General features: G+C 62.1%; 54 protein-coding genes and 1 tRNA gene (2 of these 55 only partly in view). 23 read left to right on the forward strand and 32 right to left on the reverse strand.

Features of this window, described 5'->3' with window-relative positions; translation table 11 throughout:
- A protein-coding gene (locus tag BKN05_RS01720) for an AMP-binding protein (protein WP_286687785.1) crosses the window boundary here: on the forward strand, positions 1-406 show its final stretch. Its footprint begins 1,124 nt before the window's first position; 406 of the gene's 1,530 nt are visible here — the last part of the coding sequence; the start codon falls outside the window, past its left edge; it ends in the stop codon at positions 404-406.
- Here the strand turns inward: BKN05_RS01720 and BKN05_RS01725 are convergent.
- Positions 403-1,407, reverse strand: a complete 1,005-nt coding sequence (locus BKN05_RS01725) for a YihY/virulence factor BrkB family protein (protein WP_286687786.1) — start codon at positions 1,405-1,407, stop codon at positions 403-405. The two genes, BKN05_RS01720 and BKN05_RS01725, sit on opposite strands and share 4 nt — an antisense overlap.
- A gap of 306 nt (positions 1,408-1,713) precedes the next feature.
- Between BKN05_RS01725 and BKN05_RS01730 the strand changes: the two genes are divergently transcribed.
- On the forward strand, positions 1,714-2,190 hold the full coding sequence (locus BKN05_RS01730; protein WP_023020462.1) for an S-ribosylhomocysteine lyase: 477 nt from the start codon (positions 1,714-1,716) through the stop codon (positions 2,188-2,190).
- Positions 2,191-2,331: 141 nt separating this feature from the next.
- Here BKN05_RS01730 and BKN05_RS01735 read toward each other — a convergent pair whose 3' ends face one another.
- Complete coding sequence (locus tag BKN05_RS01735) at positions 2,332-3,438, reverse strand: UDP-N-acetylmuramate dehydrogenase (RefSeq protein ID WP_286687787.1); 1,107 nt, start codon at positions 3,436-3,438, stop codon at positions 2,332-2,334.
- A 24-nt stretch (positions 3,439-3,462) separates the two neighbouring features.
- On the opposite strand from BKN05_RS01735, the gene BKN05_RS01740 reads away from it, so the two are divergent.
- The 3 genes from BKN05_RS01740 to BKN05_RS01750 all read left to right on the forward strand — a co-directional run bounded on the left by BKN05_RS01740 (position 3,463) and on the right by BKN05_RS01750 (position 5,747).
- On the forward strand, positions 3,463-3,954 hold the full coding sequence (locus BKN05_RS01740) for a DUF2505 domain-containing protein (RefSeq protein ID WP_005327201.1): 492 nt from the start codon (positions 3,463-3,465) through the stop codon (positions 3,952-3,954).
- 20 nt (positions 3,955-3,974) lie between these two features.
- The gene (locus BKN05_RS01745) at positions 3,975-4,787 is read left to right on the forward strand and encodes a hypothetical protein (RefSeq protein WP_049377829.1); all 813 of its coding nucleotides are present in this window, start codon (positions 3,975-3,977) and stop codon (positions 4,785-4,787) included.
- 108 nt (positions 4,788-4,895) lie between these two features.
- Positions 4,896-5,747 (forward strand): LmeA family phospholipid-binding protein, encoded by an 852-nt coding sequence (locus BKN05_RS01750; protein ID WP_286687788.1) that lies wholly within the window; start codon positions 4,896-4,898, stop codon positions 5,745-5,747.
- On the opposite strand, the gene BKN05_RS01755 is transcribed toward BKN05_RS01750, so the two are convergent.
- From BKN05_RS01755 to BKN05_RS01790, 8 genes are all read right to left on the reverse strand, one after another.
- Positions 5,744-6,265 (reverse strand): beta/alpha barrel domain-containing protein, encoded by a 522-nt coding sequence (locus tag BKN05_RS01755; RefSeq protein WP_286687789.1) that lies wholly within the window; start codon positions 6,263-6,265, stop codon positions 5,744-5,746. The two genes, BKN05_RS01750 and BKN05_RS01755, sit on opposite strands and share 4 nt — an antisense overlap.
- Positions 6,265-6,555, reverse strand: coding sequence for a DUF2516 family protein (locus BKN05_RS01760; RefSeq protein WP_286687790.1), 291 nt, complete (start codon positions 6,553-6,555; stop codon positions 6,265-6,267). Before BKN05_RS01760 ends, BKN05_RS01755 begins: the two co-directional genes overlap by 1 nt.
- A 5-nt stretch (positions 6,556-6,560) precedes the next feature.
- Positions 6,561-6,998 carry a CGLAU_01105 family protein gene (locus tag BKN05_RS01765; RefSeq protein WP_286687791.1) on the reverse strand — a complete coding sequence of 146 codons (438 nt, stop codon included), beginning with the start codon at positions 6,996-6,998 and terminating at the stop codon, positions 6,561-6,563.
- 19 nt (positions 6,999-7,017) lie between these two features.
- Positions 7,018-8,352, reverse strand: coding sequence for a DUF445 domain-containing protein (locus BKN05_RS01770; protein WP_286687792.1), 1,335 nt, complete (start codon positions 8,350-8,352; stop codon positions 7,018-7,020).
- Positions 8,353-8,603: 251 nt separating this feature from the next.
- Positions 8,604-8,978, reverse strand: coding sequence for a hypothetical protein (locus tag BKN05_RS01775; RefSeq protein ID WP_284769393.1), 375 nt, complete (start codon positions 8,976-8,978; stop codon positions 8,604-8,606).
- Positions 8,979-9,034: 56 nt separating this feature from the next.
- Positions 9,035-9,784: a succinate dehydrogenase/fumarate reductase iron-sulfur subunit gene (locus BKN05_RS01780; RefSeq protein WP_286687793.1), complete on the reverse strand. Its 750-nt coding sequence runs from the start codon at positions 9,782-9,784 to the stop codon at positions 9,035-9,037.
- Entirely contained in the window at positions 9,784-11,799 is a 2,016-nt protein-coding gene (locus tag BKN05_RS01785) for a fumarate reductase/succinate dehydrogenase flavoprotein subunit (protein ID WP_286687794.1), read from the reverse strand. Before BKN05_RS01785 ends, BKN05_RS01780 begins: the two co-directional genes overlap by 1 nt.
- A gap of 15 nt (positions 11,800-11,814) precedes the next feature.
- Complete coding sequence (locus BKN05_RS01790) at positions 11,815-12,570, reverse strand: succinate dehydrogenase cytochrome b subunit (protein ID WP_198492425.1); 756 nt, start codon at positions 12,568-12,570, stop codon at positions 11,815-11,817.
- A 369-nt stretch (positions 12,571-12,939) separates the two neighbouring features.
- Between BKN05_RS01790 and ramB the strand changes: the two genes are divergently transcribed.
- On the forward strand, positions 12,940-14,349 hold the full coding sequence (ramB, locus tag BKN05_RS01795; protein WP_286687795.1) for an acetate metabolism transcriptional regulator RamB: 1,410 nt from the start codon (positions 12,940-12,942) through the stop codon (positions 14,347-14,349).
- A gap of 173 nt (positions 14,350-14,522) precedes the next feature.
- On the forward strand, positions 14,523-15,947 hold the full coding sequence (locus BKN05_RS01800) for an RNA-binding domain-containing protein (RefSeq protein WP_286687796.1): 1,425 nt from the start codon (positions 14,523-14,525) through the stop codon (positions 15,945-15,947).
- Between the two features lie 305 nt (positions 15,948-16,252).
- Here the strand turns inward: BKN05_RS01800 and lpdA are convergent, their stop codons facing one another.
- A complete protein-coding gene (gene lpdA, locus BKN05_RS01805) occupies positions 16,253-17,665 on the reverse strand; it encodes a dihydrolipoyl dehydrogenase (RefSeq protein WP_286687797.1) in 1,413 nt (470 codons plus the stop codon).
- Between the two features lie 529 nt (positions 17,666-18,194).
- Here lpdA and BKN05_RS01810 point away from each other — a divergent pair.
- The 7 genes from BKN05_RS01810 to rfbA all read left to right on the forward strand — a co-directional run bounded on the left by BKN05_RS01810 (position 18,195) and on the right by rfbA (position 26,978).
- A complete protein-coding gene (locus BKN05_RS01810) occupies positions 18,195-19,607 on the forward strand; it encodes an alpha/beta hydrolase (RefSeq protein ID WP_198492423.1) in 1,413 nt (470 codons plus the stop codon).
- 33 nt (positions 19,608-19,640) lie between these two features.
- Entirely contained in the window at positions 19,641-20,720 is a 1,080-nt protein-coding gene (locus tag BKN05_RS01815; protein ID WP_286687798.1) for an alpha/beta hydrolase, read from the forward strand.
- 45 nt (positions 20,721-20,765) lie between these two features.
- On the forward strand, positions 20,766-22,091 hold the full coding sequence (locus tag BKN05_RS01820) for a M1 family metallopeptidase (RefSeq protein WP_286687799.1): 1,326 nt from the start codon (positions 20,766-20,768) through the stop codon (positions 22,089-22,091).
- Positions 22,092-22,232: 141 nt separating this feature from the next.
- Positions 22,233-23,711 carry an HNH endonuclease signature motif containing protein gene (locus BKN05_RS01825; protein ID WP_286687800.1) on the forward strand — a complete coding sequence of 493 codons (1,479 nt, stop codon included), beginning with the start codon at positions 22,233-22,235 and terminating at the stop codon, positions 23,709-23,711.
- A gap of 55 nt (positions 23,712-23,766) precedes the next feature.
- The gene (gene rfbB / locus BKN05_RS01830) at positions 23,767-24,771 is read left to right on the forward strand and encodes a dTDP-glucose 4,6-dehydratase (RefSeq protein WP_286687801.1); all 1,005 of its coding nucleotides are present in this window, start codon (positions 23,767-23,769) and stop codon (positions 24,769-24,771) included.
- 2 nt (positions 24,772-24,773) lie between these two features.
- A complete protein-coding gene (locus tag BKN05_RS01835) occupies positions 24,774-26,129 on the forward strand; it encodes a sugar nucleotide-binding protein (protein WP_286687802.1) in 1,356 nt (451 codons plus the stop codon).
- The gene (gene rfbA, locus BKN05_RS01840; RefSeq protein WP_198492417.1) at positions 26,130-26,978 is read left to right on the forward strand and encodes a glucose-1-phosphate thymidylyltransferase RfbA; all 849 of its coding nucleotides are present in this window, start codon (positions 26,130-26,132) and stop codon (positions 26,976-26,978) included.
- A gap of 3 nt (positions 26,979-26,981) precedes the next feature.
- Here the strand turns inward: rfbA and BKN05_RS01845 are convergent, their stop codons facing one another.
- The 3 genes from BKN05_RS01845 to BKN05_RS01855 are packed head-to-tail and all read right to left on the reverse strand — an operon-like array spanning position 26,982 to position 29,548.
- A complete protein-coding gene (locus BKN05_RS01845; RefSeq protein ID WP_005323087.1) occupies positions 26,982-27,596 on the reverse strand; it encodes an MBL fold metallo-hydrolase in 615 nt (204 codons plus the stop codon).
- Entirely contained in the window at positions 27,596-28,681 is a 1,086-nt protein-coding gene (locus BKN05_RS01850; RefSeq protein WP_286687803.1) for an S-(hydroxymethyl)mycothiol dehydrogenase, read from the reverse strand. The genes BKN05_RS01845 and BKN05_RS01850 overlap by 1 nt, the downstream gene beginning before the upstream one ends.
- Positions 28,682-28,732: 51 nt before the next feature.
- Positions 28,733-29,548 carry a GDSL-type esterase/lipase family protein gene (locus BKN05_RS01855; RefSeq protein WP_286687804.1) on the reverse strand — a complete coding sequence of 272 codons (816 nt, stop codon included), beginning with the start codon at positions 29,546-29,548 and terminating at the stop codon, positions 28,733-28,735.
- Between the two features lie 151 nt (positions 29,549-29,699).
- Here BKN05_RS01855 and BKN05_RS01860 point away from each other — a divergent pair, with 151 nt between their 5' ends.
- Positions 29,700-31,322 carry an AMP-binding protein gene (locus tag BKN05_RS01860; RefSeq protein ID WP_286687805.1) on the forward strand — a complete coding sequence of 541 codons (1,623 nt, stop codon included), beginning with the start codon at positions 29,700-29,702 and terminating at the stop codon, positions 31,320-31,322.
- 55 nt (positions 31,323-31,377) lie between these two features.
- Here BKN05_RS01860 and BKN05_RS01865 read toward each other — a convergent pair.
- A tRNA-Thr gene (locus BKN05_RS01865) sits at positions 31,378-31,453 on the reverse strand.
- A 76-nt stretch (positions 31,454-31,529) separates the two neighbouring features.
- Positions 31,530-32,729 carry a DNA polymerase III subunit delta' gene (locus tag BKN05_RS01870; protein ID WP_396334656.1) on the reverse strand — a complete coding sequence of 400 codons (1,200 nt, stop codon included), beginning with the start codon at positions 32,727-32,729 and terminating at the stop codon, positions 31,530-31,532.
- A 37-nt stretch (positions 32,730-32,766) separates the two neighbouring features.
- Between BKN05_RS01870 and BKN05_RS01875 the strand changes: the two genes are divergently transcribed.
- Together BKN05_RS01875 and BKN05_RS01880 are read left to right on the forward strand one after the other, a co-directional pair.
- The gene (locus BKN05_RS01875) at positions 32,767-34,299 is read left to right on the forward strand and encodes an adenylate/guanylate cyclase domain-containing protein (RefSeq protein WP_286687806.1); all 1,533 of its coding nucleotides are present in this window, start codon (positions 32,767-32,769) and stop codon (positions 34,297-34,299) included.
- A 12-nt stretch (positions 34,300-34,311) separates the two neighbouring features.
- A complete protein-coding gene (locus BKN05_RS01880) occupies positions 34,312-35,550 on the forward strand; it encodes a DUF418 domain-containing protein (protein WP_286687807.1) in 1,239 nt (412 codons plus the stop codon).
- On the opposite strand, the gene BKN05_RS01885 is transcribed toward BKN05_RS01880, so the two are convergent.
- Positions 35,500-36,093 carry a hypothetical protein gene (locus BKN05_RS01885; RefSeq protein ID WP_286687808.1) on the reverse strand — a complete coding sequence of 198 codons (594 nt, stop codon included), beginning with the start codon at positions 36,091-36,093 and terminating at the stop codon, positions 35,500-35,502. The two genes, BKN05_RS01880 and BKN05_RS01885, sit on opposite strands and share 51 nt — an antisense overlap.
- Before the next feature lie 18 nt (positions 36,094-36,111).
- Positions 36,112-39,075, reverse strand: a complete 2,964-nt coding sequence (gene topA / locus BKN05_RS01890; RefSeq protein WP_286687809.1) for a type I DNA topoisomerase — start codon at positions 39,073-39,075, stop codon at positions 36,112-36,114.
- Positions 39,076-39,323: 248 nt separating this feature from the next.
- Here topA and BKN05_RS01895 point away from each other — a divergent pair, with 248 nt between their 5' ends.
- Entirely contained in the window at positions 39,324-39,953 is a 630-nt protein-coding gene (locus tag BKN05_RS01895; RefSeq protein WP_286687810.1) for a DedA family protein, read from the forward strand.
- Positions 39,954-39,969: 16 nt separating this feature from the next.
- Here the strand turns inward: BKN05_RS01895 and BKN05_RS01900 are convergent, their stop codons facing one another.
- Complete coding sequence (locus tag BKN05_RS01900) at positions 39,970-40,173, reverse strand: cold-shock protein (RefSeq protein WP_005323097.1); 204 nt, start codon at positions 40,171-40,173, stop codon at positions 39,970-39,972.
- 176 nt (positions 40,174-40,349) lie between these two features.
- Between BKN05_RS01900 and BKN05_RS01905 the strand changes: the two genes are divergently transcribed.
- Entirely contained in the window at positions 40,350-42,713 is a 2,364-nt protein-coding gene (locus tag BKN05_RS01905) for a Zn-binding domain-containing protein (protein ID WP_286687811.1), read from the forward strand.
- Positions 42,714-42,736: 23 nt separating this feature from the next.
- Here the strand turns inward: BKN05_RS01905 and BKN05_RS01910 are convergent, their stop codons facing one another.
- Genes BKN05_RS01910 through ssd form a run of 7 tightly spaced genes read right to left on the reverse strand, consistent with a single transcriptional unit; the run spans position 42,737 to position 47,255 of the window.
- Positions 42,737-43,063 (reverse strand): Rv3654c family TadE-like protein, encoded by a 327-nt coding sequence (locus BKN05_RS01910; protein ID WP_286687812.1) that lies wholly within the window; start codon positions 43,061-43,063, stop codon positions 42,737-42,739.
- Positions 43,056-43,370 (reverse strand): hypothetical protein, encoded by a 315-nt coding sequence (locus tag BKN05_RS01915; protein ID WP_080970367.1) that lies wholly within the window; start codon positions 43,368-43,370, stop codon positions 43,056-43,058. The genes BKN05_RS01910 and BKN05_RS01915 overlap by 8 nt, the downstream gene beginning before the upstream one ends.
- Positions 43,371-43,425: 55 nt before the next feature.
- Complete coding sequence (locus tag BKN05_RS01920; RefSeq protein ID WP_198492408.1) at positions 43,426-43,614, reverse strand: DUF4244 domain-containing protein; 189 nt, start codon at positions 43,612-43,614, stop codon at positions 43,426-43,428.
- Positions 43,615-43,638: 24 nt separating this feature from the next.
- Positions 43,639-44,235: a type II secretion system F family protein gene (locus BKN05_RS01925; protein WP_286687813.1), complete on the reverse strand. Its 597-nt coding sequence runs from the start codon at positions 44,233-44,235 to the stop codon at positions 43,639-43,641.
- Positions 44,232-45,020 carry a type II secretion protein F gene (locus BKN05_RS01930; RefSeq protein ID WP_286687814.1) on the reverse strand — a complete coding sequence of 263 codons (789 nt, stop codon included), beginning with the start codon at positions 45,018-45,020 and terminating at the stop codon, positions 44,232-44,234. The genes BKN05_RS01925 and BKN05_RS01930 overlap by 4 nt, the downstream gene beginning before the upstream one ends.
- Positions 45,013-46,191, reverse strand: coding sequence for a TadA family conjugal transfer-associated ATPase (locus BKN05_RS01935; protein WP_225746071.1), 1,179 nt, complete (start codon positions 46,189-46,191; stop codon positions 45,013-45,015). Before BKN05_RS01935 ends, BKN05_RS01930 begins: the two co-directional genes overlap by 8 nt.
- The gene (ssd, locus tag BKN05_RS01940) at positions 46,188-47,255 is read right to left on the reverse strand and encodes a septum site-determining protein Ssd (protein WP_286687815.1); all 1,068 of its coding nucleotides are present in this window, start codon (positions 47,253-47,255) and stop codon (positions 46,188-46,190) included. Before ssd ends, BKN05_RS01935 begins: the two co-directional genes overlap by 4 nt.
- A gap of 459 nt (positions 47,256-47,714) precedes the next feature.
- On the opposite strand from ssd, the gene BKN05_RS01945 reads away from it, so the two are divergent.
- Positions 47,715-48,596 (forward strand): HAD family hydrolase, encoded by an 882-nt coding sequence (locus BKN05_RS01945; protein WP_286687816.1) that lies wholly within the window; start codon positions 47,715-47,717, stop codon positions 48,594-48,596.
- Here BKN05_RS01945 and BKN05_RS01950 read toward each other — a convergent pair.
- The gene (locus BKN05_RS01950; RefSeq protein ID WP_198492403.1) at positions 48,593-49,309 is read right to left on the reverse strand and encodes an oxidoreductase; all 717 of its coding nucleotides are present in this window, start codon (positions 49,307-49,309) and stop codon (positions 48,593-48,595) included. The genes BKN05_RS01945 and BKN05_RS01950 overlap by 4 nt on opposite strands.
- 108 nt (positions 49,310-49,417) lie before the next feature.
- Between BKN05_RS01950 and BKN05_RS01955 the strand changes: the two genes are divergently transcribed.
- Positions 49,418-49,921 (forward strand): phage holin family protein, encoded by a 504-nt coding sequence (locus BKN05_RS01955; RefSeq protein ID WP_049377304.1) that lies wholly within the window; start codon positions 49,418-49,420, stop codon positions 49,919-49,921.
- Positions 49,922-50,041: 120 nt separating this feature from the next.
- On the forward strand, positions 50,042-50,956 hold the full coding sequence (locus BKN05_RS01960; protein ID WP_286687817.1) for an alpha/beta fold hydrolase: 915 nt from the start codon (positions 50,042-50,044) through the stop codon (positions 50,954-50,956).
- On the opposite strand, the gene BKN05_RS01965 is transcribed toward BKN05_RS01960, so the two are convergent.
- The 4 genes from BKN05_RS01965 to nth are packed head-to-tail and all read right to left on the reverse strand — an operon-like array spanning position 50,953 to position 54,134.
- A complete protein-coding gene (locus tag BKN05_RS01965) occupies positions 50,953-52,149 on the reverse strand; it encodes a MarP family serine protease (RefSeq protein ID WP_198492401.1) in 1,197 nt (398 codons plus the stop codon). The genes BKN05_RS01960 and BKN05_RS01965 overlap by 4 nt on opposite strands.
- 57 nt (positions 52,150-52,206) lie before the next feature.
- Entirely contained in the window at positions 52,207-52,908 is a 702-nt protein-coding gene (locus BKN05_RS01970) for an NUDIX hydrolase (protein WP_286687818.1), read from the reverse strand.
- The gene (locus tag BKN05_RS01975) at positions 52,905-53,468 is read right to left on the reverse strand and encodes a TlpA family protein disulfide reductase (RefSeq protein WP_198492399.1); all 564 of its coding nucleotides are present in this window, start codon (positions 53,466-53,468) and stop codon (positions 52,905-52,907) included. Before BKN05_RS01975 ends, BKN05_RS01970 begins: the two co-directional genes overlap by 4 nt.
- Positions 53,469-53,477: 9 nt before the next feature.
- Positions 53,478-54,134 (reverse strand): endonuclease III, encoded by a 657-nt coding sequence (gene nth / locus BKN05_RS01980; protein ID WP_198492398.1) that lies wholly within the window; start codon positions 54,132-54,134, stop codon positions 53,478-53,480.
- A gap of 340 nt (positions 54,135-54,474) precedes the next feature.
- Between nth and glxR the strand changes: the two genes are divergently transcribed.
- Positions 54,475-55,158: a CRP-like cAMP-activated global transcriptional regulator GlxR gene (glxR, locus tag BKN05_RS01985; protein WP_005323128.1), complete on the forward strand. Its 684-nt coding sequence runs from the start codon at positions 54,475-54,477 to the stop codon at positions 55,156-55,158.
- A gap of 221 nt (positions 55,159-55,379) precedes the next feature.
- Here the strand turns inward: glxR and BKN05_RS01990 are convergent, their stop codons facing one another.
- Positions 55,380-55,652, reverse strand: partial view of an MBL fold metallo-hydrolase gene (locus BKN05_RS01990; RefSeq protein ID WP_286687819.1) — the 3' portion only. 543 nt of this gene lie beyond the right edge of the window; 273 of the gene's 816 nt are visible here — the last part of the coding sequence; its start codon lies off the right edge, out of view — the gene reads right to left on this strand; its stop codon occupies positions 55,380-55,382.

Genomic DNA, 55,652 nt, shown 5'->3' on the forward strand with positions numbered 1-55,652 from the left:
CGCCTTCCATGAAGACTGGTTCCGCACCGGAGACATGGGCGTTCGCGAGCCCGATGGCCATATCAGGTTGGTGGGCCGCATCAAGGAAATCATCATCACCGGTGGCTTCAATGTTTATCCCGGCGAGGTTGAGAAGACCTTAGCCTCCCATCCTGATATTGCCCAGGCCGCGGTCGTGGGCGTTCCTCGCTCCGATGGTTCAGAGGATGTCGCCGCTTGCGTGGTGCTTGCCCCCGGCGCGCAACTCGACGAGTCTGCCTTACGCGACCATTGCCGCGGGTTGTTGGCACGCTATAAGGTCCCGCAGCGCTTCTTTGCCATGGAGACGCTCGCCGCCGACCAGCTGGGCAAGCTGCGCCGCCGCGATGTCCAACGCGATCTCCTCGCCCTGCTCAACCAGGGCTAGCCTTCTTCACGCGCTTCTCGGCGCACCGCCTGTTCGTAGATGCGCTCGGCTCGCTCCTCAAGGTCGTGCTGGGCGCGGGCTTGGGATTTAGCGGCGGCGTCGGAACGCGGCGGGGCCTGAATATGCCGCGCGGCGTGCAGGCCCAATTGCAGTTCTTTGGCGCGCAGAACCTCCGCATCGATTTTGATGCCCAAAATGAGCATCGTATTAGATAGCCACACGGCCATGAATACAGCCATGATGAGGCTGAAGGCGCCGTAGACGCTGGCACCAGCAAATCGCTGGGTATAAAGAGCGAAAGCTCCCCACACCACCACATTGGTGCTAAGCGCCACAACGGAGCCGAGGGTTATCCACCGAAAGCGCGCCGGCCGCACGTTTGGGGAAAAGTGATACAAGATAGCGATCAAGCTCAGCACGATCACCACGGTGAGCGGGAAGCGCAGCCAATTCCACACCGGCATAAAAATGCCGCCCAAAAAATCTGCGGTGCCTTGCATGTCCAGCTTGCCAGCCAGCGGTTCGACCACACCGCTCACGATGGTATCGCGCAGCAGGTTGGCAAAAAGCACGATGACCGCGCCGATGACCAAGATGATGGTAAGCCCCCACATGAGCGCCCAAGTGCGGATAATCCCGCGGCCTTCTACCCGCCCGTAAACGATATTGGCGGTGCGGGAGAAGGCACGCACGTAGGCCGAGGCGGCAAAAAGAGAAACCAGCACGGATACCACCAGCGCGAAGGTGCCTTGTGCCGTGGAACCAATGATGGAGCCCACGAGGTGCTCGGCCTGCTCCGTCATCGAACTGGGCACGTAGTCTGCAATGAACTGCGAAGTTAATTCGTGTACCTCGGCGCGCCGAGAGGAAAAGATGAGCGTCGCTATCGAATAGGCCGCGAGCACCGTAGGGGCAAAGGCCATAAGCGTGAAGTACGTCATCGTGGCCGCGCGATCCATCAAGGCATCGTGGAAGAAGTCCGCCCACACGCGGCGGAGCACCAGCCCCCCAGCTTTCCTTACGCAAGCGGTTACCGCGGGCCAGGGGGTCCACTTCATCAGTATGACCCTCAATCTTGACCACGGTGGGCGCGGTACTGGGCACAATCTTATCCGCGCCCTCGTAGACGGATTCGCTCACCGGAGTAGCCGCGGCGCTCGGCGGTTCGCCGGAAGACGAATTGCCAGGGGTGCGTGCGGCGCCAGGAACCTCGGCGGAATCGTCCAGTGTGCTCATATTATCCCAGCGTATGCGGTAAAGAATCTATTTCAGGAAGTGACACTCAGCTGTGATTACACTGGAGAAGCATGACTGAACAGAATGATAAAAAGCTCAACGTGAAGTCCTTCGAACTCGACCACCGCCTAGTCAGCGCGCCATATATCCGCGTGGCCGACCGCACGGATTTGGGCGGCGGCGTCGAAATCATCAAGTATGACCTGCGCTTCTGCCAACCGAACCAGGACCACCTGGATACCAAGGCGCTGCATTCGGTGGAGCACATGATGGCAAACTTCATGCGCAATTACACCGATAAGCTCATCGGTTTTGCCCCGATGGGCTGCCGCACTGGCTTCTACGCCATCACCAACGGCATGGAACAAGACGAGCTGCTGCGCGCGGTGGAAGGCGCGCTTAACGATATTCTTAACGCTACCGAGGTACCGGCCGCCAACGAAGAGCAGTGCGGCTGGGGTGCGCACCACAGCTTGGAGGGCGCGCAGGAGGCGGCCCGCGCATTCTTGGGCGCTAAGGATGAGTGGCTCCAAGTCATGGCCGCCTAAGCCAAGCGAATTCACCGGCCCAGTAGGTGCCGAACTGAAAAAGCGGCCACGATAGTCCCGAAAACCGTGTGGTTAAGGGCGCTATCGTGGCTGCTTTGTAGGTTTTAGGCCCTAGAGCCCGGAGCGAAAAGCAGTCGCGTGCTACTCGTCGAGGGAAAGGCCGATCCACACGGGTTCGGGCACGAGTTCCACACCGAAGGTCTCATGGACGCCGTCGCGGATGGTGCGGGCGAGGTCCACGATATCGGCGGCCTTAGCCTCGCCGCGGTTGGTCAGCGCCAGCGTGTGCTTCGTCGAGAGCGTGGCCCGGCCGGAGCCCGGGTAGCCCTTAGCAAACCCGGCGCGGTCAATGAGCCAGGCGGCGGAGAGCTTTTCCCGGCCGGTCTCTGCAGAGGGGTGGCGGGGCATGGAGTCTGCGGTGGCCTCGCCAAGCGAGGCACGGACCTTGGCCTGGACGGCGTCGGCAAGAGCGGAGTCCACCACCGGGTTGGTAAAGAAAGAGCCAGCGGACCAGGTGTCATGGTCGGTGGGGTCGAGCACCATGCCCTTGCCGCGGCGCAGCTTGAGGACCTGCTCGCGGACCTCGGCCACGGGGCGGCGCTCGCCCGGATTCTGGGTGAGCTGACCAAAGCGCAGCGGGCGGGAAAGGCCCTCGGTATCGAGCTGCAGCTCCACCTCAAGGACCACGGCGCGGCCGGTGAATTTCAGGTTGGAATAGCGATACGCTAGCTCCAGGTCGGAGGCGGGGACCCACTCATCGCTATCGGTGCGGCGGTTATAAAGGCGCACGCGGGTAAGGACCTCAGAGATCTCCGCGCCATAGGCACCCACATTCTGCACGGGGACCGCGCCCACGGTGCCGGGGATGCCGGAGAGGCACTCGATGCCACCCAGGCCGAGCTGCACGGAGCGAGCCACCACGTCATCCCAGACGGCGCCCGCCTGTGCGCGCACCACGCCGGTTTCGGTGTCCATGGAAACCTCATCAAAGTCAAGGATGACCGCGACGAGATCCACTGCGCCATCGGCCACCAAGAGGTTGGAGCCGCCGCCAACGACGATGAATTTCACTTCGGCGTGATCAAGGGCACGCACCACGGCGACGGCAGCCTCCGGCTGCGAGCAGCGCAGTGCGGCCTGCGGTTTTCCGCCTACACGCAGCGTAGTCAGGTCCGCGAAGGTGGCGGCGGGGTCCAGTTCTACCCCGTCGATCGCTGTGAGCTGTTGCGTCAAAGATTTATCAAGCACGCCTACCAAGGTAGTCTGTTAGGCATGTCAACCCGTAGTGAAAACACCGTAACCATCAATCAGCCCATCGAAAAGGTTCACAAGGCGCTGCTCACCAAGGAATACTGGGAGTACATCGTGGCCAACCTCTCCCCTGAGGCGGGCCAGGTGCACGACTTCAGCGATAACGTAGCCACCCTCTTCGAGGTTCTGCCGACCACCCTGCTGCCAGAGGCAGTGCGCGCCATGGTCTCTCAAGACTTGAAGGTCAAGCGCGTGGTTACCGTGGGCGAGCTCAATGGTGAGGCTGCTGACGTTAACTACACCGCGGATGTCAAGGGCACCCCGGTTGATTTCAAGGGCGATATCTCCCTGGCTGGCGAAGGCGAGATGACCAAGCTGTCCTACGTCAACGAGATTTCCGTCAATATCCCGATGATGGGCGCCGCCATCGAGCCGAAGGTGGGCGAGTCCCTGGCTGAGCTCTTCGATAATGAAGGCAAGCTGACCGAACAGTGGATCTCTGAGAACGCCTAAGTTCTACAGAACCGAAATTTATGGCCGACCACGCACATAATCTGCGCGCTAGCGCAGCTGCGGGTCGGCCTTTTGGCGTTATCACCCGCGGCACCACCAACCACAACCGGCTGCGGCGCTGCGATAGGTGGATGCTCGCGCACCCGGAGATTTCCGCGCTGCTGCGGCATGTAGATACCCCGCTGGCGCTCGACGTGGGCTACGGGGCCTCGCATGCGACCACCGTGGAGTGGGCGGGGTGGCTGCGTCGGGCGAATCCGCAGGTAGACGTGCGCGGACTGGAAATCCACCCGGACCGGGTGCTGCCGCCGCGCGATGGCGTGCGCTTCGAGCTGGGCGGTTTTGAGCTGGCCGGCTACCGGCCGCAGCTAGTGCGCGCGTTTAATGTGCTGCGCCAGTATGACGTGGACCAGGTGGAAGAGGCCTGGCAGACGGTGTGTTCCCGCCTTGCCCCGGGCGGCTTCTTTGTGGAGGGCACCTGCGATGAGCTCGGCCGGCGCGCGGCCTGGTTGCTGCTCGATGCCCATGGTCCGCGGACGCTCACCCTGGCGTGGGACCCGTTTGATGTGGCGCGCCCTTCCGATATTGCCGAGCGCTTGCCTAAAATCCTCATCCACCGCAATGTGCCCGGCGAGCCCATCCACGAGCTGCTTCAGGCCGCCGACGAGGCTTGGGATCGGGCTGCTGGCTGGGCGCCTTACGGTCCGCGCGTGCGCTGGCGTAGGGCACGCGCCATGCTTGCCGACGCCCCCTTTAATATCCACCCCGTCCGCCGGCGCCTGCGCGATAATGTGCTCACCGTGGACTGGGAGTCTGTCGCGCCACGGGACTAAACGCGCCGCGCGCTGATGGCCGCTGGGGAGCTGTGAAGTGCCTAGCAATGTGCCCGAGAACTCCCGCAAACTTTGCCCCGCGCCGACTCATGCGCCACACTGGTACGCATGGCTTCGAAGAGATCGGCGGGTTCACTCGCCTGGAAAATCATCATTGGCATCCTTGTAGCACTGCTCGTGCTCATCCTCTTGGCCGAGTTCGGCCTGCGCTGGTTCATCGGTCACCAGATGACCTCGCAATTCAACGAGGCCGCGGAGCAAGAGGGAATCCAGGTCAAAGAAGATCCCTCCGTCAGCTTTGGCGGCAGCCCACTGCTCGTAGGGCTGTTCAAGGGCTCCATTTCCCAAATGGATATGACCACGCCGTCCACCCTGCAAATCGACGGCACCGAGATCAAGGGCCAACCTGCCTCCGAGATCCACGTGGAAGATATGAGCACCGACCAGGAGAATCCGGTAGCCGGCAAGCTGCGCGCTTCTACCACCGTGCCGGATGACTACCTGCTGGCATCCTTCCAGAAGGGCATTTCCGAGCAGGCAGGCAGCGAGAAGGTGGGCAATATGGTGGTTACGGAGATCACCGCCAATGAGCAAGACCACGTGCTGGACGTGAAGTTTGCCGGCGGCCTTGCCAACCTCTCGCTAGAGCCCACCGCCCACGACGGAAAGCTCGATATCCGCGCCACCGAGGCCTCCATCTTCGGCCTCGAGCTGCCGGATCAGGCCACCGAAGCCATCTCCTCCGCACTGCAGAACGGCATGTCGGATCAATTCGTGGGTTCTGACATGAACGTCGATTCCGTAGAGGTGCTCGATGGCGAGCTCAAGCTCACCATCACCGGCACCGATGTTCCGATGAATGACATGGATAAGTTGGCAGGCGGCGATGACTCCGCGGGCCAGGGCGGGGCCACTGGCTCTGGCGCGCCGCAGCAGGACGCGCAGGAGAAAGCCGCCTAAACCGCAGCGGCGGGAAATTCGAGGACCGGAAGCTTGGCAGCGGCCAACGCCGGTCCTTTTTTCGTCTCCTCTTCCCCGGCACCGGATTCCTCATTGTCCACGGCGGCAGAACTGCGCACAATGAGACGCTGATAACCGGCCTGCTGTGCAGCCGTAACCGCGGCAGCTGCGGCATCGGCCGCATCTGTGTCCACAGCCCCCGGCACGATGAGGCCCAAGCGGGCCGGATCGGGGCAGGCCTCGCGGATGGCGATGAGCTCGGAGAGCACGGCATTGGCATCCGTCACGGTCGCATCGAGGCTGACCCACACCTCGCTGGCGCCGGATTGAACGGCCAAGCGCGCCTCGGAGGCCTTGATGAGAGTGTGGTGGCGGCCGGTGGGATACCCCGCAACGGAGATAATATCGGCCGCGCCCGCGCCTGCGGCAAGGGAAACATGGTGCGGGGAGACGAGGACGGTGTTATCGACGGCGCGGTCCTTGACCGTCGCGGCTGGGGCGTCAAGCAGGTTAAGCATTAGTAGCTATAATCGCCGTTGATAATGGCCTTGAGCTGCGGGCGCACGTCAAACCAGTACACGCCGGTAATGACCGCGCCGATCCAAGACAAAAAGGCCAAGCCGGTGCCCATCGCTACCGCGGAACCGGCCAGCAGGCCTACCCACACCCATTTATCCTTACGGTCGCCGGCCCGGAAGGCATCCTCACGGGTGGTAGCGGCGAGAATCGCGCCGATGATGGCGGTCAGGGCGAGGATTTGGAAGATGTAGCTGTCTAGATGCAGGGCAAGATTATAAAGGAAATACATGCAGATTAATTCTGTGGGTCGTCAGTCTCGATTACTTCGCCATCGATAATATTATCGCCCTGCGAAGGAGCCGAATCCTGGCCAGGGCGCGCCGCATTCTTCTTTTCCGCACGGCGGGCCTGCGCGGAATTATAGGCGTCCATCACGCCCTCGCGGGTCTCGTCATAAGCGGTGGAGAACTTGCCCTTAGCGGCGTCGAAAGCAGCGGACTCACGGGTGCCATCGGCGGCCTTCTTCAAGGAAGCACCAAATTCCTTCGCGGTGGTGGCGGCTTTATCTACTAGGCCGTCCTTGCCAGTGTTGCCATAGGGGCTCTCAGCCTGCGCGCCATTAGCGTGCTGGGTGCGTTCTTCTTGCAGGCGGCCACCGAAGTCCTTGGCTACCTCAAAAGCAGCGCTGCCGGCATCTTTCAGGGAATCGAAAATCTTCTTATTATCGCTCATTGCTCATTACTCCTTTTGCCTAAGCACCAAAGATAAGGTGGTTGATCGCGAATATTACCAATCCTGCCAGGGAACCGACGATAGTGCCGTTCAAACGAATAAATTGCAGGTCCTTGCCCACCATGAGCTCGATATTTTGGGAGGCTTCCTCCGCATCCCAGCGCTTGATGGTCTCCGGGATAATAGCGATAATTTCCGGCGCGAATTTCTCCACCGCGTAGCGCGCGGCCTTATCCACGAGCGCATTGGCCTGGGCCAGGAATTCGGAGTCCTCGAGCAGACGGTGCGCCAACTCCTTTACCTTCGCCGTAATCTTCTGGCGCAGGAAAGACTCCGGATCATTGAGCTGGTCAATGAGCATAGTGGATACCGTACGCCACATGGCTGCCGGCGCCTGCTGCGCTTGATCGGAGGCGAGCATTTCTTGCTTGATGCCCTCGATGCGCCCGCGCATGTCCTCGTCCCACTGCAGATCGGAGGCCAGTTTGGACAGGTTGCGGCGAATAGCTAGGCGGGCCTCGTGGTTGCTGTTGCGGCGGACCTCATCGGCGAATTCCACGAGCTCGGTATAGACCTTCTCCCCCACCATCTCGCGGGCAAAGCGCGGCGCCCACCCCGGCATACGCTCGTCGATGGCGGTGACCACGGTGGACTCCATGCTCAGAATCTTGCCGTGTGCCCACTCAATGAGGTCGTCTTCCAGCGGACGAGCCTTGCCGTCTGCAATATAGCCCTCCAACAACCTACCCAGCGGCGGGCCCCACTCTGGCTCAGCTAGGCGGTCCATGACTTGGGTGCGGATGAAATGCTCTGCCTCTTCGGGATCCAAATCTGCGACCACGCTGGCGGCACGCTCGCCAATCCACGCGGAGACTTCCTCCGCCTTGCCCGGCTCTACGCCTTGGCGCGCCAGCCATAGCGGCAACTCCGCCTCGCGAACCTTGGCGCTAAGCGCATCCGCGGTCAGGAAGTTCTCTTCCACAAAGTCCTTCAAGGCATCGCCCACGCGGTCCTTATTATTCGGGATCAGCGCTGTATGCGGGATGGGCAGCCCCATCGGCCGGCGAAATAGCGCGGTCACCGCAAACCAGTCCGCCAAGCCACCTACCATGCCGGCCTCCGCCGCTGCACGCACGTAGCCCACCCACACTGGGGCCCCGCTTTCCGACGTCTGCCACCACGAACACCCCAAAAAGATCACCGCCGCACCAATCAGGAACGACAGCGCAATCGCCTTCCACCGGCGCAGGTCCGCACGCCGCGCCTCCTGATTGCCAGCCTGCGGGACGGGAGCAGCACCCGACGATGCCGTTACCGTAGCCGTTTCGAGGCCTTCCTCCGCGCGGTGCGTCATGAGTTCTCCTTGAGGTTGTGAAGGTGTATTTCAGCTTCGTTCTATAACACTAGTGCCCACCTCGGACATGCCCGGTGGTTGCCGTCATTCCAGCGACTTGTTGAATCGCTACCACGTGCTAGCGGCAGCGTCGTTTAGATGGTGAGAGATCACGCAACCCCCGTCTCCTGCACGGTGAACATGCTAATGGAGGCGGGGGTGGCGTCGAGTCAGTACAGAAACTTAGGCAATGCCTGGATTAGGCAAGCACCTTAGTTAACTCGGCCGGTTTCCTTGCGGTACTTGCGGTAGTAGCGGCGGCCGTAGTGGACGGTGCCTACTGCGGCGATGGCCACAATGACTAGGGCGATGATGCCGATGATCATGGTCAGGGTGTAGTCACCCTCACCTGCGGTGCCCAGCGGGGTATCCCACACGCCAAGGCCCCAAATAATGATGCCGGCAGCCGGGAGGCAAGACAGGATCAGACCCATGCCCACCCAGGTGGAGGTGCGAAGAAGGGAAGAGTGAGGAGCACCGAAGGACACGGGATCGTAGCCCTCAATGTAGGTGTCCTGAATCTTGCCGGAGAACTCCGGGTAAGTCTCGCTGGTGTAGTCAGCGACTGCGTGGGTGTTATCGCTCATGGCGGAGTCTTTCTGTCTTTCTCTCGTTCCTAGTATTCCTACGGAATAACCTTAGCTTAGTCGTCCTTGCCACGGAAAGCAGCACGTGCACGTTCGCGGGTAACCGCGGAAACCGCGGTCAGCGGAACGCCGGCCGGGCAGACATCGGCGCACTCACCATAGAGGGAGCAGTGGCCGAAGTTGGCTTCCAGGTCATCAACCATGTTGCGGGCACGGCGGCCACGCTCTTCCTTGCCCAGCGGCATGAGGGAAAGGTGCACCAGCTTTGCGCCGGTAAACAGGTGAGCCGCACCGTTCGGGCAGGCAGCAACGCAGGCACCGCAGCCAATGCAGGCAGCGTGGTCCAGCGAGTACTCGGAGGTCTCATGGTTGATGTGCATGGTATCCGCATCCGGAGCGGTACCAGCGTCCATGGAGACGTAGCCGCCCTGCTCCATCACGTGATCCAGAGCCGTGCGGTCCACAATCATGTCCTTAATGACCGGGTAGGCAGCGGAACGGAAGGGCTCCAGCTTGATCGTGTCGCCATCGGTGAAGTTGAACAGGCGCTGCTGGCAGGCCGGGGTGTTCTGGCCAGGGCCGTGCGGGCGGCCATTGACGGTCAGGCCGCAGGTACCACAGATGCCCTCACGGCAATCGGAAGCGAAAGCGAAGGGCTCTTCGCCGCGCTCAATGTAGCCCTCGTTGACGTGGTCCAACAGCTCCAGGATGGACATCTGCTCAGAGGCATCGTCCACCTGGACGGTTTCGAAGTGGCCTTCTTGGGTCGGTCCGGCTTGACGCCAGATCTCAAGTGTCAGTTTCATTACTTGTAGTTCCTTGTCATCAGCGGGATCGAATCAAAGTACAGCGGCTCGGCGTGGCGAATGAACTCGTTCTTATTAGCGCCCGGCTCCCATGCGGAAACAAAGCACCAGTTCTCATCGTCGCGTTCTGCCTCGCCGTCCTCGGTGAGGTGGTCCTCGCGGAAGTGGGCGCCACAGGACTCATCGCGGTCCAAAGCGTCAACACACATAAGCTCGCCCAGGTCCAGGTAGTCGGCAACGCGCAGGCCGTACTCCAGCACCTGGTTCATGTCGTTAGCCTCACCCGGGATGCGGACATTAGCCCAGAAGTCCTCGCGCAGCTTACGGATCTTGGTGATGGCTTCCTTGAGGTCTTCCACGTTACGGGACACACCGCAGCCGTGGTAGAGGATATCGCCCAGCTGGCGGTGGTAGTAGGCCGGACCGTGCGGGTCCTCGCCACGCACGCCCATCAGGCGGTCAATACGCTCCTGTGCCTGTGCCACTGCAGCCTGTGCTTCCTGGGAGTCCTCAGCAAGCTTCTCCTCACCAAGGTGATCGGCCAAGTAGTTCGGGATGGTAAACGGCAGGGTGAACCAGCCATCCACAGAAGCAGACAGCAGGGAGTTAGCACCCAGACGGTTTGCACCGTGGTATGTCCAGGAGCACTCACCGGCGGCAAAGAGGCCGTCGATAGCGGTCATCTCGTTAAAGTCGGTCCACAGGCCACCCATGGTGAAGTGGCAGGTCGGAGCGATACGCATCGGGGTCTCATAAGCGGACTCGCCGATGGCCTCTTCGTACATCTCGATGAGATTAGAGTAGCGCTCGCGGATCTTATCCTTGCCCAGGCGCTCGATGGCGTCACGGAAGTCCAGGTACACCGAGTTGTGCAGCGGTCCAACGCCCAAGCCCTTGTTGATCTGCTGGGAGATGGCGCGGGAAGCAACGTCACGCGGGACCAGGTTGCCGAATGCCGGGTAGCGGCGCTCCAAGAAGTAGTCGCGCTCATCTTCCGGAATCTCATTAGCCGGGCGGTCATCTTCCGGCTTAATCGGAGACCAGATACGGCCATCGTTACGCAGGGACTCCGACATCAGGATGGTCTTGGACTGCCAATCGGAGTTGACCGGAAGACCCGTTGGGTGGAACTGGATGAATGCCGGGGAAGCCAGGTAGGCACCGCTGTCATACGCACGCATCATGGCGCTGGCATTGGAGTTCTTTGCCAGGGTGGACATGTGGAACACGTTGCCGTAGCCGCCAGTACCCAGGATGACGGCGTGACCGGTGAAGGCGGTGAGTTCACCGTTAATCAGGTTGCGGGTGACGATGCCGCCCGCACGCTTCTTACCGCCATCGTTATAGGTGATGATTTCCTGCAGGTCGTGGTGAGCGAAAAGCTCCACATTGCCCAAGCCGATCTGGCGGTAAAGCGCAGAAGTGGTGGACAGCTGCAGCTGCTGGCCTGTTTGGCCACGGGTGTAGTAGGTGCGGGATACCTGCACACCACCGAAGGAACGGGTAGCCAAGGTGCCGCCGTACTCGCGGGCGAATGGTGCGCCGATGGCGTTCATGTGGTCAATCACGCGCACGGACTCGTTGGCCAAGCGCCAGCAATCGGACTCGCGGCAGCGGTAGTCGCCGCCCTTCACGGTGTCCTTGGTGTGGCGGTAGGTGGAGTCATTGTCCACCTTCTTGGCACGGGAGGAGTTAACACCACCCTGTGCGGCGACGGAGTGCGCACGACGCGGGGAGTCATGGAAGGTGAAGACCTTCACCTTGTAGCCCAGCTCGCCCAATGCGGCCGCGGCGGAACCGGCGGACAGGCCGGTACCAACCACGAGAACCTCAAACTTGCGACGGTTCAGCGGGGATACCAGCTGCATGTGGTCCTTTTGGTGGGACCACATATCCTTCATCGGCACGCCGTGCGGCTCTTTAGATTCGAGGATCTTGCCGGCGGTGACGCCCGGAACAATGGACTGTGGGTGCGAGAAATTTGGGTGCTCGCGCTTGAGTTCAGTATTAGTCATGGGTTTCTAACTCCTTTAGCTGACCAAGCCCAGGGCAACGGACAAAGGCATAACGATGTTGCCGATGCAGACAACGGCCGGGATAACGTACGCCAGGATCAGGAAGGTCTGACGCCACTTCGCACCGGTGATACCCAGGTCAGAAGCGGCGAGGCGAATGCCGTGGGTGAGGTGCAGGAACAGGAAGCACATGGCGATCACATACACGATGGTGACCGGCCAGCGGCTGAAGGTAGCAATCATGTTGGCCTTCACCGCACCCTCTGCGAAGTCACCTGGGGCGATGGGCTGTACGCCCATGGTCAGGTCCAGCAGGTGGAAGATGATGAACAGCAACAAGACGATGCCGGAGACCAGCATGGTCTTGGTGGCGAAGGAATCTAGGCCACCCATGAGGTTGCTGCGGCGGAACTTGCCGCGGGATGCCTTGGAGCGGGTAGTCAAAGCGATAGCGCCGTAGATATGGGCGATGATGGCAACCAGCAGGACGGCGCGAATGATCCACAATGCGCCCTCATGCGGGAACAACGGCTCGCCCATGGAGCGCAGGAATGCGCCGTATTCATCCAGCGCCTCTTCGCCGCCGTGCGCCGGCAAGTACAACTTCAGGTTGCCGGCCATGTGGCCAACAACGAAGAGGGCGAAAAGCAGGCCAGTGACGGCCATGATGAGCTTCAGAACCCAGGAGGGCACTCCCGGCTTCTGACGGATTGGTTCGTTAGTAATGTGGCCGTGAGCTACTGCCTCACGGTCGGGATTTCTTAAAGTCATGACACCTCCATTGTCGTCCTCACCTTAACCGGGCTTAACCGCTGGTTACCAGTCAATTCCGGCGGTGTTTCACCTAACGGTACGGCGGTACGGTTAAAGTCAGAATTCTTTTAGGTAAGGGTTGCCTTAAAAGCCTCGGGGCAAAACGTCACTACCTTGGCTGCTCGGAATTCCGCAATATTGACGTTGCGTAATTTCCTCCGCAATTGTGAACTTGGTCACCCGGTGTTACTGGAGTGACCACCTTACCCCTTTATGCGTCAAACTTTCGCATGAAACCCACATGCAGCCCACAGGGAGGTGAACATTCTTTGCAAGATCTTTGCGATTAGGGTGCACACCCGCAGGCCAGCCAGTAACCTTGCCGGCATGAGTAAGACGTATGTGGGATCCCGCCTTCGCCAGCTTCGCCGTGAGCGCGATCTCAGTCAGGCTTCCCTTGCTGCGACGCTGGGGCTCTCTGCCAGCTACGTCAATCAGATCGAGCACGACGTCCGCCCGCTCACCGTCCCGGTGCTCCTGCGCATCACGGAGGTCTTCGGCGTCGATGCCACCTTCTTCTCCCGTGACGATGACTCCCGCCTTCTTGCCGAGATCCAGGACGTCATCCAGGACAAGGAGCTCTGCCCCTCCCCTGTCGAGCTGCAGGAGCTCTCCGAGCTCGTCTATAACCACCCCACCGTGGCTCGCACGCTGGTGGATGTCCGCCGTCGCTACCGCAATGTGCGCGATAAACTCTCGCTAGCCACCGATACCCGCCGCACCACCGAGGCCACCCAGGCCTTATCCATGCCGCACGACGAGGTGCGCGACTTCTTCTACGCTCGCCAAAACTACTTGGACAACCTGGACCACCATGCAGAGCAGCTTGCCGACGCCCTCTCGGTCACCCACTTCGGCATCCGCGACACCGAACACGCCCTCGCGCAGCGCCTGCGTGATCGCCACAACGTAGATATCCACATCACTTCCCAGATGGATGGCACGCTACACAGCTTTAACCGCGACACCGGCGAGTTCCGGCTCGCGTCGCGCCTGAGCGAAGGCCAGCGCGCCTTCCGCATGGCCGCGGAGCTGAGCTTCCTCGAGGCCGGGGAGGACATCGCCGCCCTAGTGAAGGAGGAACCGTTTACCTCGGATGCTTCACGCAACCTCGCACAGCGCGGCTTGGCTAGCTACTTCGCCGCCGCCACCGTGATGCCCTATGTACTGATGCATTCCGAAGCCGAGCGCTCCGGCTACGACGTAGAATACCTCTGCCAGGTCTTCGGCGTGGGCTATGAATCCGTGGCCTCCCGCCTGTCCACCCTGCAGCGCGATAACCTGCGCGGCATTCCTTTTACTTTTGTCCGCGTCGACCGCGCAGGAAACATGTCCAAGCGCCAATCCGCCACCGGCGTGCACTTTTCCAATAATGGCGGCACCTGCCCGCTGTGGAATGTCTACGAGACCTTCACCCAGCCCGGCATTATCTCCCGCCAGCTGGCCCAAATGCCCGATGGCCGCAACTACCTGTGGATTTCACGCGCCGTCCAGCACCACCAAGGGCGTTTTGGCGATACCGATAAGCTCTTCGCCATCGGGCTAGGCTGCGAAGCCCGCCACGCCGACCGCACCGTCTATGGCGAAGGTCTCGACCTCACCGACCTCTCCTCGGCCACCCCCATCGGCTCCGGCTGCCGCACGTGCCCGCGCGAGAACTGCGCGCAACGCGCCTTTCCGCCCATCAATGAGGTCATCAACGTCGATGCCCACCGCTCCGCAGTTGCGCCGTATTAGCGTCTTGGGCGCCAATCGACCTACTCGAAAACTACTCGAAAACTACTCGAAAGCTACTCGAAAGAGCTCGTTTCGAGTAAATAACGTTATGACCTGCCGGTTTGGCAGTACTCGAAGCCTACTCGAAGCCTACTCGAAATCTACTCGAAAAATTTTCGAGTAGAGTTACGCTTATGAGCTACGACCCCCAGTCCCCATATGCCTCATCATGGGAAAAGCTACTGAGCCAGCCAGAAGATCAATGGTTTGACCGAAAATCTTTTAAAATTCAACCCAAAGATCTCGCAAAAGCGTTAGTAGCGTTTGCCAACGCGGAGGGTGGGATCATCGCCGTCGGGATTACAGACCGCACTTTGGATGGCCTACCTTCCGCCAAACAGGCTAACCAACTGCGTCAAGCTCCCCATGAATTCACGGATCCCACTACCAGGTATGAAGTCAAAATCGTCGACATTCCAGATCCAGGATCGCACTCCCCATCAACCAAAGGGCCAGCGCAAATATATCTGTTTCATGTCTTCCCAACAGAGAACGTCCACTACACAACCGCAGGAGAGTGCTACCTAAGGGTTGGGGACCAAACACAGAAGCTCAAAGCCGATGACATACTGGAGTTGCGCTATACCAAAGGCGAGCAAACCTTTGATTCCACGGAAGTCAGCGGAGCCAACGTTGTGGACCTGAATGACGAATCCGTAGCTAGCTATGCACATTCTCTAGGCTCCTCCACTCCTATCGATGCGCTTAAGGCGCGGGGCCTTCTCCGCCAGCCCGACCGCCCCACTGTCGCGTCCGTCCTCATGTTTGGAAAATCACCACAGCTATATTTCCCAAACGCACATATTCGCGTGCTCAAGTTTGAAGAACCTGATCGCCTACCTGGACGTCAACAGCAGCTGGCCTTCGACAAGCGCTTCGAAGGAACAATTCCACAACAACTAGAAAAGGCTCGAGAGACCATCATGTCACTCTTGCCCGAAGTTGAAAGAAAAGGTACCGGCCTACATTTTCAACGCGAGACTCTAATTCCACCCGATGTATGGCTCGAAGGTCTAGTAAATGCGGCAATCCACAGGTCTTATTCGAACAGTGGAGACCATATTCGCTTTGAAATTTTCCCCGATAAGATCACAATTTCCTCACCAGGCCGCTTTCCCGGCCTAGTAGACCCTTCTAAGCCAGAAGAAATTGCTCGATTCGCTCGCAATCCGCATATCGCCCGTGTGGCAGCTGAATTAAAAATCGGCCAAGAACTCGGCGAAGGAATTAGAAGAATCTACAGCGAAATGCGGCTCGTAGGACTATCGGATCCCATCTATAAACAAACATCGGGCTCGGTGATTCTAACGCTCCCAGCACAGAAACGGGTTCCCGCTTCTGTGCTCGATAGTCTCCCTAAGGGCGCCGAGGAAGTTCTTCATACGCTGCAACTACATTCCCGACCCCTAGGGACTCGAGAAGTTTCTGAACTAACCGATCTCAGCGTTCCTACTGCTCGCACCGCCCTACAGCAGCTCAGGAGAGCCGGCCTAATTTTCTGGCACGGCACATCCCCCAAAGACCCACGCGCCACGTGGTCCGCCACCGAAAATATTTAACACTTATTCAATGCTCGGCAGTACTCGAAAGCTACTCGAAAGAACTCTTTTCGAGTAAATAACGTGCTGAACTGGCGGTTTAGCAGTACTCGAAAGCTACTCGAAAATTTTTCGAGTAGCAGTGAGGGTTGCGCGCGTTATGCATACAAAGAGCAACGGCACCGCTGCTTCCCTCCTGCCCCGTGTGGGCGGAGGAGGATCAGCGGTGCCGATACTGTTGCCTTTGTGGTGTGCCGAGGTCCTAGCCTCCCGCCGCTGCTGGGGCGGTGGTGGAAGAACAGGTGGACGTCGGCAAGCAGCCCTGCTTAGAGGTTAATCATGTGGCCGCCAATACCCTCGGCAGCTTCCTTCATGGCCTCAGAGAGGGTCGGGTGGGTGTGAACGTTGCGGCCGATTTCCTCAGCGGTGAGGTCGAAGCGCTGCGCCAGGGTCAGCTCTGGCAGCAGCTCGGAAACGTTGGAGCCCACCATGTGGCCACCGATGAGCTCGCCGTACTCGCCGTCCGCGATGAGCTTGACAAAGCCCGCGGTCTCATTGAGGCCAGCAGCCTTGCCGTTAGCGGAGAACGGGAAGGTAGCGACCTTAATGTCGCGGTCCGCGAACTTCTCCTTGGCAGCCTCTTCGGTGTAGCCAAAGGAAGCGACCTGCGGGTTGCAGAAGGTAGCGCGCGGCATATTCATGTAGTCGCCCAAAAGCTGGGTCTCTACGCCGGCGATGGTCTCTGCAGCCACAACGCCCTGGGCCTCAGCAACGTGGGCGAGCTGCAGCTTCGCGGTGACGTCACCGATGGCGTAGATGTGGTCGACGTTGGTACGCATGGTGTCATCGATGGCAATAGCGCCGCGCTCGGTGAACTCAACGCCGGTGTTCTCCAAGCCGAAGCCCTCGGTGCGCGGGGCGAAGCCGATGGAAATCATGGCACGGTCCACGGTGAGGGTGTCCTGCTTGGAGCCGTCCTTGGACTCCACCTCAACGGTGACATTATCGCCGTTGTCCTTCACGGAGGTGGTCTTGTAGCCGGTCAGCAGCTTGACGCCGAGCTTCTTGTACTCCTTGGCAATGGCCTTGGAGACGTCTTTGTCCTCGTTCGGCAGGACGCGGTCCATGAACTCCACGATGGTGACGTCCACGCCGTAGTTGGACAGCACATAAGCAAATTCCATGCCGATGGCGCCGGCGCCGACGATGACCATGGACTTCGGGGCCTCATCGTTGAGGATCTGCTCCTCGTAGGACACGATGTTGCCGCCGAGCTCTACGCCCGGCAGAGACTTGACCACGGAGCCGGTAGCGATGATGCAGTCATCGAAGGTGACGGTCTTACCCTTGTCATCACCATCGGTGATTTCGATGGTCTTATCGTCTTTGAAGGAGCCAAGGCCGTTGATCTCGGTGATCTTGTTCTTCTTCATCAGGTAATGGACACCCTTGACGATGCCCGCGGAAACCTTGCGGGAACGCTTGTGGGCAACACCGAAGTCGAAGGAGACATCGCCAGAAATGCCGAAGTCCTTGGCCTCGTGGTTGAAGGTGTGGGCAACCTCAGCGTTCTTCAGCAGCGCCTTGGAAGGGATGCAGCCTACGTTGAGGCAGACACCGCCCCAGTACTGCTTCTCGATTACGGCAACTTTCTTACCAAGCTGAGCTGCACGGATGGCGGCCACGTAGCCGCCAGGGCCCGCGCCGAGTACTACTACGTCATAATGTTCATTAGTCACGCCCTTTAGGATACGTAACTTTCCCCTCCATGTCGCGCATTGGGTCACACTCTTGTGCCCGAGTACCCCACGCTTCGGGGGTAAAACGCACAAAGGCCCTGCACGGGGGCGTCGGCAAGCGCGCGACGACGTGCAGGGCTATGGGCTCGGTGTTTTAGAACAGCCCGAGAGCCAATGCGGCGGCGGAGGACATGGAGGAACCCATGTGCAGGAACTGGCCCAAAACTTCATTGATGGATACGAGGATGGAATCGAAAATGTTCATTATGCTTCTTTCTGTGTTTTTACTTGCCTAGAGCGAGGGATGGGCTCGTGAATGGGCCCGCATTATTCACACGTTTAGTACTAGCGGAGATTGTAGCGCCACCGTTACATACGCGCTGCGTTCAGAATTATGACACACAAACCACATGCGACACAGGTTTTGCTACATTAAAAGGGCTATTAAGGCATAGAGTCTTGCTAACACTCCCGCTATGCGGAACGATACCTACTGAGAAGATTCTCTTAATTCGAGGAAGCTAAAAATATGCATACTTTGCGCTCTATCGGCTCCAGCGTCGCAGGCATCGCCATCGCGGCAGGAGTCCTCTCCGCCCCTATCGCCTCCGCCGTCGAGCCGGCCGAGATCCAGGGTGACGCCACCCCGTCCACCATCCGCGAGGTTAACCTCACCGACTCGGCGGATGCGGAAAACATCAACTACGCCATCACCACCGAAGGTGAAAACCGCGTGGTGGATATTGCCGAGCTGAAAGATAAGGACAAGTGGAAGGGCTACGCCTTCGGCCACAAGAGCGGCCAGGGCAAGCACTACGGCAACCACGTTAAGGCCCTGACCGCCACCTCCGCCGCCATGGGCGGCCGCGAGGTTCCGCTGGCGGTCATCACCCCAGACGGCAATTTTGATAAGAAGCGCCCCACCCTGTACCTGCTCAACGGCGCCGGCGGCGCCGAGCAGGGCATGGACTGGCTGACCGCCACCACCAACCACGACATCGACCCTGAGACCGAGGGTATGCAGGACATGGTGGACTTCTACACGTCCAAGGACGTCAACGTGGTCATCCCCCAGGCCGGCGCCTTCTCCTATTACACCGACTGGGTATCTTCCCCGAATAGCGGCTACCTCAAGGGCCCGCAGAAGTGGGAAACCTTCCTCACCAAGGAGCTGCCGGACGCACTGGAGAAGCACATCGGCGGCAATGGCAAGCGCGCGATTGCCGGCATGTCCATGTCCGCGACCTCCTCCCTGCTACTGGCGGAGCACAACCCGGGCTTCTACAACGCCGTGGGCTCCTTCTCTGGCTGCGCTGCCACCTCTCGCCCACTGCCGCGCCTATACACCCAGCTGACCGTCAACCGTGGCGGTGGCTCGGCCGACCAGATGTGGGGCGCTATGGGCAGCGAGTACAACGTGTACAACGATGCCTTGGTGAACGCTAACCCGAATAACCTGGGCAAGTCCGAGACCTATGTTTCGGTCAACTCCGGTCTGGGCGGCGCCAATGACTGGGGCGCTAAGGGTTCGTCCACCCTCATCGTTGAGGGCGGCGTCATCGAGGCCGCGATGAACTCCTGCACCCATGACCTCAAGGCCAAGATGGACTCCCAGGGCATGAAGGCGGACTGGAACTTCCGCAATACCGGCACCCACTCCTGGCCGGGCTGGCGCAATGACCTCTTCACCTCCTGGGCAACATTCGAGCGCGGCTTTAACAAGGACGCTGCAGAACGACCGGCCGCACCGGCGGTAGAGGCTAATGAGCTTTCCATCGAGGCACCGCAGGCCGAGGAAGATGCGCAGGTTAAGGACGCCCCGAGCGCCGCTGACCAGTCCCCGGACAAGGACTTTGTCGAGGGCAAGGACGCAGAGGGCGCAGCGGCTCCGAACGCTGCGGAGGCTGCAGCGGCCGCCGAGGCTGCTGTCGCTGCCGAATAATCAGGAATTCATTAACTACAGGAAAGAAGCACTATGAAGCGCCTTAGCTCCATCCTGGCCGCCACCGCCGTGTGCGCTGGCCTAGCATCCGCTCCGCTGGCGGGGGCTGCACAGCTCTCCCCGCAGCAGGTAGCGGGCAACGCCGCCCAGTCCACCCTGGCCCCACTGGAGGTCACCCCGGAGTTGGAGCAGCAGACTTGGTACCAGAAGTACAAGGACGATCCGCGCGTCGAAAAGCTGCAGGCCACCTCCCCTGCCATGAACGGCCGCAAGATTCCGCTGGCTGTCATTCGCGCGAAGGATGAGAACCGCCCGACCATCTACCTGCTCAATGGCGCAGGCGGCGCGGAGCAGGACATGGACTGGCTGAAGCTTTCCGATGCCGTTGATTTCTACCACTCCAAGAACGTCAACGTGGTCATCCCGCAGGCCGGTGCTTTCTCCTACTACACCGACTGGGTATCCGAGCCGAACTCTAAGTACCTCAAGGGCCCGCAGAAGTGGGAAACCTTCCTTACCAAGGAACTGCCGGGCGCCATCGAGGGCCACATCAAGGCCGATAACCACCGTGCCATTGCGGGCATGTCCATGTCCGCAACCTCCTCCCTGCTGCTGGCGGAGCACAACCAGGGCTTCTACGACGCCGTGGGTTCCTACGCCGGCTGCGCGGCTACCGCTTACCCGGTAGAGCACAAGGCCGTTGAGCTTACCGTTAACCGCGGCGGTGCGACCGCGGAGCAGATGTGGGGCCCGTTCGGCTCTCCTACCAACCGCTATAACGACGCGATGATGAACCACGAGAAGCTGCGTGGCACGGAGCTGTACATCTCTTCTGGTTCCGGTCTGGCCGGCAAGGAGGATACCTTCTCCTATAATGTGGCTAAGGGCTACAACCCTGCCACCGCTGCTTTGGGCTCCGCTCAGCTGCAGGTGGAAGGCGGTGCCATCGAGGCTGGTGTGAACTACTGCACCCACAACTTCAAGGCTAAGCTGGACCAGGCTGGCATCCCGGCAACCTACAACTTCCGCAATACCGGCACCCACTCCTGGCCGCACTGGATTGCAGACCTTAAGGACTCCTGGCCGGTCTTCGAGCGCGCTTTCAATAAATAAGCTCGTTTCTTTCCACGGCTAAAAGGGCGGTAGGCTTGCAGCATTATGAAGTTGCTTCCTACCGCCCTTTCGCGTGCCCACACTGATCCTTATACCGGCGTGGCTTTTAATCTCGGTTTCGAGGTTTCCCACTACACGCTGGATCTGACCTACCGCGTGGAGCCCAACCTCCTCCACGGCGAGGCTACTTTGGCTATCCGGGCCGATGAGAATTTGGCGTCCCTAACCCTGGATCTGGGCGGGGCGATGGTGGCCCGGCGCGTGACCGCACAGGGTGCGCCACGGGTAGCTAAATTCCGCCAATCCTCCGGGAAGCTGCGCCTGCGTTTCGCAGAAGAGATTGCGGCAGGCACGGAGTTTGAGCTGGTGATTCGCTATGGCGGCAGCCCGCGGCCAATCCGCACCACCTGGGGCGAGATCGGCTGGGAAGAAACCGAGTCCGGTTCGCTGGTGGCCAGCCAGCCCAATGGCGCGCCGAGCTGGTTCCCCTGCGACGATACTCCTTCTGCCAAGGCACTCTATGACATCATCATTACGGCCGATGATCCCTTCATCGTGGTGTCCAATGGTGGCCTTGTCTCCCGCCGGGCGGGCGGTTCCACCACGCGCTGGCACTACCGCACCCGCGAGCCCATGGCCACCTATTTGGCGACGGTGCAGGTAGGAGAGTTCTCTAGTTTTGATCTGGGACCTTCCACGCGCGCTTGGGCGCCGGCTGAGTTGCGCGATCGCGTGCTGGATGAATTTGCCCAGCAGCAGGAAATGGTGGACTTCTTCGCCTCCATTTATGGCCCCTACCCATTTGCGGATTACCAGGTGGTCATCACGGAAGATGAGCTAGAAATCCCGCTGGAGGCGCAGGGCCTGTCCATCTTTGGCTCCAATCATATTAAGGGCGACCACGCCTTCGAGCGCCTTATTGCGCACGAGCTCTCGCACCAGTGGTTCGGCAATTCCGTGGGCCTGAGCGAGTGGAAGGATATCTGGCTCAACGAGGGCTTTGCCTGCTACAGCGAGTGGCTATGGGCCGAGCACAAGGGCGAGACCACCGCGCACGAGGCCGCGCGTTCCCACTACCACGTTCTGGGACGCAAGGCACAGGACCTCACCGTTTCTGATCCGGGTGCGCGCGATATGTTCGATGACCGCGTGTATAAGCGCGGAGCTTTGACCGTGCACGCCATCCACCGCTTGCTTGGCGACGCCTTCTTTACCACCCTCCGCAGCTACCTCACCGAGCACCAGCATTCGGTGGTGGAGCCTTCCATGTTGCTGGATACCTTCCGCGCCGCCGCTCCTGATGCAGCGCTTTTCGACGCCACCGTAGACGCCTGGCTCAACCAGAAGACCCTTCCCCCCTTCCCGAATTAGTGGTTTTGGCCCCGCTTTGCGGGGTTCAGTCTACGTTTGTTTGGGGAATGTCTAATCTATTGACCAATTCCTTCTTTCCTGTTGACGGGGTGTTTTATCTGGGTACAATAGAACATGCAAACGAACAGGAAGGGAGGGATCATGCAAACCACCAAGCACGCGGAGATAGACTCCGCCATCGCACAGGTTGCCACTGGGCTAACCCAGCTGCGCAGCCTCATGCAAGATCCCTCCGATCTGTCTTTCGAGCTCCTTCATCCACATTTCGAACACTTAGAGCGGGCGCTAGGAAATAAGTCCGCCATCGACGCCGCCTTCGCTTTCATCGCGGAGCGGGATGACGCCGGCCGCCGCGTTGGTTCTTCCAAGGCCAAGGACTACCTGACCACACGCCTAGGCCTTACCGATGCCGAGGCCGCCGCCCGCCTCCGAAATGGACGCAACCTCTTCGCACCCATCCCCGATCCGGAGCCGGCTCCCCCTGCGGACCCCGATGCCGACGAAGCCGCACGCGCCCAGGCCGAAGAGGAAGCTCGCCGCCGCGCCGACCGCGAGCGCCGCGAGGAAGAGAAGCGCCGCAAGAAGCTCTTCGAGGAAGAGCCTATCCCCGAGCGCATCCTCAACCTCATCGAGAACGAACTGCGTAGCCTCAGCAAATACGCCATCCCCGGACCGAGCGAGCTGCGCAACCAAGCCCTCGAACAGGCCAAGCGCCGCTCCTTCGATTCCCTGCGCGAGTGGCTGCGTAAGGCAGTTCGCAAGGCAAATAAGCACGCCCTTAATCCTGCCGGCGAACCCGACCCACACGCCGCTACCCGCAAGCGCCGCTTTAGCATCTCCCGCCAAGATGCTGACGGCGGCGTACACATCTCCGGCTACCTCGATGCCTCCGCAGCTGCCATCCTCGCCAGCGCATTTGCCCCCGCCAAAAATAAGGGCAGCGCGGATCTCAGCGCCGAGGATGATACCCGCACCTATGCCCAGCGCATGGCGGACCAATTGACCGCTGCGCTATCGAGCTATCTTTCCGCCACCCAAAAGAACTCCGACGGGCTCGGCTCCTTCTTCGTCGCCACCACCTTGGAAGAACTGGAGGCAATGGGCGGCGATACCCGCTTCGCCACCAGCACCGGCATCGAACTCTCCCCGCTCGACCTTCTCCGCCTCGGCGGCGCGCAGCACGATTTCTTCTGTGCCGTGGACGACAAGGGCTTCCCCCTCGAGCTTGGCCGCACCAAGCGCACCGCTTCCCTTTGGCAGAAGCTCGCTCTCGCGGCCTCCGAACTCGTCTGCACCCACCCCGAGTGCCACCGCCCTTGGCAGGATTGCGACGTCCACCACCTCCAAGCCTGGTCCCACGGCGGTGCCACCGATCTCAAGAACCTCACGCTGCTGTGTCGCCGGCACCACGTGGACAATAACGACTACCGCGATGGCCGCAACGGAATGGGACACGCCGAGCGGGACCCCGACACGGGCCGGGTAGGATACCGAGCCGCCCACACCAGCGGCTTATCCCCCACCGTAGAAGTCAACGACCACCCCGCAGCGGAACAAGCCCCGGCCCGCAGGCTCACGGATCCGCCCTCGCCACCGCCGTCACCACCGGGTGCGGCCTGACCGGGGCCCGCGGCCTGCCACAGCCGCGCGCCCGACTGCCCTACACTGGATAACCATGCAAACGATGCTCGTCACTGGCGGCGCCGGTTTTATCGGCGCCAATTTCGTGCGCCTAATATGCCAGGCGCGCCCCGATACCCGCGTTACGGTGCTCGATAAGCTCACCTACGCCGGAAACCGCGCCAACCTCGCCGGCCTCGATATCGACCTCTTGGAGGGGGATATCGCCGATCCCGCCACCGTAGAACCGCTCGTCGCCGCTGCGGATGTAGTGGTTCATTTTGCCGCCGAGTCCCATAACGACAATTCTTTGCGCGACCCCTCGCCCTTCATCCACACGAACCTCGTAGGCACATTCACCCTTCTGGAAGCCTGCCGCAAGCACGATACCCGCCTCCACCATGTCTCCACCGACGAGGTTTTCGGCGATCTGGAAATCGGGGCAGACACCAAGTTTACTGAGGACACCGCCTACGCTCCCTCCAGCCCGTACTCAGCCACCAAGGCGGGGTCTGACCACCTCCTGCGAGCATGGGTGCGTTCCTTCGGGCTGCGCGCGACCATCTCAAACTGCTCCAATAATTACGGGCCGTACCAGCACATTGAGAAGTTCATCCCCCGCCAAATCACCAATATCCTCTCCGGACACACGCCCAAGCTCTACGGCACGGGCGAGCAGGTGCGCGACTGGATCCACGTCGATGACCACAACAAAGCGGTGCTCGCCATCCTCGAGCGCGGCCGCATCGGCGAGACCTACAATATCGGGGCAGACCAAAAAGATATTAATAATAAGCAGGTCATCGAGCTGATCTGCGAAATCATGGGCCACACCCGCAATGGGCGCGCGCTCTATGAGCACGTGGCGGACCGCCCCGGCCATGACCAGCGTTATGCCATGGACGCCACCAAGCTGCGCCGCGAGCTGGGCTGGGCCCCGCGGTTCACGGATATCCGCGCCGGCCTCGAAGACACCATCGCGTGGTACCGCGATAACGAAGACTGGTGGAAACCCGAGAAAGAAAACGTGGAAGCCCGCTACAAGCAGCAAGGACAGTAGATATGCGTATTACCGAAACCGCCATCCCGGGGCTGCTCATCATCGACCTCGACGTGCACGGCGATAACCGCGGCTGGTTCAAGGAGAATTGGCAACGCGAAAAATTCACCGGCCTCGCGCCCGAGCTCGCGAGCTTCCAGCCGGTACAGAACAATATCTCTTTTAACCACGCCGGTGCTACGCGCGGCCTGCACGCCGAGCCGTGGGACAAACTCGTCTCGGTGGCGCAGGGCAGGATTTTCGGCGCATGGTGCGACTTGCGCGAGGGATCGGAAAGCTTTGGCGAGGTCGTCACCCACGAGGTGGGGTCTGAGACAGCGGTGTTTGTCCCGCGGGGCGTCGCCAATGGCTTTCAGGCGCTGGAGGAAACCTCCTACTGCTACCTGGTCAATGAACACTGGTCGGCCGAGGCTCGCTACGCCGCGGTGAACCTCAACATCGTGGACTGGCCGCTGGAGCCCACCGAGATTTCGGAAAAGGACAAGCAGCACCCCGATCTTGCAGAGGTGAGCCCGATGCCCGCCCGCCGTATCCTCGTCACGGGCGCGAACGGGCAGTTGGGGCGTGCGTTGAAGCGCCTGCTTGCCGACGCCGAATTTTGCTCCCACGCCGACTTCGACATCACCAATCCGCCGGAACGGAATTGGAAGCAGTACTCGGCCATCATTAATTGCGCGGCGTATAACGACGTCAACGGTGCCGAGAACGACCGCGCCGCCGCCTGGGCCGTCAATGCGGAAGCGCCCGCACGGCTGGCGCGCATCGCCGCAGAAAACCAGATCACGCTGGTGCATGTCTCGAGCGACTATATCTTCGATGGGGCGAACGAGGTCCACTCCGAGGAGGAGCTACCGTCGCCGCTCAGTGCATACGGGGCGTCGAAAGCCGCGGGTGATACCGCCGCGCAAACCGCGCCGCAGCACTACGTCATTCGTACTTCCTGGGTCTTTGGTGATGGTGAGAATTTCATGTCCACCATGCGCCGGCTGGCCACTAAGGGCGTGGAGCCGAAAGTCATCCACGACCAGCGCGGGCGGCCCACGTTTGCCGAGGATCTGGCCAAGGGCATCGTCCACCTGCTCAATTCCGACGCGGACTACGGCGTGTATAACCTCTCCAACTCGGGCGATACCGTCGGCCGCGATGAGATTGCCATGGCCGTGTTCATCGGGCTCGGCCACGACCCGGCCGAGGTCACTCCGGTAACCACCGAGCAGTACCGGGAGATCGCGGGACCCGACGCGCCGCGCCCCAAGGAGTCGACGCTTGCGCTAGATAAAATCGAGGCTACCGGCTTCAAGCCGCAGAATTGGCGTGCGGCCCTTGCCCTGTATTTGGCGCTGTACCCGGAGGATTAAATGAAAGGCATCATCCTGGCCGGCGGTTCCGGCACGCGGCTCTACCCGATTACCAAGGGCATCTCGAAGCAGCTCATGCCCATTTATGACAAGCCGATGATTTACTACCCGCTAACCACGCTCATTCAAGCGGGTATTCGGGAAATCCTCATCATTACCACCCCAGAGGATGCGGAGGCCTTCCAGCGGCTCTTTGGCGATGGATCGCAGCTCGGACTCATGATCGATTATGCGGTCCAACCGCGGCCGGAGGGGCTCGCGCAGGCCTTTTTGATTGGCAAGGAGTTTATTGGAGACGACAGTGTCGCGCTGGTGCTCGGCGATAATATCTTCCACGGCTTCGGCGGCGAGCTCGCCCACTGCCAAGATCCGGAGGGCGGCATCATCTTCGCCTACGAGGTCTCGGACCCGCAGCGCTATGGTGTTGTGGAATTCGACGCCGCGGGCCATGCGCTGAGCATCGAGGAAAAGCCAGAAGTGCCGCGGTCGAACCACGCGGTGGTGGGCTTGTACTTCTACGACAACTCGGTGGTGGAGATAGCCAGGGGCATCAAGCCCAGCGGCCGCGGCGAACTGGAAATCACGGCCGTGAACGAAGAGTACCTGCGCCGCGGCGAGCTCAATGTCCAGCGCCTGCACCGCGGGAGCGTGTGGCTCGATACAGGAACGGTGGACTCGATGAGCGAGGCCTCCGCCTACGTCGAGGTGATGCAAAAACGCACCGGGATCGTTATCGGATCGCCCGAGGTCGCCGCATATGAGGCGGGCTTTATCGACCGCGCCCAGCTAGAAAAACTCGCCGAGCCGTTACTCAAGTCCGGCTACGGCGAGTACCTGCGGGCGTTTTAGAGGCTAGTAGCCGCGCTCGATGTATTCGTCGATGCGCGCGGCCTCCGCGCCCACCGTGGTGGCGTCGCCATGCCCTGGCAGGACCTTGGTGTCCTCCGGCAGGGTGAAGACGACGTTCTTCAGCGACTCGATGATGACGTCGAAGTCGGAGTACTTGCGGCCAGTGGCGCCTGGACCGCCGTTGAAGAGCGTATCGCCCGACAGCAGCGTCTCGCCCACGTGCAGCACCACGCAGCCCGGCGAGTGACCCGGGGTGTGGTAGACCGTAATCTTCTCGCCGCCAATATCGAACTGACCGCGGTCCGCCAAGGGCGTGTACGGAGCATCGCCATTGGATTCCTGCCACAACATATCATCGTCTGGGTGCAGGTAGACCTCGGTATCGAAGCGCTTGGCGGCCTCAGGAGCGAGCTCGCAGTGGTCATTGTGCGCGTGGGTGAGCAAGATGCCTTCCACACGACGGTCGCCCACGAGCTCCGCTACCGCATCGAGGTCGTGGGAGGGGTCCACCACGTAGACGCTGGAGTCATCGCCCACGACGTAGACGTTATTGTCCACATCCCATTCGCCGCCATCGAGGCGGAACTTGCCAGAAGTAACCGTGCTATCGATACGCATTAGAACTCCACCACAGAACGCAGAACCTTGCCGGACTTCATGGTGGCGAAGGCCTGCTCGACGTCGTCAAGCGCAATGCGCTCGGTGACGAACTTGTCCAGCGGGAAGTTGCCGGCCTTGGACAGCGCTACGTAAGCGGGGAAATCGCGCTCTGGGAGGCAATCGCCGTACCACGCAGGCTTGATGGAACCGCCGCGGCCGTAGAGGTCGATGGCCGGAATGTCCACGTGGTCGGTGAGGTTCGGCACGCCCACCATGACCATGCGGCCGGCGTGGTCGCGAGAGTAGAAGGCCTGGCGCCAGGTGGGCTGGATGCCCACGGCGTCAATGGAGACATCGGTGCCGAAGCCGCCGGTGAGCTCGCGGACCGCGTCAATAACCTCCTGCTCCGAAAGGTCCTTGGAGCAGATGGTGTCGGTCGCGCCGAACTCGCGGGCGGTCTCCAGTTTGGACTCGTCGATATCCACGGCAATGATCTTCGCCGCGCTCGCCAGCTTGGCGCCCGCAATGGCCGCCACGCCGACGCCGCCGCAGCCAAAGACGGCAACGGACTCGCCGAGCTGGATATCGCCGGTGTTCACGGCCGCGCCGAGGCCCGCCATGATGCCGCAGCCCAGCAGGCCAGCGGCGGCTGGGTCGGTGTCTTCCACCTTGGTGCACTGGCCCTCGTGGACCAGGGTCTTCTCCGCGAAGGAACCGATGCCCAGCGCAGGGGTAAGTTCGGTGCCATCCTCGAGGGTCATCTTCTTGGAGGCGTTGTGGGTATTGAAGCAGTACTTTGGCTCGCCCTTCTTGCAGGCGCGGCACTCGCCGCACACGGCGCGCCAGTTCAAAATGACGAAGTCGCCTTCCTCCACGTGGGTGACCGCAGAACCTACGGTCTCTACTACGCCTGCGGCCTCGTGGCCGAGCAGGAAGGGGAAGGCGTCTTCAATATCGCCATCGCGGTAGGCAAGGTCGGTGTGGCACACACCGCAGGCCTGAACGCGCACGATGACGTCGTTAGGGCCGGGATCAGGAACGACAATGTTGACGGTTTCGACTTCCGCGCCCTTGGAACGGGCGATAACAGCTTTTACAGTCATGCGCCCGAGCGTACCATATTTTCAAAATCGGCGCATTATTGAAAACTCTTTTTAGGAGCGGGCGATGACGTTGGCCGCATGCTCGTGGCCGCGCTGGTTCATGTGGATGGGCAGGTTGCCGTCACCACCAGTAAAGTCCACCAGGCCAGCCCACATGCGCTGGTTTGCATCGGCGCACATGCCGTTATTGCGGGTGGAAGGCTTCATATCCAGGAACTGCACGCCGGTGCGTGCCGCCAGGTCCACCTGCATCCACTGCGCCTTATTCTCAAAGTCCTGGATTGGCGGCAGGAAGGTGGAATCGGCCGGGCGCGGGCCGAAGTGGAAGAGGCAGTAGTACGGGCCAGAACCGATGGTGGGGTAGCCAACGATCTGGACGCGAGCATTCGGGGCCGCGCGCTTGATGCGCTCGATCTGCGGGGCGGTGCGGTCCGCGAACTGCTTACGAATCTGCGGCAGGTTGAGCTCGCGGTGGTTATAGGTGTCATTGAAACCGGTAGTAATAACCACGCGGTTGGTAGCCGGAGTCAGCGCACCGCTGCGGATGGCCGCATCCACCTGCTGGGAAACCTGCGGGCCGCGGGACATGGACACGGCACCGGAGCAAGAGAAATCCCGCACCGGAAGGCGCAGCTTGGCGCCGGCACGCTTGGCGTAGTTATTGGAGGTCGGGCAATCTACGCCTACGCCTTTAGAGGGGTCGTAGCGGTGGGCGAAGTAGGAGCCGGCATCTGGATCCGCAAGGACGGAATCGCCGAAGGCTACCAGGTTGCGCTCCGCGGCGGTGGCCTGCGGCGCGACAGCCACGCCTACGACGGCCAGCGCGGACGCCATCACGGAGAGGACTTTGAGCTGCAGAGATTTCATAAGATCCTTTTCTAGAAACACCAGTAACTTCAGGTAACTGTAGTCACTTCTGTAACATATTTCGAGTTGGCGGCAACACCGCCCGCCTCTCTCACGATATCGTCCATGGTTACCTTTTCGTTATCTTCGCTAATTTGGAGCTTTCCCGATCGTGAATTTTTCTGATTTCACATTCCACGCTGCAGCCCTCGGCCGGTTCGTGCCGGCGCTTCTTAACGCCGGACTCGTCAGCCACCAAGGCGGCGCGAAGGCCCAGCTCAACCTGCTGCCGAACCTGGCCCGCTACCGCTTCACCACCGCGCGCGAGATCGAACAGGGCTACCTCGCCTGCCCGGAGCGCTTGGCGCTTATCGACGACGACGGCACCCTCACCTACCGCCAGCTGCGCACCCACACGCAGGGCTTCGCCCGCTACCTCCGCTCGCTGGACCTGCCCGAGATTCGCCTCGGCGTCATGGCGCGCAACGGCCGCGGCATCATCATCCCGCTCGGCGCCAAGGGATATGTGGGCGCTTCTATTTACCTGCTCAACGTGGGCTCCTCCCCGGAGCAGCTGGCAGGCTGCATCGAGGAGAATGGCATCAATGTGCTCGTCGTGGATGATGAGTTCATCGACCGCGTGGACACCGATATTCCGGTCATCATCGCGCACGATACGGGCGCAAGCGATCTGCCGAAGCTGGACAAGATTGTGAAGAATCCACCGGCCGTGGAGCTGCCGCGCTTCCCCAAACACGGCCCGATCGTGCTCATGTCCTCCGGCACCACGGGTATTCCGAAGGGAATTGTCCGGCCGGAGCCGACCCTGCCGGTGGTGCTGGCCTCCATCGTGGATACGATTCCGTGGCGCGCCGACCAGCGCCTGCAGCTGACTGCCTCCATTTTTCACACCTGGGGCTGGGCCTGCATCAATATCGCGCTGGGCCTGCGCAATACCATCGTCACCCGCCGCGTATTCGACGCGGAGCAGGTGCTTGACGATGTCCAGCGCTACCGCCTCGATGGCATGATTTCCTCCCCCATCTTCTTTAAGCGCCTAGTGGAGCGGGACCCAGCCGGTGAGTTCGATACCTCGAGCCTGAAATTCATCGCCTCGGCCGGCAATGCGCTGACCCCGGAGGTGGTCAAGGAGACCAATGCGCGCTTCGGTGCCATCCTGTGCAACGTGTACGGCTCCACCGAGCTCGCGCTCGCGACGACCGCCACCATGGATCAGGTGGCCGCCAACCCCACCATCGCCGGACGCGTGGCCTCGGGCACGAAGCTGCGCATCCTCGATAAAGAGGGCCACCCGGTTCCGCGCGGCGAGGTGGGAGAGATCTACCTGACCAACTCCACCGCGATGACCGGTTATACCAACCCGAACCTGCGGCTCAATAAGGTGGACGGGCTCATTTCCATCGGCGATTTGGGCTACATCGACGAGCACGACTTCCTGCACGTGGTCGGCCGCGCCGATGACATGATCATCGTCGGCGGCGAAAACGTCCACCCGCAGTCCGTCACCGAGGTCCTCGAGGCCATGCCCGGCATCCACGAGGTTCATGCTGGCGGTGTAAAGGATAGCGAGACCTTCCAACGCATCGCCGTGTGGGCGGTGCCTACTGCCGACGCCGCCGGAAAGGCCCTCACCGCCGACGCCATCCGCGACTGGGTCCGCACCAAGCTCGCCGATCACTCCGTGCCGCGCGACGTGCACTTCCTAGCCAAGCTCCCGCGCAACGCCACCGGCAAGGTGGTCCCGCGCCTGCTCAATAACCACGGCGAGGCTTAGCGCGCACCTCCCCCGAATACGCGAAAGGCCGCAGGCTATACACCTGCGGCCGCTGTGGAGCCGCCTGCGAGAATCGAACTCGCGACCTTTTCATTACGAGTGAAATGCTCTACCGACTGAGCTAAGGCGGCACGCTGCTTGGCATACGCCAGTGCAGCAAGAGAAAGTCTAACCTAGGGGTGCCACGGAATAGAAATCGGACCCCACCTACAGGCACGCGCGGCGCAAGCGACCCACCAACCCGTCAAAGGCAATCTGCGTGCCGACGTTTTGGGTCAGCTGCTCGCGGCACAGCGTGATGGCTGCCTGGCAGTCCAGCAAGCCTTCCTCGCTCACGCGCTGCGCGAGCTCACCAGAAAGACCGGCGAAGTCCGGGTGGGTGAGATCTACCTGCGCGCCCACTTTCTGCATGAGCGCATCGCGGTAGACGCCGGAGAGATCAACAAGCACGAGGTCCAGGTTGTCGATCACGCGGCGCTTCGCCCGCTTTTTGTGCTGATCCTGCAGTTCCTTGATGGCGGAGCGGGCGTCGCGCTGCGCCTTAGCCGCGCCTTTGCCCTTCGCGCCTACGCCAAGGGTCTGCTCCAGCTTCGCCAGCTCGGCCTCTTCCTGGTCTTTATGCGACTCCTTCGCCTCCGAGTCCACCAATTTCAGCAGCGAAGTCACCGCCTGGAAGCCCTGGGAGCCGTGGAAGACCTCCTCTGCGAGGTTGATGGCCACCGCGCGGCGTTTTTGCACCGCCGTATCGTTGACCAGGCGCCGCGCTCTGCCGACGTGACGGAGGGAGGTGAGGGCGGCCAAGTGGGCGTCGTGATCCGAGGCGCCCTCGCTGACCAACTGGGCGGTAATGCTCTCCACCGACGGGGAGGGAATGTAGAGGTGGCGGCAACGCGAGCGAAGGGTCTGGGAGAAGTCCTCGGGGGCGTCGGAAGGCGCGCACATGATGATCACGGTGCGCGCCGGCGGCTCTTCTACAGTCTTGAGCAGGGCATTCGCGCCGTTATTGTTGAGGCGGTCGGCGTTGTTGAAGATCACCACGCGCCAAGGGGCCACCGTGGGCAGGCTCGCGGCACGGCCGATGACCTCGCGCACCGTATCCACGGGAATGATGACCTCCTGCGGATCCACGAGGACCAGATCGGTGTGTTGTTTTGTCTCCAGCACCGCGCGGCAAGCCTCGCAGCGGCCGCAGCCTGGTTCCTCCGGATCCGTGCACATGAGCGCGGCCGCAAAATCGATCGCGGCCAGGGAACGGCCGGAGCCCGGCGGGCCAGTAAATAGCCAGGAATGGCTCATCGCCCGTGGGTCTGCCCCCGGCATCCCCCGAGCTGCCCGGGCGGCGCCCAGGATAGTGCGGGCCACACCTGGGGTATCTGCCAATCTTTGCGCAACGCTTCCGGTATTCACTCGCCCTAGCCTACTGGTCTTACTAAAGTATGAAGGCATGAACAGACTACTGCGCGGCGCACGATGGCTCATGGGTACCCAATGGCCGGTCTACGCCGCCTTAGTCCTTGGCGCAAACCTCATCGGCGCCATCGCGATCATGACCTTTGTCCTTTATTTCCTGCCGATGCCGGAGATTAAGGACTTTGCCGCCGAGCTGCCCAGCCTGATGGGCGTCGCCGCGGTGTACCTCATCTTTGCCGTGGTCATCGGCATCGCCGTCACCCTGCTGCTTTTCCGCCCAGTGCTGGACTGGCAGCGCAACCCGGACGAGCACGATCCGAATATGGTGCGCAACTTAGTGCTGCGCATCCCCGTCTACCAATCCGTGGTGGCGGCCGCGGTGTGGCTCATCGGCATCATCCTGGCCGTGGTGATTTCCGGGCAGGAATCCGGCCGCCTGGGGCTGGTCGTTGGCGTATCTGCCACCCTGGCCGGCCTCGTGGTGATCATCTTGACCTACCTGCAGGCAGAGCGCCTCGTACGCCCGGTGGCCGCCCAGGCGGTGGCACGGCGCTTTGAGGATTCCACCCTAGAGCCGCCCATCAAGTACCGCCTCATTTCAACCTGGCTGATGACCTCCGGCGTGCCGCTGCTGGGCATCTTGCTCGTGCTCATCGCCCAGCGCACCGGGCTCTTCTCCGGCACCGCAGGAGACCTGGTTCCCGCCATCACGGCCCTGGCCCTTACCGCTCTGGCCACCGGGTTTATCGGTACTAGCTTCGCGGTGATGAGCGTAGTGGACCCGATCGTGGAGCTGCAGGACGCCATTAACCGGGTGCGCCGCGGCGAGAACAATGCCGAGGTCGATATCTATGACGGGTCCGAGCTGGGCGTACTGCAGGCCGGTTTCAACGAGATGATGCGCGGCCTGCGCGAGCGCAATCGCGTGCGCGATATCTTCGGCCGCTACGTCGGCGCCGAGGTGGCGCAGCGCGCCCTAGAGGAGCGCCCTGAGTTGGGAGGCGAGGACCGCAAAGTCGCTGTGCTCTTCATTGACGTCATCGGTTCTACTACCTTCGCCGTCAACCACTCCCCCGAGGAGGTAGTAGAGGAGCTCAATAAGTTCTTCGAGCACGTCGTCGAGGTGGTGCACCGCAATAAAGGCATCATTAACAAGTTCCAGGGCGATGCCGCCCTCGCCGTTTTTGGCGCGCCGCTCAATGTTTATGATTCCGCCTCCATGGCGCTGCAGGCCGCCCGCGAGCTGCGCGGCGAGTTGCGCGGGCTGGAGCTGCAAGCGGGCATCGGCGTGGCGGCGGGGCACGTCGTCGCCGGGCACATCGGCGGCGCGGACCGCTTCGAATACACCGTCATTGGTGACGCCGTGAACGAGGCCGCGCGCCTAACCGAGCTGGCCAAGGACACCCCGGGCCAGGTGCTCACCAATGCCGCCACGCTCAAGACCGCCAATGAGGCCGAGCAGGCCCGCTGGACTATGATGAAATCCATTGAGCTGCGCGGTCGTCACCGCATGACCCAGCTGGCTCGCCCTATCCGCGCTACCCTGGCAGAACGTTCCGAGGTATAACGAGGTTTTTCAGTGAGCTCAGCTCCCCGGCCCCGCATGATCGTGCCCGATGTGGCGCGCGGCATGGCCCTTCTAGGCATCGCCATGGCCAATATGACCACGGCATGGATCATCACCACCGACCGGCCGGGCAGCTATTTCGGCGGCATCATTGATGGCAGCGCGTGGGATAAGGCGGCCGTCGTCTTCAGCGCCTTCTTTGTCCACAACCGCGGCCTTCCCATGTTTTCTACCCTGCTCGGCTTTGGCGTGGGGCTCATTGCCCTGAGCCTGTGGCGGCGCGGGTTTCCGGTGCGGGCGGCGCGCTGGGTCATCGCCAAGCGCTATGCCTTCTTGGCGCTCATGGGCGCGGTGCACATGGTGCTGCTGTTTTGGGGCGACATTATGTTTTTCTACGGCGTGGCCGGGATCGTCATTGCATTCCTGCTGCGCAAGCGGGATTCTACCCTGATGCTCATTGCCTATATTCTTTTTGCGCTGTGCGCACTTGGCGGGGTTGTGGCCTTCATTTCCGGTGCTATGGATCCCCTCGGCGTGGTAGCCACGGAGGGCATTGGCACCATCGAGTCCTACCCCGATCTGCTGCTCAGCCAGCTTATTACTTTAGGCAGCCAGGCCTTGGCCACGCCGATCATTTTGCTGATGTACCTGCCCGTGATGCTGGTGGGCTTTGTGTGGGCGCGCCAGGGCGTGCTTGCCGACGTCCCCTCTCACCGTCCCACCCTCCTGCGCTGGGTCGCCATTGCGGTGGCCATTACCGTCGTAATCGGTAGCTTGTGGTCTTTGAGCACGCTGGGGGTCATCGGGCAGCGCTGGGCTAATGCGGCCAATAATGCCAACGCTTTCATCGGCGTCTTTACCGGGCCTGGCATCCTGGCCGGGCTCGCGCTGCTGCTGCAGCCGGTGCAGGAGCGGCTTTCAGCCGGCGCGCCGCTGCCCGCAGTGCTGTGGCCCTTTGCGGCGCTGGGCAAGCGCTCCATGAGCGGCTACGTAGGGCAGTCCATTCTCTTTTTCTTCCTCGTGCACCCATTCACGCTGAACTTCGGCCACGATCTGGGCGCCTTCGGCCAGGCCGCGCTGGCCTTCGCGGTGTGGCTGGTCACGCTTATCGGGGCCTGCGTGCTGGAAGTCTTCGACCTCCGCGGGCCGTTCGAGGCGGTGCACCGCCGGCTGTCCTACGGTCCGACGATGCAGCCGCAGCTACCGCGTGCGGCACAGGCCATCGAGAAGCAGCAGGTGGCCAACAACTAGGGCGCCCGCCTCGGCCGCGCCCACTAGGCGCGCCTCCTGCTTCCGCTTACCGCGATAGTGCTGCGCGAGCGCCGCGCGCAGGGCCGTCAGCCCCTCGGCCGCAACGAGCAGATTGGCGCCGTGGCTGATGCCCTTGCCGGCGTCAGTGCGCAGCGCCGGATCTCCCGCCACTGCCGAGGTCGTGAGTACCGCCGCGCCGCCCACCGCCACGGCTGCGGCAGTCGGCTGCTTGCGAGTCGCGGCAACGCCCGCGCCCCATACGGCCGCGCGCAGGCCCCACCCCAGAGCATCATTGCGCGCGCCGCGGCGATATAGGCTCCACGCATAGGCGGCATGGCTCGCCGTTACGGCCGCCACGCCGAGCACCGAAGAACGGGTCAGGGTGCGGGCCTTTTCCACCTGGCCAATAGCTCCGGCTACCACTCCGGCGCCAACGGCGGGCTCTTCGCGTACCGAGGCCAAAAGCTGCGGCCGCGTTTTGATGGTGACGGCGCGCCGCAGGGCCGCGGCGCCTTCTTGGGTGCGGGCAAGAAAATCGTTCATGCCCGCCACCTTACGCGGTTACTTCTTGCGCGAGCCGGCCTTTACCACGTTCTTCGTGCCGGGCGAAGGCTTCTTAGTTGCCTTCTTGCCAGCCTTCTTCGTGGACTTTTTGGTTGCCTTCTTCTTCGTCGTCTTCTTAGAGGACTTCTTGGTGGACTTCTTCTTGGTCTCGCCGGAAGCTTCCTTGGCGCGGCGCTCGGAAAGGAGCTCGTTCGCGCGGGCGTCGGTAAGCTGCTCCGGGTCATCGCCGCGGCGCAGGGAGGCATTGGTGGTGCCGTCGGTGACGTACGGACCGAAACGGCCGTCCTTCACGGTCATCGGCTTGCCGGAGACGTCATTATCGCCCAGCTGCTTGATCGGCGGCTGAGCGGCGGCGCGGCCGCGACGCTTCGGCTCAGCATAGATGCGGCGGGCCTCATCCAAGGTGATGGTGAAAATCTGCTCTTCCTTGGCCAAGGAGCGCGAATCCGTACCCTTCTTCAGGTACGGGCCGTAGCGGCCATTTTGCGCAGTGATCATCACGCCGTCGTCCTCGCCCACCTCGCGCGGCAGGGAAAGCAGCTTGAGGGCCTCCTCCAAGGTCACGGTGGAGGGTTCCATGGAGCTAAACAGCGAAGCCGTACCCGGCTTGAGCTTGTTCTCGATGTACTCCTTGACGCGCTTTTCCTTCTGTTTTGCGGCCGTCTTGGTTTCCCAATTCTTGGCGCGCTTGCCTTCTTTGGCGCGTTGCTTGTCTTCCTCGGCGCGCTCCTTGGCGACGACTTCCTCGGCCTCCCCCTCGGCCTTCTCCCGCTCATCCTCGCGGACGACTTCGGTGACATACGGGCCGAAGCGACCCTCCTTGGCCACGATCATGCGGCCGTTTTCCGGGTTCTCGCCCAGCTCGCGGCCGCCCTGCGGGGTGGCGAAAAGCTTTTCCGCCAGCTCCTCGTTGAGGCCATCCGGGGTGACGGTTTCAGACAGGTTAGCGCGCTGATACTCGATGCTGCCGTCGTCGTTAGTGCCAACGGCGCGCTCGATATACGGGCCGTAGCGGCCCACGCGGACGAAGACGTCGCGACCTTCGGCGTCGGTATAAAGCAGTAGCGAGTTAACCTTGCGCGCGTCGATGGCTTCCAGGTTGACGTCGATAAGCGACTTCAAGCCGCCGTGACGGGCAATGGAGGCCGCCTTCTGCTCGTTGGCCTCGGCGTTGCCGAAGTAAAAGCCGTTTAGCCAGGCGGTGCCATCCTCGATACCGGTGGCAATCTGGTCTAGCTCGTCTTCCATGGAAGAAGTGAAGTCATAGTCCACCAGCTCGGTGAAGTTCTCCTCCAACAGGCCCACGACGGCGAAGGCAACCCAGGAAGGCACCAGCGCATTGCCGCGCGAGACCACATAACCGCGGTCCTGGATGGTCTTGATGATGGACGCGTAGGTAGACGGGCGGCCGATGCCCAAGTCCTCCATCTTCTTGACCAGGCTGGCCTCAGTATAGCGCGCCGGCGGGTTGGTGGAGTGGCCCTCGGCGGTAACCTCCTTGGCGGTCAGGGCGCGGCCCTCCTCCAAGTGCGGCAGGCGGGTCTCGCCCTTCTTGTCACCCTTGGTGTCGTCCGCGCCGTAGGCCTTCAAGAAGCCGGGGAAGGTAATGGTGCGACCGGTGGCGGAAAATTCCACGTCGTAGCTGCCCTTATCGGTGGCGGCGGTGCCGGCTACGGTGACCTTCATGGAGGTTCCCTTGGCATCGGCCATCTGGGAGGCGACGGTGCGCTTCCAAATCAGGTCATAGAGCTTAAACTCCTCCGCATCCAACTGGCCAGAGAGCTGGCCCGGGGTGGCGAAGGACTCGCCGGCCGGGCGGATGGCCTCGTGGGCCTCCTGGGAATTTTTCACCTTGCGGTCATATACGCGCGGGGAATCAGCGACGTATTCTGCACCATAGATGCTGGTAGCGGAATTGCGCGCAGCCGACAGGCCCTGCTTAGAGAGCGAGGTGGAGTCCGTACGCATATAAGTAATGTGGCCGTTTTCGTACAGGCGCTGCGCAATGCGCATGGTGCGCTCAGAAGTAAAGTGCAGGCGGCGGCCGGCCTCCTGCTGCAGCGTCGACGTCATAAACGGCGCATAGGGCTTGCGCGTATAGGGCTTGTGTTCGACCCCAGCGACTTCCATGCCCGCGCCTTGGAGCGCAGACTCCAAGGCCTTGGCCTGTGGCTCGGTGATGACGATGACGTCTTTGCTCTTGACGTTTCCGCGGTCATCAAAGTCGCGGCCCAAGGCCACGCGCTTGCTATCGACGGCGGTAAGGCGGGCGTCGAAAGTAGCGGGGTTGTCCGCGTCCGCAGCGCCGGTATCTAGCGTGGCGGCCAGATCCCAGTAGTCCGCGGGGATGAACGCCATGCGCTCGCGCTCACGCTCGACGATGACGCGGGTGGCCACCGACTGCACGCGGCCGGCAGAAAGCCGCGGCATAACCTTCTTCCACAGCACCGGGGAGACCTCATAGCCGTAGAGGCGGTCGAGGATGCGGCGGGTTTCTTGGGCGTCGATAAGGTTGTAATCCAGATCGCGGGTATTGTCCGCGGCCTCCAGGATCGCGGACTTGGTGATCTCGTTAAAGACCATGCGGCGCACCGGAACCTTGGGCTTTAAGACCTCAAGCAGGTGCCAGGCGATGGCCTCGCCCTCACGGTCGGGGTCTGTTGCGAGGTAGAGCTGATCGCACTGCTTCAACTTGGACTTGAGGTCCGCGACCTTCTTCTTTTTATCGGGGCTCACCACATACAGCGGTGCGAAGTCATCTTCCGGGTTCACGCCGAGGCGCGCCCAGGATTCCTTCTTATACTTAGCCGGCACGTCCGCAGCGCCGCGGGGAAGATCGCGGATATGGCCCACGGAGGCCTCCACGATGTAGTTATCTCCGAGGTAAGGCTGAATCTTCTTCGCCTTCGTCGCCGACTCGACGATCACCAAGGTCTTTCCCGGCCCGGCTGCTTCTGCCACTTCGACTTCATCCCTTTCGATGATGCGAACAATAAGGTATGCACGCTTTCAGCAATCGCCCCTAGCGTACACAGTTGATCTGCATTTCCTGTCTCGCACCATATACGCGGTACTGCCAAAAGGCCGTTTTCAGGGGCACTATGTACCCCCACAGAACGGGTCTATACTGGCCTACTTAGAACGCCCAGTAGCTGTGAAAGCATTGTGGGGCACAATAGCACACCCAAGACGACGCCCGCGGAGGATTCATGGTTGACACCATCACTATGTGGATCGAAACCGTCATGTCCACAGAGTGGATCTACCCGCTGGTCGGCATGCTGATCTTTGGTGACTGCTTCTTCCCCGTCCTGCCTTCTGAAATCCCGCTCAATATGGCCGGCGCTTGGTCCGGCTCCCAGGGCTTTCCGCACCTGCCCACCATGTTTTTCGTGGCGCTGATTGCCGCAATGATGGGCGATAATCTCTGTTTCCTACTAGGCACACGGTTTATGCCCCTACTCCAGCGCGTGCCTAAAGGTTCAAAGGCCTACGAGGGGCTCAACTGGGTCAAGCGCAATATGCGTCGCGGCGGCGGTGCGGCCATTATTATTGCCCGCTTCATTCCTTCAGCGCGCCTGTTTATGACCATCCTGCTGGGATCGATGCGCTTCCCGTGGATCGTCTTTGTCTTCTTCGACACCATCGGCGTCGCGCTCTGGGCAGCCCAAGCGCTCGCCATCGGCTACTTGGGCGGCATGGCCTTTTCCAATTCGCCCGTGCTGGCTGTGGTGGTCAGCATCATCGCCGCGGTCATCATCGGCGTGGGCCTGCAGAAACTGCAGAATAAGTTCACCGAATGGTGGGATACCCGCCGCGGCTACGCAGAAACGCCGTAGCGAGGGAACTGGCCGCCTAGATTACGGACACGGACTGGGCCTGTTCGCCCTTCGGTCCGGAGCCTACCTCGAAGGTGACCTGCTGGTTTTCTTCCAGAGTACGGAAGCCACTGCCCTGAATCTCGGAGTAGTGGACGAAGATATCGCCTTCGCCGTCCGCGCGCTCGATGAAGCCGTAGCCCTTTTCAGAGTTAAACCACTTAACGGTTCCTTGTGCCATGGTGTGCAGTCCTTTTCTTGATTAGCGGTGCGGCGATTCCGCGCCGAGGGGTTCGGTAAATGCGTCCTTTAGCAGTACCTTAAAGTGTAAACACCGCACCAAGACATCATTGGCCTCATATCAGTGTGACACGTTCCACGCCAAAGCGATAGGCCTAACCCACGAGGGGGTAGAAATTGGCTCACCCGGAAACGGATAATCCCCTGGGGGAAGAGCTGCTCGAGTTCATCCAGCGCCGCCTCGATGAGTCCACTCTCACATTTCACACCACCCTGCCGCCGCAGCGTGCGCAGTATGCTGAGTGGCCCGAATGGGTGCTGCCGGAGTTGAAGGAGAAGCTGGTAGAAGGGGGCGTCGGCAAGCTGTATAGCCACCAAGCGGAGCTGGCGCAGGCGGCCTGGGCCGGCGAGGATGCGGTGATTTCTACCGGTACGTCCTCGGGAAAGTCCCTGGGCTACCAGCTGCCCATTTTGAACCGACTGGCGCAGGAGCCGACCGCCTGCGCGCTGTATCTCACCCCCACCAAGGCGCTGGGATCGGACCAGCTGCAGGCGGTGCTCGAGCTGTGCCGGGGAATTCCGGCGCTCAAGGGCGTGGTGCCCTCGCCCTATGACGGCGATACGCCGCAGGAATCCCGCGCGGGCGTGCGCGATCATTCGCGGTTCATTTTCTCCAACCCGGATATGGTGCATATGTCGCTGCTGGCGGCGCATGCCCGGTGGGCGCGGCTGCTGCGGCACCTGGAGTTCATCGTCATCGATGAATGCCATTCCTACCGGGGCGTATTTGGCGCGAACGTGGCGCTGGTGCTGCGGCGCCTGCTGCGCTTGTGCGCGCACTATGGCTCGCGGCCGACGGTAATTTATGCCTCGGCCACTATGAAGGACCCGGGCCGGCATGCGCAGCGCCTTACCGGCCGGCCCGCCCGCGCGATTACGGAGGACACCGCCCCCACCGGCGCGCGCACCGTGGCGCTATGGGAACCGGGTTTTATCGAGGGGGCCGAGGGTGAGCACGGGGCGCCGGTGCGCCGCGCCGCCACCACCGAGGCGGCCGAGATGATGGCCTCCTTCATCGCCGAGGGCGCGCGCACCATGACCTTTGTGCGTTCGCGCCGCTCGGCCGAGGTGGTGGCCATGCGCGCGGCCGAGGTGCTCTCCGGTAGCCTCGGCCGGCCCGATTTTGCCCAGCGCATTGCCGCCTACCGCGCCGGTTACTTGGCCGAGGACCGCCGCAAGTTGGAGCGCGCGCTTGACGATGCCTCCTTGCTCGGCGTCGCCACCACCTCCGCCCTCGAGCTGGGTATCGATGTCGGTGGGCTCGATGCCGTGGTCACGGCGGGCTTCCCGGGGACCGTCGCGAGCTTTTGGCAGCAGGCCGGGCGCGCCGGCCGCCGCGGGCAAGGCTCGCTCGTAGTACTCATTGCCCGCGATGAGCCGATGGATACCTACCTGGTCCACCACCCTGAGGCCCTGCTGGGCCGACCGGTGGAGGCCAGCGTTTTCAACCCGGCCAATCCGTATATCCTCTTCGGCCACGTCTATTGCGCCGCGGTGGAAAAACCGCTGAATGATGCCACGATTGCCGCTTGGGGCGCGCAGGACGTGGTTCACCAGCTGGCCGAATCTGGCCTGCTGCGCCGCCGCGAGCGCGGCTGGTTCGCCGTGCCCATCCCTGCTCATTCACCGGAGGAACTCTCGCCCGAAACGGCCCATACCGCGGTTTCGCTGCGCGGCGGGGCGGGCGAGGAAGTCATGATCGTAGATTCCTCCGACGGCCGCCTGCTCGGCACCATCGATGCCGCGCGCGCTACCAGCCAGGTCCACCCCGGCGCGGTGTACCTGCACCAGGGCGAAAGTTTTGTCATCGAGGAGCTCATCCTCAGCGATTACCTGGCGCTGGCCCGCCCCGAGGCCCCGGACTATTCCACGACTCCGCGCTCCACCACGGATATCCGCATCCTGCGCGAGGCCGATAACCTGGTCAATTACTCCCCAGGACTGTGGGTGGCGGACGTGGAGGTTGAGGTCACCGACCGCGTCACCGGTTATCAGGTGCGGCTTGCCGACGGCACCATTGGCGACGATATCCCCCTCGATCTCCCCGAACAGCGCCTGGTCACCCGGGCGGTGGCCTATACCATCGATCCAATGGCGCTTGCCGCGATGGGGGTTACCGCCGCCGATACTCCCGGCACCTTGCACGCGGCTGAGCACGCCGCGATCGGCCTGCTACCGCTTATCGCCACCTGCGACCGCTGGGATATCGGCGGTGTGTCCACCGCGCTGCACCCCGATACGCAGCTGCCCACCGTCTTTGTCTACGACGGCCACCCCGGCGGCGCCGGTTTTGCCGAGGAGGGCTTTCGCCGCTTCCCCGAATGGATCGCGGCCACCTTCGAGGCGGTGCGCTCCTGCCCTTGTGAATCCGGGTGCCCGTCGTGCGTGCAATCACCGAAGTGTGGAAACGGAAATAACCCGCTGAGCAAAGATGGTGCCATCAAACTACTGGGTGCGCTGGTCACCATGACGCAGGGCTAGGCGCACTACTGCTTCCTGCCAGCTCATACCGGCCCGGCCTTCGCTTGAGTGGAGCGGCCACGGACCGTGGCGGTGACGATGACGTCGCGGCCGGACTCGGTGCAGGTTTCTAAGGTGGCGTCGTTGAGCGCGGCGGTATCGCGCGCGGCGGCACAAGCATCTTCACCCGTAGCGAGGGCCCCGGCACCGGCAACCGCCGCGAGGTCGGCCGCCACCTGGGCCTCGTGTCGCGCGGCCACGCGCGAGCCCACTGCCGCCACGATAAGCAGCAGACTCACGATGGCGACGATGATGCCGGCTGCGGCAATGGTGGCATAGCCTTCTTCGCCGCAGCGCTTCGGCTTACTCATTTCCGCCCACCTCGGCTGGAAATACCGCCTCGGAGCGCATGGTGCCGATGGGGGCATCAACGCTTACCGACGCCCTCACCAACCCACCGCTTTCTTCCACGCTGACCTGGGCATCCTCGCGCGGGGGATGGTATTCGACGCCGATGGCGTGCGAACGCGCGGCCGCGCCCGCCATGTCCACCGCGGCGATATAGGATGCCAGCGTGGCAATGGCACCCACGATTCCCGCCGCAACCAAGACCAGGGAGCTTAAAGCCAAGGCGGCCTCGATGGTCACGGAGCCATCGTCATCAAATACCCTGTGCATCATTCCTCCTTTCTGCCGGCGGGTTGGGCCCGCCGGCCGTGGTTAGAGAGCGGCGCTAGCTCGGGGTATTCGAGAGGGCGTCGGTAATGATGCCCTCGATGGCATCGACCACCCCGCCGCCGTTGATGACCATGTAGAGCACCCCGGCAAGCGCGGCGGCCGCCAGAGAACCCATGGCATATTCAATGGTGCTCATGCCCTCGTCATTGCGGATGAGCTGGGAATATTTCTGAAGTGCGTGCATGATTAGTGTCCTTTCACGTGAGGTTTAGAGAAGTTGCGCGCCCAGGCTGATTACTACGGGCGCAAGGCCTAGAACGATGAATGCTGGCAGGAAGCACACCGCCAGCGGGAGGGCGATAAATACTCCTGCGCGCTCCGCCTGCGCTGTGGCGTGGGCGGATGCTTCCGCGCGCAAAGAAGTACAGATTCGGTGGCATCCGGCCGCGATGGTGGCGCCGGATTGGCCCGACATGATGACAAGCTGCGCTAAGTCCTCCAGCCCCGCATGGCCCTTCATGTGACCCCACGCGGACTGCGCGGGAACACCCACTCCGAGTAGCGCGGCGACGGTCTCCCACAGCTCCTTAGTCTGGGCATCCGCGGTGCGGGCCACCGCGGTGGTGGCGCCGTGCGCGGAGAGCCCTGCGGCCAGGCACGCTGCGAAAAGTTCGACGTCGCCAGCTACTGCCAGTGGATCCAGCGGTGCGGCGGGCTTGAGCTTGCTCATCAGTCCCCCGCGCGCGGTCGGGCCATCGCGCGGGGTCTTGGCGGTGGTCTTGGTTGCGCTGGCAGGTGCCAAGCGGGCGGTGTGCGGCGGCAGGCCAACGAGGGTGGCGAGGGCGATAAAGATGAGCGGGGTCATGCGGCCGCCTTCCGGATAATGACGCGCGACCAGGCGAACCCGCCGCAGGCCAGCGCCACGCCCACCACGAGGAGAATGCCGCCTAATCCGCCGCCTAAAAGGAAGCCGAGCGAGTTGGCGCCCATGGCCCCTCCCATGGCGATGCCGGCTATGGGCAGGCACGCGAGCACCGTGGCGGTTGCTTGGGGGCCTTGCAGACTAGCGGAGGTGGATTGCTGGTGGCGTCGGGAAGCGTCGAGGCGGCTTTGCGCTTGGTCGAGCAAGCTGGCCACCGCAATGCCGTGGTAGGTGGAAAGCTCTAATAGGTGGCCTAAGCGGTGAAGCTCTGGCAGGGCCTTGCCGCCTTGCGCATCTATCAGCGCCATGTGCGGCGGCGCACCGCGCGCGGCGAGGGTGGCCGTGGATTCTAGTGCTGCGGATACCTCGCGCGGGGTGGTGGCTGGAAGGGACTCGACGCCGCGGGCGAGCGCGCCAGCCAGGGTCGCCCCCGCACGCAGGTCCGCGGTGACCACGCCCAGGTAAGCAGCCAGCCCCTCGCGGCCGCGCCGCTCTGCCCGCGCAGCCACTAAGTCTTTGACGTACCAGGACACGCACCACGCGATAATGGCGGCAGCGATGGCGATGCTAATGCGTCCCACCGAGTAGAAGACCAGGCTGCCGCAAAAGACTGCGCCTAGGATCACCACGGAGCTGGTCTGTGCCCGGCGCGGGGCGGAGGCCAAGCGACCGGCACTCGAGGGCGCGGGTATAAGCAGCGCAGCAGCAAGGATGAGGTAGCTAAGCATGGCTGACCTCCCCGGCATGCTCTCCCAGCAGCTGCGCGGAGAATTCCGCGAAGCCTTCTGCCGGGCCATCTTCGGCGCTCCAGATGATGCGCGGAGTCACTGGGTTTCCCTCGAGCAGGCCGATATGGGCGAGGCGGCGGCCCTGTGGGGTGCGCTCCATGGTCAACACCATGTGCACAGCCGCCGCCAGTTGCGAGTGCAGCGCCGCGCGGTCCAAGCCGCCGAGGGCGGCGAGAGCCTCCATGCGGGCTGGTACTTCAAAGAGAGAATTGGCGTGCAGCGTGCCGGCGCCGCCGTCGTGGCCGGTGTTGAGCGCGGCGAGGAGATCCACCACCTCGCGGCCGCGGATTTCGCCCACCACGATGCGGTCCGGCCGCATGCGCAGCGCTTGGCGCAGCAGTTGTGACATCGTGACCTCGCCGCTTCCCTCCGCGTTGGCCCGGCGCGAGACCACACTGACGCAGTGCGGGTGGTGTGGGGAGAGCTCAGCGGTGTCCTCGATAACGAGGATGCGTTCACGCTCGGAGACGGTTCCCAAAAGCGCGGAGAGCAGGGTGGTTTTGCCGGAACCAGTGCCGCCTATGACTAGGAAGGAAATCCGCTTGTCTACCACGGCGCGCAACAGTGCCGCGATGTCTTCTGGCAGCGTGCCATTGTCTACAAGCTGGGGCAGGGTTGTCTGCGCTTGGCGCAATACGCGCAGGCTCAGGCAAGTCCCGGCCACTGCGGGTGGGCTCAGCAGTGCGTGGACGCGCAACACGACACCATCGGGGCGAGTGACGCGGCCATCGGCAAAGGGCTGCGCATCATCGAGGCGCGTGCCTGAAGCTGCCGCAAGTCGGCTGGCCAGCTGGCGGACCTCGGCATCATCGCGGAAGGTGATATCGGTGCGCTCGAGGCCTTCGCCGCGGTCCATGAATACCGCGTCTGGCCCGTTGACTACGACGTCTGTGACGCCCTCGCGCCCCAGCACCGCATCGAGAGGCCCCATCCCGGTGGCGTCTTGGCGCAGGCGGCGCAGCAAGTCAAGCACTGCAACGTCACTAATCACGCCGGCTTCTGCGCGAATGCGCCGGGCCAGGGCTGCAGCATCCTGGACCAAGTTAGGCTCAGCGGCAATGATGCGCTGCATCTTTTCCAGCGTTTCTTGTGCTGCTTTATGCTCGCTCATGCGCCGACCTCCTCGAGGACCACGCGGGCGGCCTTACGCAAGGGTGCGGGGAGGCGCTGCGGTAGGCCGCCGATTTCTACCGTGCGGGTGAGGCCCCGGAGCGTTGGCAATTCTGCCAGCACCGTGCTGTGGACGATGCGTTCTACTTCCGCCGCGCTTAACGACGCCCACTGGCGTTGCCGCAGCACCACCACGCACCTGCGCCGCGCGGCATCGAGACGCACCAGAAGCTGCGCGGCCGACGCGGCCGAGCGCACCTCCGCGGCCACCACGATGACCACGTGGGTACAGGCATCTGGGATGGTCTCCGGGGTGCAATCCACCACGCATACTCCCTCGCCCGCATGGGCCGCACCTACCACCCGCGCGAGCAGATCCTTTTCTAGGCGGAAGGGATCCGCGACGGTGCTGCGCGCGGCGGAGAGCACCGCTACCCCATCAGGCGTGGATGGCAGCGCGCGGTAGAGATCAGCGGCATCGATGCTGCCATCGCCCACGGTAAGCTCCGGCCAGCGCGCCCCCGGTTCCGCTTCTACGCCGAGCAGGAGGTCGAGGCCGCCGGAGCATGGGTGGGCGTCAACAAGCAGGGCGCGACCGTCGACTGCGCTCTGGGTGCGGGCCAACGCGGCCGCAAAGGTAGAAGCGCCTACCCCACCGCTCGCGCCAACCACAGCGATGGTCGCACTGCCCCGCCGCGCTTCCTGCGGCGCGCCCGCCGCGGCAATGCTCGCCAGCAGCTCCTTAACCTGGGCGGGGATGATAAAGGCGCTCTCTGCGTGGCAGGCGAGCGCCGCCTCGTAATCAATCGGTCCGGGGTCCGCGGCCAAGAAAAGCACCGGCGCAGGCGCGGTGTGGGTGCGCCGCGCTGCTGCCACCACGCGGGCCATCAAGGAATCAACCAGCACCGCATAGGCGCCGGGCAGGCTGCGTGGGATATCGCGGGGATCGGTGACGGTCAACACATCGTGGCTGGTCGCAGCCGCGGCGTGAACGGCCTCGGCGCGCAGCGCTTCGTCACCAATGGCGACGACGATGACGGCGGAATCAGGGTGTAGTGCGTTCATGCCTCATAGCCTGAAGCATTCGCGCAACCGCAGCGAGGCTTTGGCGGCAGTGCTGTGGATAACCCGCCGGAAGTCACCATGTGGACCTAGTTTGGTTGTCGTTTCAACCAAAAATCTGTGGATAACCCGCTCCGCACGGCGGTAGATATAGGTGACGGCCCGCGCATCGGGGGGGTGTGCGCGCGGGCCGTCAGTAACCCGGCCTCGGGGGGTGAGCCGGGGCAGGCCGCACGGTATATCGGGGCCTTGCACGGATTATTATGACATGTTCGCCACCCAATCACAACAGCTAACAGCAGATTTCCACGGTCATGACGCTGACCTGCACCGAATGCATGTTCACTCAGTACCGCCCCCACGCGGGTTCCTAATCCCACATCAGTGGCATACAAATCACCGTTAACGTCAGCCACTTCTACATCATCATGCGCTTAGGGCAGCTACACTCGGCAGCACATCATGACTACTTCCCGCGAGCCCCGTCATCCCCGCCGCACCGCCACCACCCGCGCCGGCGGCGACCCCGCACGCACCGCGGCGTTTTTCGATCTGGATAAGACCATCATCGCCACCTCCTCGGCCTATGCGTTTGGCCGCGAATTCCTCCACAACGGGCTCATCTCGCCGGCCGAAGCACTGCAGCTATCACTTGCTAAGGCCAGCTATATGTTCTCCGGCCTGACCAGCGAAGGCATGGATTCCACCCGCGACCAGCTCACCGCAATGGTCACGGGCTGGTCCGTGGACGAGGTGCGCGCCATCGCCCGCGAGACCATGCACCACGTGGTCACGCCCTCCATTTATACCGAGGCCCGCGAACTCATCCGCGCCCACCGCGCTGCTGGCCACCACGTGGTCATCGTCTCTGCCTCCGCGGCCGTGCTGGTGGACATCATCGCAGAGGAACTCGGCGTCGAGCACGTCATCGCCACCGAATTGGCAGAGGAAAACGGCCGTTTTACCGGGGAGGTGCTCTTCTATTGCAAGGGCCCCAATAAAGCGGCGGCCCTAGAGCAGACCGCAGCGGCAGAAAACCTCGACCTTAATGCCAGCTACGCCTACTCGGATTCCGCTACGGATATCCCGATGCTGGAAAAGGTAGGCCACCCCGTCGCCGTCAACCCAGACAAGCAACTAAAACGCCACGCCCTCGACCACGAGTGGAATATCCACTCCTTTAAGGACCCGGTGCCGCTCCTTCCTGCTCCGACTGCCAAGGAAATTGGCATCGGCGCCTCCGTTCTAGCAGGTACAGCAGCAGTTATTGGCGCCGGACTGTGGCTAACGCAGCATCCGGGCCGCCCTAGCCCGCCCAAGCGGGGCTCACGGCGTACCTCTTAGGCCGCGCGGGCAATCGCGTCGGCTTCTTTACCACCGGCGGTCCAGGCGGCGAGGTGGGTTAAGAGGGCGTCGACAAGCGCGGTGCGATAATTGCCCACCGCGGCGGCATAGTCGGCGCGGTGGCGGGTGTAGTAGACCTCGGGCACGGCGAAACCGCGCGGGTCAAAGCCCGTATGCACCGCGGCGAGGCGGGAGGCAACGCGGGCGACGAGGCCGCTGCGCGGGCCAAAGAACTCGCCGGCGGCAATCTCGGCATGGACAACACTCGGCAGCAGGAGATCGAAGGCGGGACCGCCACCCTGCGCGATGAGCCGGCCCAGCCTTTGCAAGCGCGCACTCTCGCCGGCCGGAATGCCGGTACCGCCGGCCGCGACGTCGATGCGCGCCAGTACCTGCAGCGGTGCTCGGGCAAAGGAGCGCACCGTGGCATCTAAGAGTTCCGGGGCGGCCACGGAATAGGCGCTGACAGCGCTGGCCAGCGGCCCTTCTTTCATATCTTCCGGTCCCGGATGTGGGGGGATGGCGTGGCCGTCCAGCGCCACGCTGGCTCGGGCGCCGCGCATGAGGGACTCCGCAGAGATAACCTCAAACTTGCGCAATCCTGCAGGTCGGCGGTGTGCGCGGGCGATGGCAGCGGCGGCCTTTTCTGCACTTTCTTTCACCCCCGGCAGGCGAAACAGCGGGGATAACGCGTCATTTTCTGACATATCCATTAGGATAGCCGTGGAAGTCCCTAAGTATGCGTGGCACCATGGGATAATAGTGATTCCATTATTATTGGGGACATTACAAGGTTTAGATAAACGCGAGGAGAATTAATCGTGAGCAACGACGGACTTTTTACCGACGGTACTGATCAATTTGCACCGAAGGTGAACTCGATCCCTTTGAGTGACGTGGATACGTCCTCGTCTGAGACCTCGGTAGGCCAGCTGGTCTCCAACGCTACCGAGCAGATGTCCCAGCTCGTGCGCTCCGAGGTGGAGCTAGCCAAAACCGAGCTGGCAGAGTCCGCTAAGAAGGGCGGCGTCGGTGCAGGCCTCTTCGGCGGCGCAGGCACCATCGCACTGTATAGCTCCTTCTTCTTTTTCTTCTTCCTGGCCGAGCTTCTCGCCGTCTGGCTGGACCGCTGGGCAGCTTTCCTGATCGTCTTCCTGATCATGATCGTCCTCGCTGGCATCCTGGCCTTCGTTGGCCTGAAGAATGTCAAGCAGGTCAAGGCCCCGCAGAAGACCATTGACTCCACCAAGGAGCTCAAGAACCTGGTTCCGGGCAAGGCGCAGAAGTCCCTGGACCGTAAGAACACCCACGGCCTCTACACCTAAACCGGCAGGCGCCACGCGTACGTGCACCCCTCTATCCGCCCTAGCTAGCCTGGGGCGGATTTTGTGTACTTCCTCCCCTTTTCTCTACCGTTTCTGCCCCAAATATAGAAAGGCGGCACCATGGCCTTCGCACCCCTGCCTCCCTCAACGGTGGAGCTGGATGGACCTTATGCGCATGAGTTCGTCCATACCCGCGGCATCCGCTTGCACGTCGCCACGGCGGGCGATAGCACGCAGCCACTCGTGGTGCTTATCCACGGCGCTTTTGGCGGGTGGTTCGATTATCAGGACGTCATTGCGCCGCTTGCGCAGCGCGGATTCCATGTCGCGGCCGTGGACATGCGGGGGTTTGGCATGTCCGATAAGCCGCCCATTGATGCGGGGCAGGATATCCGCACCTTGGTGGGCGATATTAGCGGTCTCATTCAGTCCTTGGGCCATGACGACGCCTTTGTGGTGGGTGCCGATACGGGCGGCGCGGTGGCCTGGTGCTTGGCTGCTGAGCGCCCCGAGCGGGTGCGCGGCTTGGTTTCCATTTCCGCCGCGCACCCGGTGGATCTGCGCCGCGCGATTGCCGCCCGGCCGTGGGATTTCGGGTGGATTAACCTGCGCTCACTGCTATGCCGCCTGCCCCGCGTCACCCGCGCCCACAACCTACTGCTTAGCCCGCGTGCCTACCGCAAGGAGCTGGAGCTGGATACGGGGCCTTCGCTTGCCGACGCCACCCTAGACCGCATCCTCGATCTCCGCCTGCGCGCCTCCCGCATCAGCAGCGTCCGCCGCGGAATCTTGTGGAACCACCGCATGCGCACCGCCGTGGTCCCCTTGAACTGGGTGGAACTAGCAGTAGAACGACCCGTGCTCTTCATCCACGCCCAGCAGCGACTGTGGAACCCCGTGGTCCGCCGCGCCGCTCTGCGCGCCCGCCGCGGATTTACCGCCACGACCGTCCCCGGCGCGAAGAACCTTCCGTACCTGGAAGCACCAGCGGATTTCGTTGCCACGCTGGCGGCGTGGCTACAAGAACATAGCTAGTGCGCCACGCACTCACCGGTATCTACCGGGTGGGTAAGCTGCGTGATGTCTCCGATCTGGGCATTGACCTCATCAGCGGTTAAGGCATAGCCCGTCTCGGAATCATCCACCGAGGCACCGAAGACCACGCCGAGAACCTCGCCGGCCGTGTTGACTAGCGGCCCGCCGGAATTTCCTTGTTGAACCTTGCCGCGCACGGTGTAGGAATCGCGCTCCACATTCCCATGCGAATAGATATCCGGGCCGGAAATGGTGATGCGATCGCGCACGCGCGCCATCTCGGCGTCGAAAGGCCCGGAGTGCGGGAAGCCCATGACCATGGCATCATCGCCCGTTTGGGCCGGGGTCTGGGCCCACGGCAGCGGATCGATGCCTAGGTCGCGCGAGTGCAGCACCGCCACATCCACATCCGGGTTGTAGTAGACCACGGTCGCGTCCTTAAGCCCCAGCTTTGTATCAAGGCGCACGGTCTGTGTGCCGGCTACTACGTGGGCATTGGTGATCACGTAGTCATCGGCCGCCACGAAGCCGGAACCCATGAGGCGGCGGGAGCACTCTTCGGCGTCGCCAAGCACGTGAATGATGGAGGGCCGCATGCGGCGTACCAGCTCCGGATCCTGCACGTCTGGGTCCGGCTCTTCTACTTCCTCGGTGCTCATCGAGTTTTGCCACGGCGAGACTAGCGGCGGCAGGCCGGACTCATTGAGCATCGCCGCCACGCCATTGGGCAGCGCCGCTACCCGCGCTGGCGCGGCCGAATTAAGGTTGCCCAAGATGCGGGAATCGCGCAGGCCCTCACCAGCTGCACCGCCTAGGTTGGTGGCCACGGGGATAGAAATGAGCCACATAACTACCAAGGCGGCAAAGGCCTGGAAAATCGCGCCCACGGCGGAATCGAGGCGCTGCGTCTTGCGCGCCTTCATGCGATCGCGCACGCTGCTGCCCAACGAGGATCCGATGAGCTGCCCGATGCCCACAAAAAGCACCAGGACTCCCACCAATAGCAGCAAGCGCAACGATGGCTGATCCACCAGGCGCAAAGCGGCCGGGGCCACGGCAATGCCTAGCACTACCCCAGCGCCCACACCAATGGAGGCCAATACCGCCGCGAGGGCGCCATTGCGCCACCCGCTCAGGAGCGCTATGAGGACGGCGACCACAATCAGGCCGTCAACGATGAGCGCAGGGGTCATGGCTATGGGTTCTTTCTATCTGGGGTTTAAGACGTATACATACCGCGGTACCAGCGGTTAGGACATCTTCTCATTATTGCGGGAGTTTGTGAGGGAGTCACGCAGGTCCATGACTGAATTGTTATCCCACGGTATGCTCCACCCGGCGTGCTGCAATAGTGCCGAGAGCACGCCGGCGGTAAAGCCCCAAATGACGTAGCCATTGGCGTGAAATGCTGGTCCTTGCCACTTTCTAAAGCCCACCATGAAGCGGTTGTGCGGATCGACCAACTCCCGGATAGGCACGAAAAACACGTCATCGGTTTCATCGGGGCTGGCGGGATAGACCTCCCCCGGCTGGGCCCAATGCGCCAAAATGGGGCTCACCGGATTGCCGGTGGCGCGGATATGCAGCTGCTCCCACTGCTCCAGCGGGGTCACGGAGTTGCGCTGCAGATCCGTTTCCTCCCAGGCTTCCCGCAGCGCGGTATCCACCAGGGAGATATCGGCGGGATCCCGGCGGCCGCCGGGAAAGGCTATCTGGCCCGAGTGCGAGCGCATGGACGGCGAGCGATGCGTGAGCAAAATGCTGGCCTCTTCCGCACTCTCACCGCTCAGCAGCATGAGCACGGCCGCTTCCCGCTTGACCGGCACCTGCGCATTGGTGCCGTTAAGGGACGAAGCCTGGCGGTTGCCAATGAGCTCTTGCACCTGGCTGGGGTCTACGCCTAGCGCCGGCTTGAGCCATTCTGGTGTGTGCTCGGGAAGGAGTTGACTCATGCCGCAATCGCCTCCTCCACGGCCTTCTCAATCTCCGCTGCGGAGCTAAACGGCTGCGCAAATTGCTTGCGCACCTCACCGTCCTTGAGCACCACCGTCACCGGCACCACGCCCGGCAGGCCCAACTCACCGGCAAACTTATTATCCGAATCCTGGAAGCTCGGCAACTCCACGCCCAAGTCATTCAAAAAGGCCGCGCCATTTCCTGCGTTTTTATCCGCGTGCACACCCACGACCTGCCAGTCCGGATGCGCGTCCGCCACATCCTGCAGGTAGGGAAGTTCCGCGCGGCACGGCTCGCACCACCACGCCCACACGTTAACCACGGCTACGCCCTCATCGGCGGGCTTTCCGGTGGCCGCACCGCCTAGGCACTCCAGCCTTACTCCTGCCACGGTGCCGGCCGGGCAGTCCGGGCGCTGCGGGACTTCTTGCTGGGAAGCCTCGCTTGGCGACGCCTCCTCGGATCCGTCCCCACCCCGCAACTGCGAGACCCCAGCTACCGCAATGACGGCAATGAGGATCGCGGCGATCACCGTGCCAAGGACGTAGTTCTTCATACCGTTAGCCTAGCGCCCACGAGCGGCTGGACACATATCCCACAGAACGCATGCATCGCACTCCGTCGTGCGCGCATGACATACCTGGCGCCCGTGGAAGATGACACGGTGTGAAAACATCGTCCACTCTTCTTCCGGCACGATCTTAGCGATGTCCCGCTCAATCTTGACCGGCGTCGACTCCCCCGTCAGCCCGAGCCGCTGCATGAGGCGCCCGAAGTGCGTATCCACGGTCAGTCCGGGGATCCCGAAGGCGTTTCCGAGCACCACCAGCGCGGTCTTGCGACCAACACCGGGCAGACTGGTCAGTTCCTTGACCGTACGCGGGACCTCGCCTTGAAAATCTGCCACCAACTTCTCCCCAATGCCCAAAAGGTGCCCCGCCTTAGCGCGCTGAAAGCCCAACGGCCTCAGGATTCTCTCCAAGTCCGAGCGCTGCGCAGCCGCATAATCCGCCGCCTCTGGGTAGCGGGCAAAGAGTTCAGGGGTCACCGAATTCACCCGCTCATCCGTGCATTGCGCGGAAAGAACGGTGGCAATGAGCAGCTGCAGCGGGGATTCATAATCCAAGGCACACCGTGCATCCGGATACTCCTGCGCCAAACGCCGATTTACCTCCGGTGCGCGCAGCTCCGGCGCGCTGGCCGCTGACAGTGCTGAATTCATGGGGTTTAGCTTAGTAGACTAGGAAAACATGATTTCACTCGTGATTCTGGTACCACTTGCCATCGCCCTTTTCGCCCTCCTGATGGAAAAGCTCGAGGCAGTCGTTTTTGCTGACTAGGCGGCAAAACTGCTGGCCTGAACCGTGCACTAGCACGAGTAGAGTTTCTATAGTGTGACAAAAATTCACTGAAGTACCAAAAGTGACCAATTACACTGTAAGATGAAACGCGTTATACAGTGACCCCGCTTGTTCCGCATTGTCGAGTGCATGAAAGACCGCACCCAGATGTGGCACAGGCTCATCTATGGACTTTCGCAGTCGACATCCAAGGAGTAAAACGTGGAAGGCGTACAGGACATCCTCTCCCGCGCCGGAATCTTCCAAGGCGTTGATCCCGTTGCAGTGCAGCACCTAATCGAGCAGATGGAGACCGTGCGCTACCCGCGCGGAACCACCATCTTCGACGAAGGCGAGCCTGGTGATCGCTTGTACATCATCACCTCGGGCAAGATTAAGCTCGCCCGCCACGCCCCGGATGGCCGCGAAAACCTGCTGACGGTCATGGGCCCATCCGATATGTTTGGCGAGCTGTCCATCTTCGATCCGGGCCCGCGCACCTCCTCCGCAGTGTGCGTGACCGAGGTTCAGGCCGCCACCATGAACTCCGAGCTGCTCAAGAAGTGGGTTGGTGACCACCCCGAAATCGCCCAGCAGCTGCTGCGCGTGCTGGCTCGCCGCCTGCGCCGCACCAACGCCAACCTGGCTGACCTCATCTTTACCGACGTTCCGGGCCGCGTGGCAAAGACCTTGTTGCAGCTGGCTAACCGCTTCGGTGTTCAGGAAGGCAGTGCCCTGCGCGTGAACCATGACCTCACCCAGGAAGAGATTGCCCAGCTGGTGGGCGCTTCCCGCGAGACCGTCAACAAGGCGCTGGCCACCTTCGCGCACCGCGGTTGGATCCGCCTCGAAGGCAAATCCGTGCTCATCGTCGATACCGAGCACCTCGCCCGCCGCGCTCGCTAAGACCGCGCCAGCCCGCTACCCCGCTTCGGCGGGGTCTCGTTGGGTTTGCCTCCTTTAACCAGTTACGCACCGCACTTGTGACCACGGTAGACTCCACACTGCATCGCTTGGAGACCATACCGCGGCCGTACGTCGACCCTGCGCGCCTCCTGCCTCAGGCCCACAGCACAATTAAGCCCCTCTTCCCACCAAATGAGGAAGAGGGGCGAATGAAGATAGGCTTATTTAGCCTCACCGTCCAAGTACTTCAGCGCGGTGCGCGTGGACTGCTCCGCAGCGTGGCGCAGCACCGGGTCCACATCGTCATACATCTCGTTGACCAGGGTATTCAAATCCACATCCTCGCCTAGGCGGGAGCGGATCTCTTTAATCTGGTCAAGACGGTAGTGGCGGCGGTCAATGTACTTGCGGGCCACCTGAGAGGTGTCATCCAAGTCCGGACCGTGTCCTGGAAACAGCGCAATATCCTTACCGCGCTCTTCCAAGGTGTCGAG

Origin of the sequence: Corynebacterium sp. S5S1 (assembly GCF_001913985.1) — a bacterium.
Classification (GTDB): domain Bacteria; phylum Actinomycetota; class Actinomycetes; order Mycobacteriales; family Mycobacteriaceae; genus Corynebacterium; species Corynebacterium marquesiae.

Excerpts from the sequence above, each read along its gene's own strand:
- BKN05_RS01730 (WP_023020462.1), top strand. The coding sequence starts at position 1,714 with ATGACTGAACAGAATGATAAAAAGCTCAACGTGAAGTCCTTCGAACTC.
- BKN05_RS01740 (WP_005327201.1), top strand. The coding sequence starts at position 3,463 with ATGTCAACCCGTAGTGAAAACACCGTAACCATCAATCAGCCCATCGAA.
- BKN05_RS01745 (WP_049377829.1), top strand. The coding sequence starts at position 3,975 with ATGGCCGACCACGCACATAATCTGCGCGCTAGCGCAGCTGCGGGTCGG.
- BKN05_RS01750 (WP_286687788.1), top strand. The coding sequence starts at position 4,896 with ATGGCTTCGAAGAGATCGGCGGGTTCACTCGCCTGGAAAATCATCATT.
- BKN05_RS01755 (WP_286687789.1), bottom strand. The coding sequence starts at position 6,265 with ATGCTTAACCTGCTTGACGCCCCAGCCGCGACGGTCAAGGACCGCGCC.
- BKN05_RS01760 (WP_286687790.1), bottom strand. The coding sequence starts at position 6,555 with ATGTATTTCCTTTATAATCTTGCCCTGCATCTAGACAGCTACATCTTC.
- BKN05_RS01765 (WP_286687791.1), bottom strand. The coding sequence starts at position 6,998 with ATGAGCGATAATAAGAAGATTTTCGATTCCCTGAAAGATGCCGGCAGC.
- BKN05_RS01770 (WP_286687792.1), bottom strand. The coding sequence starts at position 8,352 with ATGACGCACCGCGCGGAGGAAGGCCTCGAAACGGCTACGGTAACGGCA.
- BKN05_RS01775 (WP_284769393.1), bottom strand. The coding sequence starts at position 8,978 with ATGAGCGATAACACCCACGCAGTCGCTGACTACACCAGCGAGACTTAC.
- BKN05_RS01780 (WP_286687793.1), bottom strand. The coding sequence starts at position 9,784 with ATGAAACTGACACTTGAGATCTGGCGTCAAGCCGGACCGACCCAAGAA.
- BKN05_RS01785 (WP_286687794.1), bottom strand. The coding sequence starts at position 11,799 with ATGACTAATACTGAACTCAAGCGCGAGCACCCAAATTTCTCGCACCCA.
- BKN05_RS01790 (WP_198492425.1), bottom strand. The coding sequence starts at position 12,570 with ATGACTTTAAGAAATCCCGACCGTGAGGCAGTAGCTCACGGCCACATT.
- ramB (WP_286687795.1), top strand. The coding sequence starts at position 12,940 with ATGAGTAAGACGTATGTGGGATCCCGCCTTCGCCAGCTTCGCCGTGAG.
- BKN05_RS01800 (WP_286687796.1), top strand. The coding sequence starts at position 14,523 with ATGAGCTACGACCCCCAGTCCCCATATGCCTCATCATGGGAAAAGCTA.
- BKN05_RS01810 (WP_198492423.1), top strand. The coding sequence starts at position 18,195 with ATGCATACTTTGCGCTCTATCGGCTCCAGCGTCGCAGGCATCGCCATC.
- BKN05_RS01815 (WP_286687798.1), top strand. The coding sequence starts at position 19,641 with ATGAAGCGCCTTAGCTCCATCCTGGCCGCCACCGCCGTGTGCGCTGGC.
- BKN05_RS01820 (WP_286687799.1), top strand. The coding sequence starts at position 20,766 with ATGAAGTTGCTTCCTACCGCCCTTTCGCGTGCCCACACTGATCCTTAT.
- BKN05_RS01825 (WP_286687800.1), top strand. The coding sequence starts at position 22,233 with ATGCAAACCACCAAGCACGCGGAGATAGACTCCGCCATCGCACAGGTT.
- rfbB (WP_286687801.1), top strand. The coding sequence starts at position 23,767 with ATGCAAACGATGCTCGTCACTGGCGGCGCCGGTTTTATCGGCGCCAAT.
- BKN05_RS01835 (WP_286687802.1), top strand. The coding sequence starts at position 24,774 with ATGCGTATTACCGAAACCGCCATCCCGGGGCTGCTCATCATCGACCTC.
- rfbA (WP_198492417.1), top strand. The coding sequence starts at position 26,130 with ATGAAAGGCATCATCCTGGCCGGCGGTTCCGGCACGCGGCTCTACCCG.
- BKN05_RS01845 (WP_005323087.1), bottom strand. The coding sequence starts at position 27,596 with ATGCGTATCGATAGCACGGTTACTTCTGGCAAGTTCCGCCTCGATGGC.
- BKN05_RS01850 (WP_286687803.1), bottom strand. The coding sequence starts at position 28,681 with ATGACTGTAAAAGCTGTTATCGCCCGTTCCAAGGGCGCGGAAGTCGAA.
- BKN05_RS01855 (WP_286687804.1), bottom strand. The coding sequence starts at position 29,548 with ATGAAATCTCTGCAGCTCAAAGTCCTCTCCGTGATGGCGTCCGCGCTG.
- BKN05_RS01875 (WP_286687806.1), top strand. The coding sequence starts at position 32,767 with ATGAACAGACTACTGCGCGGCGCACGATGGCTCATGGGTACCCAATGG.
- BKN05_RS01885 (WP_286687808.1), bottom strand. The coding sequence starts at position 36,093 with ATGAACGATTTTCTTGCCCGCACCCAAGAAGGCGCCGCGGCCCTGCGG.
- BKN05_RS01895 (WP_286687810.1), top strand. The coding sequence starts at position 39,324 with ATGGTTGACACCATCACTATGTGGATCGAAACCGTCATGTCCACAGAG.
- BKN05_RS01900 (WP_005323097.1), bottom strand. The coding sequence starts at position 40,173 with ATGGCACAAGGAACCGTTAAGTGGTTTAACTCTGAAAAGGGCTACGGC.
- BKN05_RS01910 (WP_286687812.1), bottom strand. The coding sequence starts at position 43,063 with ATGAGTAAGCCGAAGCGCTGCGGCGAAGAAGGCTATGCCACCATTGCC.
- BKN05_RS01915 (WP_080970367.1), bottom strand. The coding sequence starts at position 43,370 with ATGCACAGGGTATTTGATGACGATGGCTCCGTGACCATCGAGGCCGCC.
- BKN05_RS01920 (WP_198492408.1), bottom strand. The coding sequence starts at position 43,614 with ATGCACGCACTTCAGAAATATTCCCAGCTCATCCGCAATGACGAGGGC.
- BKN05_RS01925 (WP_286687813.1), bottom strand. The coding sequence starts at position 44,235 with ATGACCCCGCTCATCTTTATCGCCCTCGCCACCCTCGTTGGCCTGCCG.
- BKN05_RS01930 (WP_286687814.1), bottom strand. The coding sequence starts at position 45,020 with ATGCTTAGCTACCTCATCCTTGCTGCTGCGCTGCTTATACCCGCGCCC.
- BKN05_RS01935 (WP_225746071.1), bottom strand. The coding sequence starts at position 46,191 with ATGAGCGAGCATAAAGCAGCACAAGAAACGCTGGAAAAGATGCAGCGC.
- ssd (WP_286687815.1), bottom strand. The coding sequence starts at position 47,255 with ATGAACGCACTACACCCTGATTCCGCCGTCATCGTCGTCGCCATTGGT.
- BKN05_RS01945 (WP_286687816.1), top strand. The coding sequence starts at position 47,715 with ATGACTACTTCCCGCGAGCCCCGTCATCCCCGCCGCACCGCCACCACC.
- BKN05_RS01950 (WP_198492403.1), bottom strand. The coding sequence starts at position 49,309 with ATGGATATGTCAGAAAATGACGCGTTATCCCCGCTGTTTCGCCTGCCG.
- BKN05_RS01960 (WP_286687817.1), top strand. The coding sequence starts at position 50,042 with ATGGCCTTCGCACCCCTGCCTCCCTCAACGGTGGAGCTGGATGGACCT.
- BKN05_RS01965 (WP_198492401.1), bottom strand. The coding sequence starts at position 52,149 with ATGACCCCTGCGCTCATCGTTGACGGCCTGATTGTGGTCGCCGTCCTC.
- BKN05_RS01970 (WP_286687818.1), bottom strand. The coding sequence starts at position 52,908 with ATGAGTCAACTCCTTCCCGAGCACACACCAGAATGGCTCAAGCCGGCG.
- BKN05_RS01975 (WP_198492399.1), bottom strand. The coding sequence starts at position 53,468 with ATGAAGAACTACGTCCTTGGCACGGTGATCGCCGCGATCCTCATTGCC.
- nth (WP_198492398.1), bottom strand. The coding sequence starts at position 54,134 with ATGAATTCAGCACTGTCAGCGGCCAGCGCGCCGGAGCTGCGCGCACCG.